We start from the raw sequence: 55040 nt of genomic DNA, 5'->3' as shown, positions 1-55040 counted from the left end.
CCTGAAGCGGCTCCGTGAGGAGTTCGGGCTCGAACCCGTCGAGTATCCGACGACCCGGAAGATGGGCGCGACGGCACGGGAGCGGGCCGACGACCTCCACGCAGCCTTCGCCGACCCGACGGTCAAGGCGGTCATCGCGAGCATCGGCGGCGACGACCAGATCACCGTCCTCCCGCACCTGGACCGGGAGTTGATCCGCGCGAACCCCAAGCCGTTCTTCGGCTGGAGCGACAACACCAACCTGCTCGCGTACCTGTGGCGATGCGGAATCGTCGCCTACCACGGGGCGAGCGTCCTGTGCGAGCTGGGCCGCCCCGGGTCGATGGCCGGGCCGACCGCGGACTCGCTGCGCGCCGCGCTCTTCACCTCCGGGCCCTACGAACTGCGCCCGGCCGACCGCTTCCGCGACGTCGACCTGCCCTGGGACGACCCCGCCACGCTCGCCGATGAGCCGCCCACCGAGCCGGCCGGCGGCTGGCTCTGGCACGGCCCGGAACGGGTCGTGGAGGGCCGTTCCTGGGGCGGCAATCTGGAGATCCTCTCCTGGCTCCTGATGGCGGACCGCGAGATCGAGCGGGACCTGTCCGCGTACGACGGGTGCGTGCTGTTCCTGGAGACCTCCGAGGAACTGCCCGGTGCCGACGAGGTGTTCCGCGTCCTGCGCAACATGGGCGAGCGCGGACTACTGCACCGCTTCCCCGCCCTCCTGATGGGGCGCGCCAAGTCCTGGTCCTTCGCCCGCCCGCTGGAGGGGGACGCGAAGGCCGCGTACGGGCGCGAGCAGCGGGAGGCCGTGCTGCGCGCGCTCGGCGCCTACGCCCCGGAGACGACGGCCGTCTTCGACGTGGACTTCGGGCACACCGATCCCCAACTGGTCATCCCCTACGGCGGTGCGGTGCGGGTCGACGGCCCCGCGCGGCGCATCACGGTCACGTACTGACGAGGATCGATCACTCCCGAACACTCGGAGTAGCCATCCGTCACTGTGGGTAGCTGGCGGGGTATGCGCACCTCCGAACCGCCGCCGCCCGCAGCCCCGTCCGCACCACCGTCGCTGCCGCGGCTCGCCGCCGCCTCGCTCGCCGGGACCGCCATCGAGTTCTACGACTTCTTCATCTACGGGACGGCGGCGGCGCTGGTCCTGGGGCCGCTGTTCTTCCCGACGTTCTCGCCGCTGGCGGGCACGCTCGCCGCCTTCGCGACGTTCGGCGTGGGCTTCGTGGCCCGTCCCCTCGGATCGATCGTCTTCGGGCACATCGGGGACCGGCGCGGACGGCGGCCCGTGCTCATCGCGTCGCTGCTCCTCACCGGCCTCGCGACGGTCGCCGTCGGCTGCGTACCGACGTACGAGTCGATCGGGATCGCCGCTCCCCTGCTGCTCCTTGTGCTGCGTTTCGTGCAGGGCCTCGGCCTCGGCGGCGAGTGGGGCGGGGCCGTGCTGCTGACCGCGGAGCACGCGCCGGCCGAGCGGCGCGCGCTGTGGGCCAGCTTTCCGCAGATCGGGCCCGCGGTCGGCTTCCTGCTGGCCAACGGCATCATGCTGGCCCTGTCGGCGCTGCTGACCGACGCGCAGTTCGCGGCCTGGGGCTGGCGGGTGCCGTTCTGGGCGGCGGGGGTGCTCGCGACGGCCGGGCTCGCGCTGCGCACCTCGCTGGCGGAGAGCCCGGACTTCCTGCGCCTGCGCGAGCACGCGCGCGTGCCGCTCGCCGAGGTGGTGCGCGGGCACTGGCGGCTGGTGCTCCTGACGGCGGGTGCGCTCGCGGTCGGGTACGCGGTGTTCTACGCCGTGACGACGTGGTCCCTGGCCTACGGCGTGGAGCGGCTCGGGGTGAGCCGCACCGTCATGCTGGCCTGCATCATGGCGGCGGTGGTCGTGAAGGGCGCCATGACACCGCTGGTGGCCCTTCTCGGTGACCGGTACGGGCGGCGGCCGCTGTGCCTGCTGGGGTGCACCGCCTGCGCGCTGTGGATGTTCCCGATGATCGCGCTGCTCTCGACCGGGCAGCCGCTGCTGATGTTCTGCGGGTTCCTGGTGGCGCTGCTCGCGTTCATCACGATGTTCGCGGTGATCGCCGCGTATCTCCCGGAGCTGTACGAGCCACGGGTGCGCTGCACGGGCGCCGCGGTCGGCTACAACCTCGGCGGGGTCCTCGGGGGCGCGCTCACCCCGATCGTGGCGACCGCCGTGGCGCACGGCGAGGGCACTCCGTGGGGTGTGGCCGCCTATCTGTCGGGGATCGCACTGCTGAGCCTCGGGTGCTTCGCGCTGCTTCCGGAGACGCGGCCGGTCGCCGCCGCCGACGCGGCGGCCTCCACGGCATGACCGTCGCGGACCGACCACTACGGCGTGATCGCCAGCTCCAGGAACGCCGCGAACAGCACCAGATGGACGCCGCCCTGCAGCGGTGTGGCGCGTCCCGGCACGACCGTGAGCGTTCCGACGATCACGGTCAGCGCGAGCAGCACCATGTGCGTCGAGCTGAGGCCGAGGACCAGCGGCCCCGACAGCCACACGGAGGCGATCGCGACGGCCGGGATGGTCAGTCCGATGCTGGCCATCGCGGAGCCGAGCGCGAGGTTCAGGCTGGTCTGCACCCGGTCGCGGCGGGCGGCGCGGGCGGCCGCGATCGTCTCGGGGAGCAGCACGAGGAGCGCGATGATCACGCCGACCACGGCGTGCGGCAGGCCGGCGCTCTCCACGCCCGACTCGATCGTCGGGGAGACGCCCTTGGCCAGGCCGACCACGCCGATCAGGGCCAGCCCGAGCAGCGCCAGGCTGATCATCGCCTCCCGGGACGAGGGGCTCTCGGCGTGGCTGTCGGCGTCGATGACCTCGCCCTGCTTGGTGATCGGCAGGAAGTAGTCGCGGTGCCGCACGGTCTGGGTGGTCACGAAGATGCCGTAGAGGATGAGCGAGGCGACGGCGGCGAAGGTGAGCTGGGCCGTGGTGAACTCCGGGCCCGGCTTGGTGGTGGTGAACGTCGGCAGGACCAGGCAGAGCGTGGCGAGGGTCGCGACGGTCGCGAGGGCGGCGCCGGTGCCCTCGGGGTTGAAGATGGCGACGCGGTGGCGCAGGGCGCCCACCAGGAGGCAGAGCCCGACGATGCCGTTGCAGGTGATCATCACGGCGGCGAAGACGGTGTCGCGGGCGAGCGTGGAACTCTTGTCGCCGCCGTCGGCCATGAGGGTGACGATCAGCGCGACTTCGATGATGGTCACCGCGACCGCGAGGACGAGGGAGCCGAAGGGTTCGCCGACGCGGTGCGCGATCACCTCGGCGTGGTGGACGGCGGCGAGGACCGCGCCCGCCAGGACCAGCGTCACCAGGGCGACGAGCGGGCCCGGCAGATCGCGCCCCCAGGTGAGGACGAGCAGTACCACCGCGAGAATCGGCACCACGGCTGTCCACTGCATGCCGAGCGCCCGGAGCCGAGTGATCATGACTCGATGCTGCCCCGGGCGCCTGGGTACCGCGACTTGGTGCGGGGTCCTCCGTGCCGCCCGCCCGGCGGCACGGAGGGGGGAAGGTCAGGCCTCGACGCTGTCCTTCGAGCCCTCGCCCGCGTCCGCGGCCTCGGCGGCATCCTTCGCCGCCTGCTTCTTGGAGGCGATGAGGCTGGTGATCGTGGTGATCACCAGGACACCGCAGATCACGGAGAGCGAGAACGGAATGGAGATCTCCGGGACGTGCACCCCGTTCTCGTGCAGCGCGTGCAGCACGAGCTTCACACCGATGAAGCCGAGGATCACCGACAGGCCGTAGCTCAGGTGGACCAGCTTCTTGAGCAGTCCGCCGATGAGGAAGTACAGCTGGCGCAGACCCATCAGGGCGAAGGCGTTGGCGGTGAAGACGATGTACGGGTCCTGGGTCAGGCCGAAGATCGCGGGGATGGAGTCCATCGCGAAGAGCACGTCGGTGGTGCCGATGGCGAGCATGACGACCATGAGGGGCGTCATGATCTTCTTGCCGTTCCGCTGGACGAACAGCTTCGTGCCCTCGTACCGGTCCGAGACGCCGAACTTCTTCTCGATGGACTTCAGGAGGCGGTTCTCCTCCCAGTCCTCTTCCTCCTCGTCGGCGCGCGCCTCCTGGATGAGCTTCCAGGCGGTGTAGATCAGGAACGCGCCGAAGATGTAGAAGACCCAGGAGAAGTTGGCGATCACCGCGGCGCCGGCGGCGATGAAGATCGCGCGCAGGACCAGGGCGATCAGCACACCGAACAGCAGCACGCGCTGCTGGAGGTGGGAGGGCACCGAGAACTTCGCCATGATCAGGATGAAGACGAAGAGGTTGTCGACGGAGAGCGACTTCTCGGTGATGAAGCCCGCGAAGAACTCGCCGGACGCCTGGCTCTCGCCCGCGACCAGCAGGCCGATGCCGAAGAGGACGGCGAGGATGATCCAGACGATCGTCCAGATCCCGGCTTCCTTGATCGACACGTCATGGGGCTTGCGCCCGATGAAGAAGTCGACCGCGATCAGGGCACACAGACCGAGAACGGTCGCCACCCACATGGTCATAGAAACGTCCACTGCGCCTCCGGCTTCGTACGGCTATTGATCAGCGTCGTCGCTGCCGGAGGTCTCTTCCACCCGAGACGGTCCACGCCGTATCGGGCCGACGCCCCGGGACCGATGGCGGTCCGTATTGACGGGTACGTCGCAGCCGGGAGTACTCCCCTCCGCGCACAACAGCCTACGCGAAACACCAAGGTTTGGTAAAGGCGATCACAAACAAGAGCCAAAATGCCAGGTCAGGGCGGGTACAAAGTCGCTTTACCGTCAAGCGGGCCAGGTCGCCCGGCGTATCCGTCGGGCCGCCGGGCCGCCTCCGGGCGGTCAGCGGCCGCCGTTGCGCCGGGCCGTCGCGACGTGCTCGAGGACGTCCCGCAGGACCTCGCTGCCCAGCGGGAAGGCCGGCGGGTCGTACGTCCACGCGTGCCCGACCCAGGGGTCGGCGAGGTGGTCGTCGGGCACCGGGGTCAGCCGCAGGAGTGCGCGCCACAGGGGGTCGAGCAGCGGGCCGTACTCCGCGGCGTCCTCGCGGTCGGCGACCATCATGAGATGCACGCCGACGGCCGGGCCCTCGTCCGCGAGGTAGCGCAGCTGGGTGACGGCGCGGTCGTCGAAGCCGTGCGGGAAGTCGTTGACGATCAGGAGCTGCTGGGCGGTGTCCACGTCCGCGGGCAGCGCGTCGGACGCGCCGCCGCGCAGCGCCATCTGCACCAGGTCCACGCGCTGGGTGAGCCGGCCGAGGACCGCGGAGACGCCGGCCGCGCCGGTGGCCGGGGGCTCGGCGAGCACACCGGCCGTCACGAGCGGAGCGAGCGCGTGCGCGGCGGCGCCCGCCGCGTCGATGACGTGCACCTGGAACTCGTCCGCCGGATAGGCCGCCAGCAGCCGGGCCGCGTGCGCGACCGCGGTGTCCATGGCGAGGCGGCGCAGCTCGGCGGAGTCGGTGAAGGAGTTGGTGAGCGCCTTGCCGCTGTCGATCCACAGGCCGCGCTCCAGGGGCAGCCGGACGAGCATCGGGATCCGCAGGTCGGTGCGCTCGGGGAGGTGGAGGTCGCCCAGGCGCAGCGCCATGGGGAACTCCATGGGCGCGCGGTAGCCCTGCCAGACGGGGCTGCTCCACGCGGCGTAGGCCGGGGGCAGGGCGGGCTCGACGACCTCGGCCTCGGCGGCGAGCTGGGCGAGGTCGCGGTCGAGGGCGGCCCTGGCCTGGCCGATGAGGTCGGCGTGCTTGGCGCGGGCCCGCTCGCGCGGGGCGTCGCCCGCGCTCCCGATGCGGCTGCGCGGGTCGGACAGGACCTTGTCGAGCTCCTGCTCCATGCGGGAGTCGGCGAAGTCGACGGCGCTCCGGTAGGCCGCCGTGGTGCGGGCCAGGTCCTCGAACATGCCCCACACCTGGTTGTAGAGCCGCTCCTCCATGGACCAGCCGGTGGCGTCGCCCGCGACGGGCTGGGCGGGCTGCCCCGGGGCGGCCGGGGGCGCGGCGGGCGGGGGCGGCGGGGGCGCGGCGGTCTGGCGGCTCGGGTGGGTGTAGTCGACGGGGCCGCCCGCGGGGGTGTCGGCGCCCGGCTGCTGGGGCGGGGTGTTCTGCCCCTGGCCCTGGCCCTGTGCCGGGGTGGCCGGGCCGTGCGGCGGGGTGGCCTGGCCCTGGGACGCGGTGCGCACGCGGGCGTCGTCGCCGGGGCGGGGCGGAGGTGCGGCCACGGAGCGGGCCAGGCCCCGCGCCACCGCGTCGTCGATCGTGGCCGCGAGCTCGCGGGCCTGCGGCAGGCCCTGGTCGGTGAGCATCTCGGCGAGGCCGCCCGCGTACCCCTGGCCGACGGCGCGGACCTTCCAGGCGCCCTGGCGGCGGTAGAGCTCCAGGGCGACGACGGCGGACTCGGCGTCCAGGTCGGTGATGGTGTAGCTGGCGACCTCGGCGCCGTCGAGTCCGGTGACCGCGACGAAGGGGGCCGCGAGGGCGGCGAAGCTGACCGGTCCCCCGACGCCGACGGGCAGCGCGAGCAGGACGCTGACCCGGTGGACGGTGTCCGGCAGGGCGTCGAGGTCCACGGCGAGCCGGTGGTCGGCGGCCGCCTGCTGGGACACCTCGAGGCCCGGCAGGGTGGGCGAACCGGGGTGGGCCACCCACTCCACCCCGCGGACGCGGCCCTGGTCGTCGCCGAGCGTGGCCCCCGCCACGATCGGCCGGCCGGCCGAGACTCGGATCTCCAGGCGGGTCGCGGGAAGCGGGTGGTTCTGCCCCCGCACCAGCTCGGCCGTCATTGCCTTCGTTCCCCCTCGAAGGGCTCCCGTCGAGCCCTCGTTACGCGTACGTGCGAACGTGCGGGTACCGGCGTGCCGGTACGGACGTGCCCTCGGCCGGTGTGCCTACAGGTGCGGCAGGATCGACGGCATCAGGTCCTGGAAGGTGCGGCCGTTGGCGGGGTTGCCGATGGCCGTCATCTGCCAGCCCGCGCCCGCGCGGTGGACCTTCGCCATGATCTGCGCGGTGTACTGGCCGCCGCCGTCGAGGGTGTAGCGGGCGAGCTCCTGGCCGTTGGTCTCGTCGACCAGGCGGCAGAAGGCGTTCTGCACCTCCTGGAAGGTCTGGCCGGTGAAGGAGTTCACCGTGAAGACGATCTGGTCGATGTGGACGGGGACCCGCTGGAGGTCGACGAGGATCGCCTCGTCGTCCCCGCCCTGGCCGACGCCGCCGACGAGGTTGTCGCCGGTGTGCCGCACCGAGCCGTCGTCACTGACCAGGTGGCGGAAGAACACGACGTCCACGGGCTGCTTGTCGGCGAACAGCACCGCCGACGCGTCCAGGTCGACCTCACGGGTGCGCGAGCCGAACAGCCCGCGGCGCGGGGCGGCCTGCCATCCGAGTCCCATGCGCACCGCGGTCAGGGCGCCCCCGTCGTTCTTCTGCAGGCTGATGGCCTGACCCTTGGTCATGTTGACCGTCACGCGCTGTCCCCTCTCGAACTGCCTGGGCAACCGCCTCTTGCGGTTGCCCAGCACCCTATGCAGTGCGATCTGCGCGGTCGCACTCCGGGCCGCACTTTGTGGCGGTCTTGCAACAGACCGACCAGTACGCCGTTTCCCCTGTCCCCGGCGTGGTCCTAGGCCTGGCCCGCCTCCCTCATCTGCCGCAGTTCCTTCTTCATCTCCGACACCTCGTCGCGCAGTCGCGCGGCGATCTCGAACTGCAGGTCGGCGGCGGCCGCGCGCATGCGCTCGGTCATCTCCTCGATCTGCTCGGCCAGTTCGGCCGCGGGGCGGTCGGTGGGCACCGTCTCCGCGCCCTTCTTGCCCTTGGCCTTCGCGGACGCGGCCTTGCCCGCCTTGCCCGCCTCGCCGCCGAGGGAGGGCACGGGGGCCTTGGCACCCTTGCCGGCCTTCGGCTTGCGGTAGTCGGAGCCGAGGAGCTGCTCGGTGTCGACCTCCTCGCGCGCGATCTGCGACACGATGTCGTTGATCTTCTTGCGGAGGGGCTGCGGGTCGATGCCCTTCTCCTTGTTGTACGCGATCTGCTTCTCCCGGCGGCGGTTGGTCTCCTCGATGGCCTTCTCCATCGCCGGGGTGATCTTGTCGGCGTACATGTGGACCTGGCCGGAGACGTTGCGCGCGGCGCGGCCGATGGTCTGGATCAGGGAGGTCCCCGAGCGCAGGAAGCCCTCCTTGTCGGCGTCGAGGATCGCCACCAGGGAGACCTCGGGCAGGTCGAGGCCCTCACGCAGGAGGTTGATGCCGACCAGGACGTCGAATTCACCGGCCCGCAGCTCGCGCAGCAGCTCGACGCGGCGGAGCGTGTCGACGTCACTGTGGAGGTAGCGGACCTGGATGCCCAGTTCGAGGAAGTAGTCGGTGAGGTCCTCGGCCATCTTCTTGGTGAGCGTGGTGACCAGGACGCGCTCGTCCTTCTCGGTGCGCTTGCGGATCTCGTGCACCAGGTCGTCGATCTGGCCCTCGGTGGGCTTGACGACGACCTCCGGGTCGACGAGGCCGGTGGGGCGGATGATCTGCTCGACGAAGCCGTCGCCGCGCGAGAGCTCGTACTTGCCGGGGGTCGCCGAGAGGTAGACCGTCTGCCCGATGCGGCCGAGGAACTCCTCCCACTTCAGCGGCCGGTTGTCCAGCGCGGAGGGCAGCCGGAAGCCGTGGTCGACGAGGGTGCGCTTGCGGGAGGCGTCGCCCTCGTACATCGCGCCGATCTGCGGGACCGTGACGTGCGACTCGTCCAGGACGAGGAGGAAGTCGTCGGGGAAGTAGTCGATGAGGGTGTTCGGGGCGGAGCCGGGCTCGCGGCCGTCGAAGTGCATCGAGTAGTTCTCGACGCCGGAGCAGGAGCCGATCTGGCGGAGCATCTCCAGGTCGTACGTCGTCCGCATGCGCAGGCGCTGGTGCTCCAGCATCTTGCCCTGCTTCTCCAGCTCGGCGAGGCGCTCGGCGAGCTCCTTCTCGATGCCGTTGATCGCCTTCTCCATGCGCTCCGGGCCCGCCACGTAGTGCGAGGCCGGGAAGACGTAGAGATGGTCGTCGTCGCTGATGACCTCGCCGGTGAGCGGGTGGAGGGTGGAGAGCGCCTCGATCTCGTCGCCGAACATCTCGATGCGGACGGCCAGTTCCTCGTAGACCGGGAAGATCTCGATGGTGTCGCCGCGCACCCGGAAGGTGCCCCGGGTGAACGCGAGGTCGTTGCGCGTGTACTGGATGTCGACGAAGCGGCGCAGGAGCTGGTCGCGGTCGATCTCGTCGCCGACCTTGAGGGGGACCATCCGGTCCACGTACTCCTGCGGGGTGCCGAGGCCGTAGATGCAGGAGACGGAGGCGACCACGACCACGTCGCGGCGGGTCAGCAGCGAGTTCGTCGCGGAGTGGCGCAGGCGCTCGACCTCCTCGTTGATCGAGGAGTCCTTCTCGATGTACGTGTCCGACTGCGGGACGTACGCCTCGGGCTGGTAGTAGTCGTAGTACGAGACGAAGTACTCGACGGCGTTGTTGGGCAGCAGCTCGCGGAACTCGTTCGCCAGCTGGGCGGCCAGCGTTTTGTTCGGCGCCATCACCAGGGTGGGGCGCTGGAGCTTCTCGATCATCCACGCGGTGGTGGCCGACTTGCCGGTGCCGGTCGCGCCGAGGAGGACGACATCCTTCTCACCTGCGCGGATGCGCCGGTCCAGCTCGGCGATGGCCGCCGGCTGGTCACCACTGGGCTGGTACGGACTGACGACCTCGAAGGGCGCCACCGTGCGTTCGATCTTGGATACGGGCCGCATGGAATCCACCGTACGACCCCGCACTGACAACCGGGTCCGATCGCCCGCTCAGCCGCGTCCCGTCACCACTTCTGCGGGGTGCGGGAGCCGGGGCGCGTCCGGGTCCTGGGCCGGCGGCGGGAGCCCGGCACATGGCGGTCGCCGGAGCGCGGGACCGGGTAGGACTGCCGGACGCGGCCGCCCTGCACGGGGGTCCTGACGTCCGCCTGGCCGCCCATCACCATGAGCGGGTCGAACATCACGATCACGCCCGCCAGGAGCAGGAAGGCCAGCGGCCCGATCATCATGGGCGCGAGGATCTCGGCGGGCGAGTCGCCGGGCGGGGCGACGCCCGAGCCGTGCAGATGGACGCTGAGTCCCGCCATGCCCATGTAGTGCATGCCGCTGACGGCCAGGCCCATGACGAGGCTCGCGCCCAGGCTCCACAGGATTCCCCGGACCTGCCCCGCCGCCCAGAGCGCCGCGGTCGCGGCGACCATGGCGATCACGACGGAGGCGGCGACGGTCAGGGTGTTGTACTCCAGCGTCCCGCGAAGACGCATACCGGCCATTCCCAGGTAGTGCATCGTGGCGACGCCCAGGCCCGTGATGGTGCCGCCGGTGAAGAGCGCGGTGCCCGCCGCGCCGCGGTAGCCGACGATGAAGATGCCGATGCCGACCATGACGATGGCGACGGCGAGACTCGCGAACGTCAGCGCCTTGTCGTAGTGGATCGGGGCCTCCTCCACGGTGAAGCCCATCATCGCCACGAAGTGCATGGTCCAGATCCCGGACCCGATCGCGCCCGAGCCGAGCGCCAGCCAGCCGGGCCGCCAGGAGTGCGCCACGAGCAGGGATCTGGTGGTGCAGCGCAGTCCGAGCGCTCCTCCCAGACAGGCCATGAGGTAGGCCACCACCGGTGTGACGACTCCGTAGCTGAACCCGTCGACCGTGCCCTGCATGTGCGGTAGCCCTTCCGCCTGTTGTACTCAAATACCCTGATTCGCCCCGTAAGCCCCCCTGCCGGCGGCCATCTGAAAGACCGTCGGCTGAGGCAGCAGAGTAAAGCTCACCCCGGAACGTAAGAACGATTTTCCGGCAAAGAATCGCGTTACCCACGCGCGGGGTCCCCGAGTTTGATGACTCCGTTCAACCTGTGGCCATCCTGCACCTGTCTCCCGTTGGCCGCGGACTGTCACTCTCGACCGGTCCGCGACCGCACGACGCGAGGAGTACACGTGTACGCACGCGCTGCCGCCACCACTGCCGCCCTGCTCGGAGCCGGCGCACTCGTCCTCCCCACCACCACCGCCACCGCGCAGGCACCCACGGCGCACGCCCCCGCCGCGCAGAGCTCCGTCCGGCACGACAGACCACTGGTGGTCGCCCACCGCGGCGCCTCCGCCTACGCCCCCGAGAACACCCTCGCCGCCATCGACAAGGCCCGTGACATGGGCTTCCGCTGGGTCGAGAACGACGTGCAGCGGACCAGGGACGGCGAGCTCGTGATCATGCACGACGACACCCTGAAGCGGACGACGAACGTCGAGGAGCTCTTCCCCGACCGCGCCCCCTGGAAGGTCGCGGACTTCACGGCGGCGGAGATCGCGACGCTCGACGCGGGCAGCTGGTTCAGCCCGAAGTACGCGGGTCAGCGCGTGCCCACCCTCGAGCAGTACATGCGGCGGGTGTCGCGCAACCACCAGAAGCTGGTCTTCGAGTTCAAGAAGCCCGAGCTGTACCCCGGCATCGAGAAGCAGGGCCTGCGGGTGCTGCGCGACACGGGCTGGCTCGACAAGCACCACGTCAAGAGCAAGCTGGTCATCCAGAGCTTCAGTGCGGACAGTGTGAAGACGGTGCACGCGCTGCGGCCCGACGTGAAGACCGGCTTCCTCGGCACGCCCGCGGCGGCCGACCTGCCCCAGTACGCGAAGTTCGCCGACCAGATCAACTCGACGCACACGTCGATCTCGGCCGACTACGTCTCCGCGATCCACGCACTCAAGGGCCCGCACGGCAAGCCGCTGGAGATCTTCACATGGACCGTCAACGACGCCCCGAGCGCGGTGCGTGCCGCGGGCTTCGGCGTGGACGGGATCATCACCAACACGCCTGACGTCGTCCGCAAGGCGCTGCGCGACGGCTGAGGCGCTGCGCGAGGACCCTTGCGCCGCCGCGTTGTCAGTGCCCGGCCGTACCGTGGTCGGCATGGACGCGAATGCGCAGGAGCAGCAGGAGCAGCGGGATCGGCAGGAGCAGGAGCGGCGCCGGGTCGTGTGGGCCGTCGTCGACAGCGACATCGGCCCGCTGCTGCTGGCCGCGACCGCCGAAGGGCTGGTCACCGTGGCCTTCCACGCCACGGACGCCGTGCGTGAGAAGACCCTGGACCGGCTGGGTTCCCGTCTGGGCGCCGAGCCGGTCCACGCGCCGGACTCCCCCCTGCTCGCCGAGGCGATACGGCAGCTCGCGGAGTACTTCGCGGGTGAGCGCCAGGACTTCGAGCTGCCGCTCGACTGGTCGCTGAGCTCGGGCTTCAACCGCCAGGTGCTGCGCGAGCTCGCCTCCGGCGTGCCGTACGGCGCGGTGGTGGGGTACGGCGACCTGGCCGGCCGCGTGGGCCAGCCGCGCGCCGCGCAGGCCGTGGGCATCGCGATGGGCTCCAACCCCCTGCCGGTCGTGGTGCCGTGCCACCGCGTGGTGGAGAGCGACGGGGGCATCGGCGGCTTCGGCGGCGGTCTGGAGACCAAGCGGCACCTGCTCGCGCTGGAAGGGGTGCTTCCGCAGCCGCTGTTCTGACGCCGCGGCGCCGCGGGCGACCGTGACGCGCGCCGCCACACGCGCCGCCGCCCGCGCCGGGCGTCCGCACTGGGCGCCCGTACCCGCCGTCCGCTCTCGACGTCCGTACCCGCCGTCCGTACCGGCCTTCCGCACCGGCCATCCAGACCGATGCTCCCGCGCCACGGCCGACGTCACCGTGTTTCGCGCGTGCGAACGTACTGACACACTGCGTCAGTGACTTCGACCCTGGACGCCCCTGACATACCCGCGCCGGAGGCGCTGCCCGGACTGCGCCGCCGCACGAACGCCGTCTTGATCGCCAGTCAGATCCTGGGCGGGATCGGGGTGCCGATCGGCATCACGCTGGCGCCCCTCCTGGCCACCGACGTGAGCGGGACGGAAGCGGTGTCGGGCCTCGCGCCGACCGCCTCGGCGGCGGGCACGGCCCTGCTGTCGCTGCCGCTGGCCGCGCTGATGAACGCGCGCGGACGGCGTGCCGGGCTCGTCCTCGCGTATGTGATCGGCGCGTTCGGCGCGGGGGTCGTGGTGCTCGCCTCGGTCATCGGGAGCTTCGCCCTGCTGCTGCTCGGCATGGCGGCGTTCGGGGCGGGCTCGCTGGCCACGCTCCAGGCGCGGTTCGCGGCGGCCGACCTCGCCGAGCCCGACCGGCGGGGCCGTTCCATCTCGCTCATCATCTGGGCCACCACCATCGGCTCGGTCCTCGGGCCGAACGTCGCGGCGCCCACGAGCCGCGTCTTCTCCGGCACCTCGATCTCGGAGGAGGCCGGTCCGTTCCTCTTCGCCGCGGGGATCTTCGCGGTCGCCGCGGTGGTGGTGGCGGTGCTGCTGCGGCCCGACCCGCTGCTGACCGCCCGCGCCCTGGCGCCGCAGGAGGAGGGCGGCAAGCGGGGCGGCTCCCTGAAGGACGGCATCGCCGCCGTGGCCGCCTCGCCGATGGCCAAGCTCGCCCTGGTGACGGTGGCCGTCTCGCACACGGTGATGGTCTCCATCATGGTGATGACCCCGGTCGACCTGGGGCACCACGGCGCGAGCCTCCAGCTGGTCGGCCTGGTCATCAGTGGTCACATCGCGGGCATGTACGCGTTCTCGCCGGTGATGGGGTGGCTCGCCGACCGGTTCGGCAGGCTCTCCGTGATCGGCCTCGCGGTCGGGCTGCTGGCCTGCGCCGCGCTGCTCGCCGGCACGGCGGGGGCGAGCCACGGCCAGACCGCCGCAGGACTCTTCCTGCTCGGACTCGGCTGGTCCGCGGGCCTGGTCTCCGGGTCCGCGCTGCTCACCGACTCCGTGCCGCAGCCCGCCCGCGCCGCCGTGCAGGGCCTGTCGGACCTGACGATGAACGCGGCGGCGGGCATCGGCGGCGCGACCGCGGGCCTGATCGTCGCGAAGGCGAGCTACGGCTGGCTGAACCTCGTCGGCGCCTGTGTGCTGCTGCCGCTCGCCGCGCTCGCGATCCGCCGGGCGGTCAAGAAGGCCTGACTCCCGCGTCCCGCGGGGCCCGTCCGGGGCCTCGGGGCGGGGCGGCAGTCAGGCGCACAGGGGTGGTCAGGGAAGCGTGATGTGGTACGCCTTGCGCAGCGTCTCGTGGACGGTCCAGGTCGTCCGGTCGCCCTCGCGCAGCACGGCCGCGTCGCCCGGCCCGATCTCCAGGGTGTCGCCGCCCTCGACCGCGACGGTGGCACGGCCGCTGACGACCACGAAGAGCTCGTTGGCCTCCGTGTCGGTGACCACGCCGGGCGTGATCTGCCAGATGCCGCGCAGCTGCTTGCCGTCGGCGGACTCCCACAGCACCTTGCCGGTCACCACCGGGTCGCCGGAGACGATCTGCTCCGGGTCGAGCGGCTCGACCTCCAGCTCGACGTCGGGAATGTGCACGGAGAAGGACGCGACGGCTTGATCATTCGTGGTCATGGCCGGTCACCCTAACCGGGGGCCGGGAGGGCGCGGGGCCGGGGGCCGTCTTGGGCGGGCCCGGGCGGACCGCCCGTGAGGGTTTGACGGGGCGTGCCGCCCGCCAGGGATGAGGGGAGACCCTACAGGCAGGAGGCAGGCCCGTGCTGGTGGTGTCCGACGAGGTACAGACGGCTGTCGCGGAGCGGCGCCCCGTGGTGGCCCTGGAGTCCACGATCATCGCGCACGGCCTTCCGCGCCCGCGCAATCTCCAGGTGGCCGAGGAACTCGAAGCGGTCGTACGGGAGGAGGGCGCCGTACCCGCAACGATCGCCGTCCTGGACGGGCGCCCCCACGTCGGCCTGGACAAGGACCAGCTGGGGCGGGTCGCGCACGACGACGGCATCCGCAAGCTGGGCCACCGCGACCTGCCGCTCGCCGTGGCGACGGGTGCGAGCGGGGCGACGACGGTGTCGGCGACGGCGCTGCTCGCCGCGCGGGCGGGGCTGCGGGTGTTCGCCACCGGCGGGCTCGGCGGGGTGCACCGGCAGTGGACGGTGACGCAGGACGAGTCGGCGGACCTGGGGCTGCTGGCCCGTACGAGGATCACGCTGGTGTGCGCGGGCGTGAAGTCGATCCTGGACGTGGCGGCGACGCTGGAGCGCCTGGAGACGCTGGGCGTCCCGGTGGCGGGGTTCGGGACGGACCGTTTCCCCGGCTTCTACCTCGCCGACTCCGGGCACCCGGTGGAGTGGACGCTGCGCACGCCCGGGGAGGTCGCGGAGGTGATGCGGGCGCAGGACGCGCTCGGCGGCCCCGACGCGGCGCTGATCCTGGCGAATCCGGTGCCGCGCGCCGAACAGCTCGAACCGGCCCTCCACGCGCGCGTGCTCGCCGAGGCGCTGGAGGCGTGCGAGGAGCGCGGCATCACGGGGCAGGCGATCACGCCGTTCCTGCTCGACGAGTTGGTGCGGCGCACCGACGGCGCGTCGCTGGAGGCCAACCTCGCGGCGGTCCGGGGCAACGTCCGCCTCGCGGGGCGCGTCGCCACGGCCTGGGCCGGGCGATGACGGCGCCGGGCGCGGGCAGCCGGGGGCTGCTGGTCGTCGGTGACGTCGTCACGGACATCGTCGCCCGGCACCGCACGGCGCTCGTGCCGGGTACCGACACGGCGGCGGCCATCCGTACGGTGCCGGGTGGCGCGGGTGCCAACGTGGCGTGCTGGGCGGCGCGTTGCGGCTGTCCGGACGTGCGGCTGCTGGGACGGGTCGGCTCCGACGCGGCGGCCTGGCACGAGGACGCGCTCACGCGCGCGGGCGTACGGCCCCGGCTCGTCGTCGACCCCACGGCGCCGACGGGGACGGTGATCTGCCTGGTGGACGGGGCCGCCGCGGCCGAGCGGACGTTCCTCACGGACAACGGCGCCTCACTGCGCCTCTCCCCCGCCGACTGGTCGACCGAACTGCTCGACGGCGTGGCACGGTTGCATCTGTCCGGCTATCTGTTCTTCGCCGAGCCGGGCCGGGCCACGGCCCGCGCGGCCCTGGCCGCGGCACGCGCGCGTGGGGTGCCGGTGAGCGTGGATCCCGCGTCGGCGGGCTTCCTCGCGGAGGCGGACGTGGAGCGGTTCCTGACGGCGGTGGACGGCGCGGAGACGCTGCTGCCGAGCCGGGACGAGGCGGAACTGCTCACCGGGCTGCCCGACCCGGCGGACGCGGCGGTGAAGCTCAGCCGCCGCTTCCCGGTGGTGGTGGTCACGGCGGGCGCCGAGGGGGCGCTGGTGGCGCGGGACGGCGAACTGCTCGGCCGGGCCGCCGCGGTGCCCGCGCGCGTACGGGACTCGACGGGCGCCGGCGACGCGTTCACCGGCGCGTTCCTCGCCGCGCGGCTGGGCGGGGCGGAACTCCGCGAGGCGGTGGCCGAGGGGTGCCGGGCGGGGGCGCTGGCCGTGGAACAGGTGGGCGGCAGGCCTCCGGACGACCCGGCGGCGTCGGCGCGGTAGCGGGGCCGGGTGACGTCGGCGCGGTAGCGGGGCCGGGTGAGGTCGGCGCGGTAGCGGAGCCCGGTGGCGTCGGCGCGGTAGCGGGCCCCGGCGGTCCGGCGGTCCGGCGGTCCGGCGGTCCGGCGGTCCGGCGGTCCGGCAGGATCCAGCGCCGGGCCGCGCCCGAACGCCACGCCACGCCCCCATGCTCGCCCCCGGGACACCTCAGCCCCGGGTCACGCCTTCCTCCCCCACGTGGAGATCAGCGGCGGGGTCGCCAGATCCAGGGTGCCGGCGGCCACGTTCGTGAGGTGTGCGTCGATCTCCTCGGGCGTGGCCAGGCCCGCGGCGATCAGGTCGGGGCGGAGCTGACGGAGCGTCGCCGCCTCCAGGTCACCGGAGGCGGGCCCGGCGAGCGGGAAGTACACGTCGGACTCCACCTGACGCAGACCCGCCTCGCGCAGCAGCCGCGGCATGCGGCGCCCGTACGCGGGGTCGGCGCCCCGCTCCGCGAGCAGCGCGCGCACCCCGTGCCGCAGCCGGTTCGCCGACTCCTGGGCGGGGCCGTGCTCGTCGGGGCAGGCCAGCGGCTGGAGCGCGGGGTCGGCCTCCTCGATCAGGAGTCTGCCGCCGGGCCGCAGCGACCTGAGCATGGCCGCCAAGGCCCGTTCGGGGTCCGGGACCTCGGAGAGGACGAGCCGCGCGTGCACCAGGTCGAAGCCCTCGACCGGGGGCACGTCGGCGGCGACGTCGTGGATCCGCACTTCGAGGGGTGAGCGCGCGGCCCGCGTCTGCCAGGACGTGTCGATGTCGGTCGCCAGGATGCGCCCGGTGGGGCCGACGCGCTTGGCGAGCCAGGAGATGACGGAGGTGCCGCCCGCCCCGACCTCCCAGCAGCGCCAGCCGGGACCGATGCCGAGACGTTCGATGTGCCCGAAGGTCGTCGGGTCGAAGAGGGCGGCGAAGGCGGCGGTGCGCGACTGTGCCGCGGACTGGCCGTGGTCGGGCTGCCGCCGGTGGTCGGAGAGCTGCCGTGGTCCGGCGTACTGGCGGGGGTCGAGGAGATGACCGTCGGTTCGCGTCATGCCGCGATCATCCCAGTTGTCCGGCTTGCTCCCAGGAAGCCGAACCGGATGTCTCGGGACGGATGTTGCGGAGTGGAACCTTCCGTTCCCACAGGCTCGACGGAGTGTCGCACCGTACTGGCAGACTGGCACGCCGAGTCGTCGGTGCGAGGAGCCCCACATGTCGATGGCAGGGAATCTGCGCAAGGTCGGAAGCCTGGGCAAGGTCGGCGGCCTGCGCACGGTCGGCGGCCTCAGGAAGGTGGCACGCCTGCGCCGGCGCGCCGCCCGCGTCGACCTGAGCCACCCGGCCCGCTCCCCGCTGGGCTCGTCGGTGGTCAACTGCGTGACCTACCGGGACGGGGTGCGCCAGCCGCCCGCCCGCGATCTGGTCGAGTCGGTGGAGCGGGTCCGCAAGTCCGGCGACGGCTTCGTCTGGCTGGGGCTGCACGAGCCGACGGAGGAGGAGTTCGCGGGCATCGCCGATCTGTTCGACCTGCACCCGCTCGCCGTGGAGGACGCGGTCCACGCCCACCAGCGCCCGAAGGTCGAGCGGTACGACCAGACGCTGTTCGCCGTCCTCAAGACCGTCTGCTACGTGGAGCACACCGAACTGACCGCGACCAGCGAGGTGGTGGACACCGGCGAGATCATGGTCTTCGTCGGCCGGGAGTTCGTCATCACGGTCCGGCACGGCAGGCACGGCTCGCTCGGCCCGGTGCGCGAGGAGCTGGAGGCGGCGCCCGAGCAGCTCGCCCAGGGTCCTGCCGCGGTGCTGCACGCCATCGCGGACCAGGTCGTCGACGACTACCTCGCGGCGACGGACGCGGTGCAGTCGGACATCGACCTGGTCGAGACGGCCGTGTTCGCCCGGGACGGCGAGCGGACCGACCCCGGCCGCATCTACCAGCTCAAGCGCGAACTGCTCGAACTGAAGCGGGCGGTGGTCCCGCTCGGCCGCCCGCTCCAGATCCTCGCCACCCAGCCGATGCGCGTCATCGCCCCGGAGATACAGGCGTACTTCAGGGACGTCGACGACCACCTGAAGCGGGCCACCGAACAGATCGCCGCCTTCGACGAGTTGCTGAACTCGATCCTCCAGGCGCACCTCGCCCAGGTGACCGTCGCGCAGAACGAGGACATGCGGAAGATCACCGCCTGGGCGGCGGTCGTCGCGGTGCCCACGATGGTCTGCGGCATGTACGGCATGAACTTCGACCACATGCCCGAGCTGCACTGGCAGTTCGGCTATCCGCTGGTCATGTCCGTGATCGCGACGGTCTGTGTCGCCCTGTACCGCGGCTTCCGGCGGAACGGCTGGCTGTGACCCCGGGACGCGGTGCGGGCAGGCACGGGCTGACGGGCGCCGGTGCGGGCCGCCCGGCCTAGCCCTTGGCGTACACGCTCTCGACCCAGCCCGCGAGCTGGTCGTCGGTGAGGTGCGTGGCGAGGTCGGCCTCGCTGATCATGCCGACGAGCCGCTTGTTCTCGATCACCGGCAGACGGCGGATCTGATGGCCCTGCATCTCGCGCAGGACGTCGTCGACGTCGGCGCCCGAGTCGATCCAGCGCGGTGTGCCCTTGGCCATGTCGCCCGCGGTGACCTTGGACGGGTCGTGCCCCATGGCGACGCAGCCGACGACGATGTCGCGGTCGGTGAGGATGCCGCAGAGCCGTTCGTTCTCGTCGCTGATGGGCAGCGCGCCCACGTCGAGTTCACGCATCAGCTGGGCGGCGCGGTCCAGGGTCTCGTGCCGGGGGATCCACTGGGCGCCCCGGTGCATGATGTCTCCGGCGGTGGTCATCACTACCTCCCGTCGCCGGGCGGAGTCCGGAGCGGCGCGGAGGGCGCCGCTGGTCCCGGCGCCCCTCATTCTCGCGGCGCCCCCGGCGGTACGCATCCGGAGCCGCCCCGCGCCCGTGTCCGCCCCGCGCCCGGCACGCCCCGTGGCGCCGTCAGCCGTGCCACGCCGGGTGGCGCGGGTCGTCCGCCCGCACCACCACGTCGGCCGCCTCGGCGGGGTCCGCCTCGCTCTCGTACCGTTCGAAGGCGGGCAGCGTCCACTGCTCGCCCTCCGGTGTACGTCGCCGCAAGGCCCCCTGCGAGAGCCGCACATGCACGGTCAGGTCGAACGGGAACCAGTGGCCGAGGAGCAGCGGGCCGTGCAGCAACAGCACGCCGCCGGGCGGGAGTCGGACGTAGGGGCTGCGGGTCGCGCGGTCGGTCGCCGGGTCCCACAGGTCGGGCAGGACCCGCCCGGTGCCGCCGGGGTCGAGCGGCCCGAAGACCTCGCGCCACAGCGCGCCGGTGTCGAACCACCCGCTGTAGTAAGCCTCCACGTCCTCGTGTCCGTACTCGAACCGCAGCGAGGCGGGCCGCAGAAAGCCCTCCGCGCCGATCACGAGCGAGGTCCGCCCGCGCAGGCGCAGGGCCTCGCTCACCCGGTGCGCCAGCTCGCCGGTGCCACCGGCCGGCGCCCCGTCGACGGCCACTCGCGGCCAGGCGCCGCCGTCGGCCGTCTTCAGGTCGAGGAGGCGGTCGGCGAGGGTGTCGGCCAGGCGTTCCCAGGTGATCGGTTCGAGTCGCACGGCCCCATGATGCCGGGTGCCACGGCCGCATGATGCCGGGTGCCACGGCCCGACGATGCCGGGTGCCGCCACGGGGAATGAGACAGGCATGGCGCGCTCCCCCGGCTCCTTCCCCCTCCCCTCCTCCCCCGTCCCCTCCTCCGGCCACGCCGGGCCCCTGGTCTTCCAGCCGTTGAAGCGGCGGCGCTGCGCGGAGTGCCGTACCGGGCCGCTGTCCCTGCTCGTCCTGGAGGGCGGCGAGCCGCGCTGTCTGGACTGCGCGGACCTCGGCCACCTCGTGTACCTGCCGCGCGGCGACACCGCGCTCACGCGGCGGGCCCGCGAGGGCAGCGCCCTCCACGCGGTCGTCGTCCGCTTCCACCGGCGCCGCGCCCGCTACGAACGGCAGGGCGTCCTCGTCGAGGAGGCGGCGCTCGTCCGTGCCGAGGAGCGGTGTCTGGCGGACGCGGAGGCGCGGGCGCGGCGCCGGGCGCGGGACGCGGAGCGGCGGGCCGCCCAGGACGTGCGGTTCACGGAGGCGTTCGCCTCGGAGATCCTCCGGCTCTTTCCCGGTTGTCCCCCGGAGCGGGCCGGGGCGATCGCCGCGCACGCGTCGGTGCGGGGCAGTGGGCGGGTGGGGCGGAGCGCGGCGGGGCGGGCGCTCTCACAGGGAGCGGTGGTAGCGGCCGTGGGGGCGGCGGTGCGGCATTCGGCCACGCCGTACGACCGGTTGCTGATGAGCGGGGTGCCTCGGGGGGAGGCGCGGCGACGGATCGCGCCCGCGGTGCAGGCCGTGCTGCGGGAGTGGCGTGGGTCCGAGGCCGGTGCCGAGGCCGGGGACACGCGCTGACGCCTGCCTGATCCCCGACGGGAGACGGCCCGCCTGATCCCCGACGGGAGACGGCCGCTTATGTTCCCGCGTTCGTCGCGCATGGCCGCCTGCCGGTCGCGGCTATTGACTTGTGGTGTTGCGGGGCGGCGTGCAGGATCAGTGGCTCGCGGTCCGCCCCAATGACGTAACCGCCCCAGTCCCCGCGGGAGTTGCCATGATCGACGGACCGTACTTCGTGCTCACCGTGCTGGGGGCGCTCGCCTGCGGGCTCGCCGCCGGAGTGTTCGCCGGATTCTCGACGATGGTGATGAAGGGCCTGGCCGCGCTGCCGCCGGCCCAGGGCATCGCCGCGATGAACCGGATCAACGTCGCCGCGGTCACCCCGCCGTTCATGGCGATCTTCCTGGGGGCGACGGGGCTCAGCGTCGTGCTCGCCGTGGTGACGTTCGTGCTCTGGCCGGACGAGGGCACCGTCGAGCTGCTGCTCGGGTGCGCGCTCTATCTGTTCGGGTCGTTCGGCGTGACCGTCGCGGCGAACGTTCCGCGCAACGACGCCCTCGCCAAGGTCGACCCGGAGAGCGAGGAGGGCGCGGCGTACTGGCGCGCGTACGTACGGGAGTGGACGGTGTGGAACCACGTCCGCGCCGTCGCCTCGATCGGCGCGACCGCCTCCTTCATCCTCGCGCTGACCTGAGCGGGCCCCGGCCGGCGTGCCGGGTGCGCCGTCCCGGCGTAGGGTGACAAAAAGCCTGCGCAAGGGAGACGGCTATGGCCGACCCCAAGGGCTTCCTCACCACACCCCGGCAGGACTGGCCCCGCCGCCCCGTCGCGGAACGCGTGCGGGACTGGGACGAGGTGTACGTCCCGGGCGCGCTGCTGCCCCTCGTCGAACGGCAGGCGGACCGCTGCATGGACTGTGGCGTCCCCTTCTGCCACGAGGCGTGCCCGCTCGGCAATCTGATCCCCGAGTGGAACGACCTGGTCTCGCGCGGCGACTGGCGCGCGGCGGCGGACCGGCTGCACGCGACGAACAACTTCCCCGAGTTCACCGGACGGCTGTGCCCCGCGCCGTGCGAGGCGGGCTGCGTCCTGGCGATCAACCGGCCCGCGGTCACCATCAAGAACGTCGAAGTGGCCGTCGCCGACCGCGCCTGGGCCGACGGGCTCGCCCCGCCCCGGCCGCCCGAGCGGCTCTCCGGAAAGTCGGTCGCGGTCGTGGGCTCGGGCCCCGCGGGCCTCGCCGCCGCGCAGCAGCTGGCGCGGGCGGGGCACACCGTCGTGGTGTACGAGCGCGCGGACCGGGTGGGCGGGCTGCTGCGGTACGGGATTCCCGCGTTCAAGATGGAGAAGCGTCATCTGGACCGCAGGCTCGGGCAGTTGAGTGCAGAGGGCGTGCGGTTCCGTACGTCGACGGAGGTCGGGCGGGACGTCACGGCGGCGGAGCTGCGCGGCCGGCACGACGCGGTGGTCCTCGCCGTCGGGGCCACGGCGTGGCGCGAACTGGACGTGCCGGGGCGCGCGTTGACCGGCGTCGAGCAGGCCATGGCGTATCTGCCGCTCGCCGACCGGGTGTGCGAGGGCGACCTGGAGGTGTCGCCGCTGAGCGCCGCGGGACGGCACGTCGTGATCGTGGGCGGGGGCGACACCGGGGCCGACTGCCTGGGCACGGCGGTACGCGAAGGGGCCGCGTCCGTCACGCAGTTGGACATCTACGAACAGCCCGGCGCGGAGCGCGACGAGGTGGCGGAGCCCTGGCCGACGTATCCGAGGCTGTACCGGATCTCCCCGGCGCACGAGGAGGCGGGGCAGCTGCGGACCGCGCCCGCGGCGGACGCCGACGCACGGCTGTTCGCCGCGTCCACGCTCCGCTTCGGCGGGGACGCGGCGGGGCGGGTGCGGGCGGTGCACCTGACGGGCGTCGACGCGGCACGGCGGCCGCTGACCGGTACGGAGCGAACACTTCCGGCCGATCTGGTGCTGCTCGCGCTCGGCTTCTCGGGGCCCGAGCGCGAGGCGGGCGGCCTGCTCGACCAGCTCGGCGTGGACCTCGACGGGCGCGGCACCCTCGCCCGCGACGCCCGGTTCGCGACGAACGTCCCCGGCGTCTTCGCGGCCGGCGACGCGGCGCGCGGCCAGTCGCTCGTCGTCTGGGCCATCGCGGAGGGCCGCGCGACCGCCGCGGCGGTGGACGAGTGGCTGATGGGCGCGACCGGCCTGCCGTCGCCGATCACGCCGTACGACCGCCCGATGGCGGTGTGAGCCGAAGGGGACGGCGGCCGGACATCACAAAAGCAGGCGCCGGCCGGGCGTCACGAAAGCTGGCAGGCGGCCGGACCTCACGAGAGCAGGAAGTCCGCCTCGCCCGCCTTCGCCCCCTGGATGAACGCGGTGATCTCCCCGTGCGTGTAGATGAGCGCGGGGCCGTCGGGGTCGGCGGACTGGCGCACCGCGACCCGCCCGTCGGCCAGCTTCATGGCCTCCAGGCAGTTGCCGCCGTTGCCGCCGCTCCACGGCTTGTGCCAGCCCTCGTTGCCGAGGTCGCGTGCGGGCATCCCGTTGTATATCCGGGACTCGGCCCGCGAGTCGTCACGGGCTCCGGGTGAACGCGGACCGGCAGGGCGCGTTCCGGCTCGATGTCGGTCCATGTCACAGCTCCTTGCGGAGATCCTTGAGGATCTCCTTCGTGCGTGGTGCGGTGGCGGCCTGTGCCGCCATACGGTCCATGACCTCCAGATGGGTGGCCACCTCTTTGCGCGCGTCCAGGTAGACGGCGCCGGTCAGGTACTCGCTGTAGACCATGTCGGGCAGTTCCGGCACGGCGAAGCGGAAGATCACGAACGGTCCGTACGTCCCGGGGTGCGGGCCGGCCGCGAAGGGGGCGATCTGCAGGGTGACGTGCGGGAGCTCGGTGGCCTCGATCAGCTTGTCGAGCTGGTCGCGCATCACCTCGACGCTGCCGACGGGTCTGCGCAGCGCGGTCTCGTCCATCACCACCCACAGCCGGGGCGCGTCCTCACGGGTGAGCAGCGACTGGCGCTCCATGCGCAGCGCCACATACCGCTCGATGTCGTCCGGCCTGGTCTGGCCGATGGCCCCGGAGCGCATCACCCCGCGCGCGTACTCCTCGGTCTGCAGGAGTCCCGGCACGAAGTGCGGTTCGTAGGACCTGATGAGGCTTGCCGCGCCCTCCAGGCTGACGTACATGCTGAACCAGCCGGGCAGGATGTCGTGGAACCGCTGCCACCAGCCGGGTTTGTTGGCCTCTTCGGCGAGGGTCACGAAGGCGTCGGCCTCGTCGTCGGCGACGCCGTAGGCCTTCAGGAGCAGCTGGAGATACGGGATCTTCAGCGCGACCTCGGCCGTCTCCATGCGCCGGACGGTGGCGGGGGCGACGCGCAGGATCTTCGCGGCCTCCTCGCGTTTGAGACCCGCGCTCTCGCGCAGATCCTGCAGGCGACGACCGAGAACGACCTGGCCGACGGTCGGCGCGGACCGCGGTTCGCTCACGTCTCCTACCTCCACCTGACTTCGCGTTGCCTCAACTCACACCGCACCGCGAGCTGCTGCGAGCAGTGTGCCATGCGCCGCTTCGAAGGCACACGCCACTGTGCACTTTTCAGAGTGGCCCTTGCCAAGGTGTTCAGGGCGGGGCGATAGTGGAGAGCGTGACTCCGCCCGCGCCGTTAGGAACCGAAGCCACCGAAGGCCGTCTCGGCGATCTCGCCCAGACGTTGCCCGAGGCCGCCGAGGTCTGCGTCAGTTTCGCCCTCGCACCGCGTCCGGGTTCCGCCGCACAGGCCAGACGGCTGATGCGCGCGCAGCTCGACCGGTGGGCGGTGCGCGACGACGACGCCCGCGACGCGGCGGCACTCGTTCTCTCCGAACTGGTCACCAATGCCGTGGTGCACACCGCGAGCCGGCGGATCATCTGCGAGCTGTGCGCGGATCCGGAGAAACTGCGAATAACCGTGCGTGATGAAGGGTGCGGGTCAGGCGTGCCGCGCCCGGTGCACAGGGGGGCCGATGAGGAGCACGGGAGGGGACTGCTTCTTGTCGACGCGGTGAGCAGTGCGTGGGGCGTCCACGACGCGGGGCCCGGGATCGGGCTGACGGTGTGGGCGGAGTTGCAGAGAACGGCCACGTCGACCACGACAACGGCGGCGTGTGCGTAGGACGAATGAGTCGAACGTGGCAGTGATGCGGGCGGGGGGCATGTGAGCACGGGTACGGTGCGGCCGTTGGATCTGAACACCTTGGTCCGTCTGACGCGGCAGCGGCAGCTCTCCGGAGCGCCGACACCGGTGCGACCACCCCAGCGGCTCGATCTCCCCGAAGGAATGACCCAGCCGCTCGGGTGCGACGCGGTGGCGGTCCCCGCGTCGCTCGGCCCCGGGCTGATGTCCCGGCTGCCCCGTGTGGGGTGCGTGTACGAGGACGGGGCGCGCTGGTGGTGGATCGTCCCCGCCGACTCCGACGTCGCCATGGAGTGGCCGGCGCCGGTCGCCTACTCGGCGGGAGCGGTGGTACGGGACGCCTGGCGGCGGCCCGTACTGATCAACCGCCCGGACGGCGACGTCCCCTACACGCCGCCGATTCCTCTCTATCTCGCGCTGTGCCGGGTGACCGGGAACACGCCGGGGTGGTCGAGGGCCCTTCGGGCGTAGGCGCTCCGCCGGGTTGAGCGGTTTTGTCGGGCGGTGCTCTGCCCACGGGTCGGCCGCGGCTCGTCATGTGGTTCCCCGTGGCTTGTGGCGCGGCTCCCCGTGACTTGTCGCGCGGTTCCCCGCGCCCCTAAGGGGCGCTCTTCGTGTCGGAGTCCGCGATCGCCCGTTCCACCGCCGCCACCACCTCCCCCGGTGTCTCCATGTGCGGCATGTGGCCCGCCCCGTCCACCAGGCGGACCTCCGCGCGCCCCTTCAGGGACGCCGCGTTCGACGCCGGGATCACCCGGTCCTCGCGGCCCCAGAGCGCGACCGTCGGCGCGCTCGTCCGGAGTTCCGTCACGTCGAGGGCCGGTGCGTCGTCCTCGTCGATCAGGGTGGTGAGCAGGGTCGCCAGCGCGTGGTCCACGCCGTCCAGGCGCTTGTACCGGAGCAGGTCGTCGACCAACTGCCGGGTCACCCGCGCCTCGTCGGCGAAGAGGGCGCTCAGGTGCGGGCGGAGCGCGCGCCGGGTGCCCGCCGCCGCGAAGCCCCGCAGGTACGCGGCGTTCACGTCGGGTCCGAAGCCCGCGGGCGCGATCAGGGTCAGGGACGCCACGCGCTCCGGGGCGGAGGCCGCGGCCGCCACCGACACCGCGCCGCCCAGCGAATGACCCACCAGATGCGCGCGGGCGATCCCGAGCACGTCGAGGAAGCCCGTGACGGCGGAGGCGAGCGTGCCCGGCCCGCCGTCGCCGACGTCCTTCGTCGACGCGCCGTGCCCCGGCAGGTCGAGGGCGTGGACGGTGTGGCGCGCGGCGAGCGCCTCCCGTACGAAGAGCCAGGAGTTCTTGTCCCCGCCGAAGCCGTGCACGAGGACGACCTGCTGCTCCCCGGTGCCCGAGGTCGCGTACGCGAGCACGGTGTCGCCGAGCTGAACGGTGCCGGTGAGGGGGCCCTCCTCGTCGTCGGCCGGCTCGCCCCGCGCCAGCTGGTCGCGGGCGTCCGCCGCCGCCCGGTCGATCTCCGCGTCCGGGACGTCGGCCGGCGCGATCAGGGCGATGGCGCGGCCGACCGGGGCCGCGCCGCCGGCCGGTGCGACGATCCGGCGCAGGACCCCGCCGCTCGGGGCCTCCAGGGTGCCGGCGATCTTGTCGGTGTCGATCTCCGCGAGTGCGTCGCCCTCGTCGACCGTGTCCCCCTCGGCCGCGAGCCACTCGGTGATCTTCCCGGTCCGCATGGACAGGCCCCACTTAGGCATGATCACCGGGGTGATCCCGGGGTCCGCGCTCCCTTGGCTCCCGGATTCCGCCCCCGCCTGGCCCCCGGATTCCGCCCCCGTCCGGCTCCCGGATTCCGCCCCCGTCACGGCTTCCACTCCACCGCCGACGTGACCGCGGCGGCGACGCGCCCCGCGTCCGGCATGTAGAGGTCCTCAAGCGGTGGGCTGAACGGCACCGGCGTGTGCGGCGCCGTGACCGTCCCGATCGGCGCCTGGAGGGCCCCGAACGCCTCGCGGGCGACCAGCGCCGAGATGTCGGCGGCCATGCCGCAGCGCGGCCCCGCCTCGTCGACGACCACGAGACGCCCCGTGTGCTCGACGCTCTCCAGAATCGTCGCGGCGTCCAGCGGGCTGGTGGTGCGCGGGTCGATCACCTCGCAGCGCACGCCGGATCCGGCCAGTTCGTCGGCGGCCTCGCAGGCCACGGAGACCATCCGGCCGAGCGCCACGACGGTGACGTCCTGTCCCTCGCGCACCACGTCCGCCTCGCCGAAGGGGATCGTGTAGCTCTCCGCGGGGACCTCGCCCACCACGTCGTACATCGCCTTGTGCTCGCAGAAGATCACCGGGTCGTCGTCCCTGATCGCCTGGACCATCAGCCCCTTCGCCTCGTACGGCGAGGAGGGCAGCACGACCTTCAGGCCGGGCACGGACGTGAAGACCGGGTAGAGCGCCTGCGAGTGCTGGGCCGCCGCCCGCAGCCCCGCGCCGTACATCGCGCGGATCACCACGGGGGTGACGGCCTTGCCGCCGAACATGTACCGGAACTTCGCCGCCTGGTTGAAGATCTGGTCGAAGCACACCCCCATGAAGTCGATGAACATCAGCTCGGCGACCGGCCGCAGGCCGCGGGTCGCGGCCCCGATCGCCGCCCCGATGAACGCCGACTCCGAGATCGGGGTGTCGAGGACCCGCCCGGGGAAGCGGGGTTGCAGTCCCTTGGTGACGCCCAGGACCCCGCCCCACGCGTCGTCCGCGCCGGGCGCGCCCGCGCCGCCCGCGTTGTCCTCGCCCATGACGACGACCGAGGGGTCGCGCTCCATCTCCTGTGCCAGTGCTTCGTTGATCGCCTCGCGGTAGCTGATACTGCGTGCCATCCGGCTCCGACTCCCTTCGGATGAGGGTCAGTTGTACGAGATGTAGACGTCCGTCTCCAGATCGGCGCGGGTCGGCAGCGGTGCCGCCTTGGCCTCCGCGACCGCCGCGTCGATCAGCGCGGCGACCTCGGCGTCGACGGCGTCCAGCTGCCGGTCCGTGAGCTGCCCGGCGCCGGTCACGGCCGCCCGGAAGCGGAGCAGGCAGTCGAGCTCGGCGCGCGCGTGCGCCACCTCGCCCGCCCGGTAGGTCTGCTGGTCGCCCTCGAAGTGGCCGTAGTAGCGGGTGAGCCGGACCTCGATGAGGGTGGGGCCGCCGCCGCTCCTGGCCCGCGCGACCGCCTCGCCCGCCGCCGCGTGCACCGCGAAGAAGTCGAAGCCGTCGACGGTGACGCCGGGCATGCCGAAGGCCGCCGCGCGCGCCGCGATGGAGCCGCCGCCCACCGACCACTCGGCCGAAGTGGCCTCCGCGTACCCGTTGTTCTCGGCCACGAATACGGCGGGCAGCCGCCAGACCGAGGCGAGGTTGAGGGATTCGAGGGTGGTGCCCTGGTTGCTGCCGCCGTCGCCGAAGAAGGCCACTCCGACGCCGCCGTCCCCGCGCACCTTCGCGGCGAGCGCGGCACCGCAGACCAGCGGCGGACCGCCGCCGACGATGCCGTTGGCGCCGAGCATGCCCTTGGCGAGGTCGGCGATGTGCATCGAGCCGCCCTTGCCGTGGCAGGAGCCGGTCGTACGGCCGTAGATCTCGGCCATCATCGCCTTCACGTCGACGTTCTTGGCGATGCAGTGCCCGTGGCCCCGGTGGGTGGAGGCGATGACGTCGCGCTCGTCGTCGAGGTGCGCGCAGACCCCGGCCGCGGAGGCCTCCTCGCCCGCGTACAGATGGACGAAGCCCGGGATGTCGCCGGTGGCGAACTCCTCGTGGAGCCGCTCCTCGAAGTCACGGATGGTACGCATCGTGCGGTAGGCCGCCAGCAGCGCGGGTCCGTCCGGACCGTGCGCAGGGGGGACCTCGGATGTCCGGAGAGTGTCGGTCATGGAATAACTCCTTTGCCTGTACGGGTACGGAGTTGGGTCCATGGGGTATGGCACCCCGGGCCCACCGGGCGGGCAAGAGTTGCCCGGGGTTGCATGCCGCCCCTGCCGCCCCCGAGCCGCCACGGCCGCCCCTGAGCTCCGGCGAGCGCGCCCCGGGCGTGCTCCGGGTACGCCCTGGCGGACAGCGCACGCGCCCTGCCCGCACCCCGCGGCCGCCGCGATAGTGGCCGCTGCCCCCGCACCGAGACGGAGACCGGTTTGGACCAAGCGAAGAACACGAATGAAGAAGCAACGGACGAGACGACCGGCGCATCGACCGACGGGACGACCGGCGCATCGACCGACGGAACCACCGGCGGAACCGCCGACACAACAACCGCCGCAACCACCACAACCACCCACGGGACGACCGAATCGGCCCGCCCGTCCGCCACTTCGGAGTCCGAGGCGCTCCTGTTCGGCGGCCCCCTGCGCTACGACACCGGCTGGTCCCAGCACGAGGACGCCTTCCTCCAGCTGGGCTTCCGCGCCATGCTGAGGCGGCTGCCCGCCCTGCTCGGCGCGAGCTTCCGGCTCGCCTGGCAGGCCGACCGGCAGGCCGCCCGCATCGTGCTCGGCGCGGAGCTGGCCCGCGGTCTCGCCCAGGCGATCAGCCTGTTCGCGGTGAACAGCGTGCTCGCGCGCCTGATGACGAGCGCGCCGATCGAGGAGCGGCTGCGCGGCGCGGCGCCCGCCCTCATCACGATGGTCTGCGTGCTGTTCGCCGCCGCCCTGCTGCGCGCCGCCTCCACCTACGCGACCGGCCGCCTGGAGCCGAAGGTCGAACGGGTCGCCACCGAGCAGTACTTGGAGCGGGCGGCGAGCGTGGAGCTGGCGGCGCTCGAGGACGACGCGTTCCACAAGCTGCTCGACACCGCGCAGTACGGTGCCGGCTCCGCCCGCCGCATGATCGCCACCGCGACGCGCGTGGTGAACGCGCTGATCTCGCTGATCGCCGCGGCGGGCGTCCTGACGGTCCTGCACCCGGTGCTGTTACCGCTCCTGGTGACCATGACGCTGCCGAGCGCGTGGAGCGCCCTGACCATCGCCCGGCGCCGCTACCGCTCCTTCCACGCCTGGGTGCAGCACGCTCGCGCGGGCCAGCTGATCAGCGGGCTGCTCACGGAGACGGCCGCGGCGCCCGAGATCCGCGTGCACGGCGTGGGGCCGTTCCTCCTGCGGCACTTCCGGTCCATGTCGGAGGCGGCCGAGGAGGAGCAGGCGCGCCTCGCGCGGCTCGCCGCCCGCACCGGCCTGATAGCCGCGGCCTGGACGGGCCTGGCGACGGCGGCGACGTACGCGACGCTCGGCGGGCTGCTGCTCGGCGGGGCGATGGCGCTGTCCGTGGCGGGCACCGCGGTCATCGCGATCCGCACGGGCGCGGCGAGCCTGGACACCCTCGTCCTGCAGATCAACTCGCTGCACGAGGACGCCCTGTTCGTGGGCGACCTGGACCGGCTCTTCGTGGAGGCGGAGCACCGCGCGATCCCGGTGGGCGGCGCGGAACTGCCCGCCGAGCCCCGCGAGATCCGGTTCGAGAACGTATCCTTCCGCTATCCGGGGTCCACGGGCCGCCAGGCGCTGAGCGACGTCTCCCTCTCGCTGCCCACCGGCAAGATCGTCGCCCTGGTCGGCGAGAACGGCTCCGGCAAGACGACCCTGGTCAAGCTGCTCGCCGGGCTGTACGCGCCGGACCGCGGCCGGATCCTGTGGGACGCCGTGGACGCCGCGGGCGCGGACCGCGCGCGGCTCGCGGAGCGGATCGCGATGGTGGCGCAGGACTTCAAGCGGTGGCCGTTCACGGCGCGCGTGAACATAGCGATCGGGCGGGCCTGCGCGCCCCGCACCGACGAGCGGCTGCGCGCGTCGGTGGCGGAGGCCGGGGCCGAGGACGTCGTGGCCGATCTGCCGCGCGGCCTGGACACCCTGCTCGCCAAGGCGTTCACCGGCGGGCACGAGCTGTCCGGCGGCCAGTGGCAGCGGCTCGGCATCGCGCGGGCCGCGTACCGCGGGGCGGACATCCTGATCGTCGACGAGCCGACCGCCGCGCTCGACGCCCGTGCCGAGCTGGAGGTCTTCGAGAAGATCAGGGCCCTGGCGGGCACCGGCCAGACGGTCGTCCTCATCACGCACCGCCTGGCGTCCGTGCGCCACGCCGACCTGGTCCACGTCCTGGAGGCGGGCCGTCTCGTGGAGTCCGGCACCCCCGATGAGCTGCTCGCCACGGGGGGCGTCTACGCCGAGTTGTACGGGCTGCAGGCGGACCAGTTCCTGGCGCGCTGACCCCCGGCCCGTCGGGCGGTCCTCACGCGGCCGCGGCCAGTTCCTCGGTCTCCGCCCGCTCGCGCACGACCACCAGGAAGGCGTCCGAGGCGAGGTCCATCACGACCTCGGCGGGGCGGCCCTCCTGGCGGCGGGCGCGCGCGTACTCCTCAGCGGGCCACGATCCGCGCGGTCCGCCCGCGGGAAAGCGCTCCAACACCACTCGTCCGTTCCTCATGATCCTGTCCCCCGTGCGGTTCGGTGCGTGCTCGGTTCCGCCGAATGTGTCGGCTCTACCGATGAGAACGTCCGCGAGGCCCCCAAGGACTCGCAACGTGACCGAACCGACACGGAGTTGAGCCAATGTCCAGGGTTCTCCCCGGGCTCCGCACCGTCCTGGCGCGTCGTTCGCGCTCAGTCCTCGTACTCGTCGTGGTACCGCACCCGCGCACTGCCCGCGGGCGCCCCGAGCGCCGACGCCCGGCCCTTGGGCTCCTCCCACTCCTCCTGCCTGCCGAGCGCGGTGAGGTCGAGGAGGCTGGTGGTGGAGCCGAGGCCGTCCAGGCCACGGGCGAACGTCGCGTACGTGTGGAAGACGCGGTCGCCGTCCCGCAGGAAGCAGTTGATGCCGGGCACGTCGTGGGGCTCCTCGGGGAAGGACGCGAGGAAGTCGTGGTTGAAGTCGCCGTCGTTCGTCGAGTACCAGGGCACGGTCCAGCCCATGCGGGACTTGAAGGCCAGCAGCTTGGTGTACGGCGCGCGCGAGACCGCGACGAAGTTCGTGCCGCGGGCCCGCAGGTGCGCCAAGTGCCCGATCTGGTCGAGGAACCCGGAGCAGCTGCGGCAGCCCGCGTCCCACTCGGGGGCGAACATGAAGTGATAGACGACGAGTTGGTCCCTGCCGTCGAAGAGGTCGAGCAGGGTGGCCTTTCCGTCGGCGCCGTCGAAGTAGTACTCCTTGTCGACCTCGACCATCGGCAGCCCGCGCCGCTCCGCGTTGAGCGCGTCGCGGGCCCGGGTGGCCGCCTTCTCCTTGGCCAGCAGCTCCTCACGCGCGACCAGCCACTCCTCGCGCGTGACGATGTCCGGAAGTCCCATGGCGTGTCTCCTCCACCCTTCGGGCACGTACGTCTACGGAGGGTGGACCCGCGGGGTTCACGCAACTCATCGCTCCCGGCGAAGAATTCTCGAAGAATCTTCGCGCCCTCACGCGTCGTACTCCTGGATCCGCCCGCCGTGGCCGCGGTCGACGAGCGCGGGCAGCAGGTCCGCCAACTCCCCCGCGATGTCCGGCACATCGAGGGTCAGCAGCTCACGGTCGCGCATCAGGACACGGCCGGCGACAACCGTGGTGCGTACGTCGGCGGAACGGGCGCTGTGCACGAGCGTGGCGGCGAGGTCGTGCACGGGCCGGGTGTGCGGCCCGGTCAGGTCCACGAGGACGAGGTCCGCCTGCCGCCCCGGGGCGAGGCTCCCGATCGTGTCGCCGAGGCCGACGGCCCGCGCGCTCTGCAGCGTGGCGTGGTCCAGGGCCTGGCGGGCGGTGAGCCACGTGGGGTCGCGCTCCACGTACTTCTGGACGAGCGCGGTGAGCGTCATGGACTCCCACACGTCGAGGGTGTTGTTGGACGCGGCGCCGTCCGTGGCCAGGCCGACCGGGACGCCCGCCTCGCGCAGGGCCCGCACGGGCGTGGTGTCCCAGCCGAACTTGAGGTAGCCGCGCGGCGCGGTGGCGACGGCGACGCGGCCGCCCGCGCGGCGCAGGACGGGCAGGTCGCGGTCGGCGTCGAGGCCGGTGGTGTGGGCGAGGAGGAGGTCCACGTCGAGGAGTCCGGCGCGCTCCAGGACCTCGATGGGGGTGCGGCCGTGGCGGGCCAGGCTGTTGTCGGTCTGCTCGCGGTTCTCGGCGGCGTGGATGTGCACCAACAGGCCGTTCTCGGCCGCCAGTCGTGCGGTCGCGGCGAGGTCGGCGTCGTCGACGGTGTAGGGGGCGTGCGGGGCGAGGCAGGTGGTGATGCGCCCGTCGGCCGCGCCCCGCCGCCGGAGCGCGAAGTCGAGGGAGGCCGCCCGGCCCTCGGGGCCCTGCGAGCTGAAGTAGGCCTGGCCGAGGACGGCGCGCAGGCCGCTCTCCTCGGTGGCGGCGGCCACCTCGTCCATCGCGAAGTAGTGGTCCGCGAAGGTGGTGACCCCGCCGCGGATCAGCTCGGCGCAGGCCAGCCGCGCGCCGAGCCCGACGACGCGCTCGGTGAGGTTCGACTCGACGGGCCAGATCCAGTCGTTGAACCACGCGTGGGCCGGCAGGTCCTCGGCGAGGCCGCGCAGGGCGACCATCGGGGTGTGCGTATGGCAGTTGACGAGCCCGGGGAGGGCGACGGTGCCGCGGCCGTCGAGGTGCTCGGCGGCCGCCGGGACGCCGGCCGGGTCGCCGCCCGCCGTGACGGAGGCGATGACTCCGTCACGTACGACGATCGTGGCGTCGTCGAGGAAGACGATCTGCCCCCGCGCGTCATGGGTCAGGGCCGTGCAGCCCGTGACGACGAGGCAGGCGGGGGCGTCGGGGGCGGGGGTGCCGGGTCCGGCGGGGCCCGGTGAGGGAGGCGGCGTCATCTCTTCAAAGTAGTGCGCCTGCGCATCCCGAAGCCCTGTCGCGGACGCGGTTTCACGGGCACGCTGACCTCACCCGCCGATCGGGCCGAGGGGGCACCCGAGGAACGGCAAGGGAGCCGGCCATGATCATCGGAACCTGGAACCTGGAGAACCTCTACCGTCCCGGCGGGCGGTACGGCCCCAAGGACAAGGCCGCGTACGAGGCGAAGCTGGCCTCGCTCGCGAGGACGCTCACCGCGCTGCGGCCGAACGTCCTCGCCGTGCAGGAGGTCGGCGACCCGGCGGCGCTGGAGGACCTGGCGGGCCTGCTGGAGGGCACGTGGCACGTGACGCTCTCGGAACACGCGGACGACCGCGGCATCCGGGTGGGATTCCTCAGCAGCCTCCCGGTCTCCGTCGTCGCCGACGAGGCCGCCTTCCCGGAGCCGATGGGCCCGGTGCAGGTCGACGACACGGGCCGCACGACGGCGCGGGCCGGGCGCGGGGTCCTCGCCGTGACGGTGTCGACGCGGGCCTACTTCTTCGACGCGGTGGTCTGCCATCTGAAGTCCAAGCTGCTCTCGTACCCCGGCGGCCGTTTCCAGCCGCGCGACGAGGGCGAGCGGGCGCGGTACGGCGCGTACGCCCTGTACCGCCGCGCGGCCGAGGCGACCGTGGTGCGCGCGCTCGCCGACCGGCTGCTGCGCGGCGACGGCCGCGAGCACGACGTCGCCGTGCTCGGGGACCTCAACGACGAGGCCGGCGCCGCCACGACACAGCTCCTGCTCGGCCCGCCGGGCTCCGAGATCGGCACGCCCGGCTACCACCAGCCGGACCGGGGAGACGCGGCACGGCTGTGGAACGTGGCCCCGCTGATCCCGGCCGAGCAGCGCTTCTCCCGCATCTTCGCGGGCCGCCGCGAGCTGATCGACCACGTCCTGGTGAGCCGGGGCCTGCTGGACCATGTGCGGTCCGCGGGCACGGGCGCCCCCGGCGCGGGCGCGGGCGCGCTGCCGTCGGTGCCCGACGGGGATCCCGCGGTGCGCAGGGACGCGCCGGGCTCGGACCACGCGCCGGTGTGGGTACGGATCCAGCCCTGACGGGCCGCCGCCGTCGGCCGCGCGCGGTCCCTCAGCCGCGCGGGAGCACGCTCGACAGGACACCCGGCAGCGGATACCAGTCGGCCGACACGATGCTGGCGTGCTTCCCGGCGAGCAGGGCGACCCGCTCCTTGGCCTGTGCCTCGGTGGGGCGCGTGCCGTCGATGGCGGGCGCGACGTTGTGGGCGTCGGTCATGACGACGAGATAGCGCCGGTCGGCATACCACTTGGTGTCGATGCTGCCGCCCGCGTACTCGGAGGCGTCCCCGTCGAACAGCACGAACCACGGACGGATCGAGGTGTCCGTGTACCGCTGCCGCGGGTCGCCGGCCGCCGCGCCGAGCACGGCGGGGAAGGCGGCGGCCTCGCCGAGGCGGCCCGCGGCGGCGCGGTCGCGCAGATGCGTGGCGTACTCGCGGTCGGTCCACAGGGTGTCGGCGGGGTTGCCCTGCTCGACGGTGCCGGGGATCAGCTCGAAGACGAACTTCCCCGCGAGGTCGGCGCGCCGGGGCCAGCCCTTGGCGCGCACGGCGTCGTCGAGGGTGGCGTGTCCGGCGGCGAGCTCGCCGGGGCGGTAGACGGCGTCGCCGAGTACGCCGGTGAGCAGCGCGTCGAGCTCGGCGGGGCCGCGCCCGTTCTTGGCCTGGAATCCGTCCTTCAGCTCGACCTTGACGAGCACGGGAGGGTGCCCGGGGTGGGCGTCGTGCCAGCTGCGCATGTCCTTCAGGCAGCCGTCGAGGCGCTGGTTGCGCGCCTTGGTGCGCAGCTCGGCCGGGCTCTGGGCGTTCTCGCAGTTGTTGTCGTTGCCGAGGGGATTGCTGTGGGAGACGCGCCAGCCGCTGCCGAAGACGTTGGTCCACACGTCGAGTTCGAGCATCCCAGCGCCGGAGTCGAGGGCGTCGGCGAAGTACGGGTACTTCGCCTTCTCGTAGGCGTTGTGGACGCCGACGCCGGTCGTGGCGGAGTAGGCGGAGCCCGGCGCGGGATCGGCGGCGGCGGTCGTGGGTCCGGCGGTCGCGTACGACGCCCCGCCCACGACGCCCCAGCACGCGACGGCCCCCACCACGAGCCCGACCCATCCCCTGCGTACCGTCACGCCCACCGCCCCCTCGCACACCACTCCGGTCATCAAGTCAGGTGCAAGGTACGGGAGTTCGGTGACGGGTGGGAAGACGGCGTCTTACGGGGAGGGAGAGACGGGGCGGGCCCGCGATGCGTTCGCGGGCGTGCGTGACACGATGGCGGGTCGTGGGCGGTGGGAGAACAGGGGCGTCGGGGGCAGTGGGGACGGGCACGCGGGCGGAGCGGGGGGCGTGGGCGCCGGGGGCGCCGAAGGCGTCGGAGCCGGCGGCGGCAGGCGCTGCCGGAAGCGCCGGGGCCGCCTCCGGGACCGGCGGGACCGCCTCACGGACTGCCACCCGGGCTGCCACCGAGACCGCGACCGCCCCAGAGACCGCTGCCACCGAAGCCGCAACCGCAGCTGCGGACGGCGGCTGGCCGGACATCGCCGGGGACACGGCCCTGACGATCCACGTCCCCGAGGCGGACCCGCTGATGCAGGTGGACGTCCCCGCCCACGTCACGGTCCTCTACCCGTTCCTCAACACGTCCCGCTTCTCCCCCGCCACCCACGCCGAACTCACGGACCTCTTCGCCGCCCACGCCCCCTTCACGCTCTCCTTCACCGAGTTCCGCCGCTACCCCGGCGTCCTCTACCTGCCGCCGGACCCCGACGCCCCCGTCCGCGCCCTGACCAAGTGCCTCACGGAGCGCTGGCCCGAGGCGGTTCCCTACCGCGGCATCTTCACCCCGCCCCTGGACCCCCATCTGACCCTCGCGAACCACGAGGGCCCGGACACGTACGAAGCGGCCTACGACGCCCTGGAGTCGAGGCTGGCCCCGCACCTGCCGCTGGTCAGCCGGGTCGGCACGGTGCGCCTGATCGTGACGGACGGTCCGGGCACGGGCTGGCGGAACCTGCGGACGTACCGCCTGGGTTCCGTCAGGCCGTAGCCCTCCGCAGCCCTTCTCTGTGACGGGCATGCCACACGGGCGTGAAACCGGCAGGCAGGAATCAGGCCATATCCCCAGAAGGTGGGCGGCGAGGCCCCGCGTGTCCGCTACGGTGTGCCGCCGACTCCTGCCCCGCCCCAGAAAGGGACCCCCGGATTCCCATGGCCCTCACCCTGCCCCGTTTCTCCGCCACCCGGATCGCCGTGACCGCCGCCGTCACCGCCGTGCTGGCCGTCGGCGCGCCCGCCGCGTACGCCTCGCTGGACGACGAAGGCCACAGGCCCGGCACCGCGACCACCGCGACCACCGCCACCGCCGAACGCGCCGCCACGACGTCGGTCGCCCGGGGCAAGCCCTTCACCGAGACCCGGCTCTTCTTCGGCACGGAGCGGCCCGACGGCGGACCCGCCGTGACCGACAAGCAGTTCATGGACTTCATCGACAAGGAGGTCACGCCGGGCTTCCCCGACGGGCTCACCATCCAGGACGGGCGCGGGCAGTGGCGCGACTCCCACGGCAGGATCGAGCGCGAGCGCTCGTACGAGCTGATCCTGCTGTACCCGACGACGGAGGCGCGCAAGCGGGACGTCCTGATCGAGGAGATCCGCAGCGACTACGAGAAGGCGTTCGCGCAGGACTCGGTGGCGCGGCTCGACGAGCGGACGCGCGTCGACTTCTGAGCCCGACGCCACGGCCTCGCCGGCGACGACGTCCCCGCCCCGTCGTCTCCGGCCGGGCCGACAATTCAGTGGCGCGACCCCCACCGCCCCGGCACGCTGATCTCCCATGAACCACGAGATCCGCGCCGTGCACACCGACTCCACGATCACCGTCTACCAGGCGTACGCCCCGCGGCTCGGCGTCCCCGCCGCCCGCGAGGGCCGCTTCCCCGCGGCCTGGAAGCGGGACCGCATGACGTGGATCAAGCCGTCGTTCCTGTGGATGATGTACCGCTGCGGCTGGGCCACCAAGGAGGACCAGCAGACGGTCCTGGCGGTCGAGATCACCCGCGAGGGCTTCGACTGGGCCCTGCGCAACTCCTGCCTCTCCCACTACGTCCACGGCCTCCACCCGGACCAGGCCGCGTGGAAGCGCGACCTGCGCCGCGCCCCGGCCCGCGTCCAGTGGGACCCCGAACGCGACCTCCACCTGAACCCCCTCCCCCACCGCTCCCTCCAGCTGGGCCTGTCGGGCGAGGCGTCCCGCCGCTACGCGGACGAGTGGACGGTCTCCATCACGGACGTCACGGACCTGGCCCACGAGATCCACGCCCTCGTCCGCACCGACGACCTCGCGGCGGCGGGGGCGTTGCTGCCCGCCGAACGCCCCTACCCGGCCTCCGACGACCTCCTGGCCCACCTGCGTCGCCCCGCCACCACCACCGTCGTCGTCGGCTGACGCGGCCTACTCATCCCCGATCACCCCCGCCAACGCCCCCACCGGATCCCCGTCCGCCTCCCCCTCCGGCCACCAGTCGTCCGCGCCGGGCTCGCTCAGGTACGGGTACCAGCGGGCGTCGTGGCCGAAGCGGAGTTGGAGGGTGCCGTCGGCGTTCGTGAGGTGGTTGCGGTGGATCGTCATGCGGGGGAGGTCGGCCGCGGTCAGGGCGCCGCGGGCCCGGTCGAAGGGGCCCGCCGGGGGGTCCCAGGGGGATTCGAGGACCGCCAGGCCCTCCTCGCCGCCCTGGCGCCAGGCCGCCGACGCCCGGGAGAGGTCCGCCGGGGTGCTCCCCACCGACCTGGCCAGCTCCGCGAACTGGCGGCTGAACGTGCGGCGGCCGGTGAGGCCGGGGTGCGAGGCCGCGAGGCGGACCGCGTCGTGCCAGGCGGACGCGGCCGTGAAGGGGTCGGCCCCCGTCGTGAGGAACGCGTGGGCGCGCGCCGCCGCGTCCGTCACCAGGAACTCCAGGGCCGTCGGGTCCGGCGCGCCCGGCAGGGACGGCAGCACCGGGGCGTCGCCCGGGTGCGCGGGCGGCGGCAGCGGGGGCGGCAGCGGCGAACGGTGGTCCGTGGCCAGGGCCTCGCGGGCCAGGACGCCCGGGAGGGACGCGAGCGGCGGCGCGGGGGGCTCCGGGGGGCCGTCGGCGGATGGCTCCGCGGGCCCGGTGCCCTGCGGGGGCGCCGGGGCCTTCGAAGGCTCCAGCGGCTCCGCCGCAGGGGGCTCCGAGGACGGCCCGGGCGAAGCCGACGGCGCGCGGCGCCTCGCCTCCGCGCCCCGTTCCTCCTCCACCGCCTTGCGCGCGTTCCTGTGGGACAGCTCGTCCAGGAGGTCCTGCTCCTCGCCGCCGCGCAGCAGCAGGAGCACGAAGGGGTCGGCGTCCAGGAGTCGGGCGGTCTGGTAGGCGAGGGCCGCCGCGTGCTTGCAGGGGTGGCCCCGGTCCGGGCAGGTGCAGGAAGGGGCCAGCTCGCGGCCGCCCGGCAGGAGGGGGACGTCCGCCCGGGTCGCCGCGTCGGCCAGCGCGTGCGGCATGTCCTTGTCGAGCAGCGCCGCGATGTGCGCGGGCTCGGCGGCCACGGCGTCCAGGAAGCGGTCCCAGTGCTCGGGGAGCATCGTCCGCAGGCGGATCTCCGCGCGGTAGGGCCGGGGGCGGCTGCCGTGGACGTACGCGACGATGCGGCCCGGCGCGACGGTGATGGTGTCGACCGCGCCCTCGCGCGCGTAGCCCCGGCCGCGCGTCAGGCGGCCCTGGTCCAGGGCGCTGTCCTCCAGCGCGGCGATCCAGGCGTTGCCCCACCACGACGTGGCGAAGGGGGCCTTGGGGTCGCGGTGCGCGGGCAGCGCGGGGAAGACGCGTCCGCTGCCCATGCGGCTCGTCTCGCTCATCCCGCTGGCCCAGCCGAGCCCGCGCCGGGCGCCGCCGGTCCCGCTCCCCGCCCTCATGCCGTCCTCCTCAGAGCCACCAGGTCGGAGAGCTCCGCGTCCGACAGCTCCGTGAGCGCCGACTCGCCGCCGTCGCCGAGGACCGCGTCCGCCAACGCCTGCTTGGCCGCGAGGAGTTCGGCGATGCGGTCCTCGACCGTGCCCTCGGTGATCAGGCGGTGGACCTGGACGGGCTGGGTCTGGCCGATGCGGTACGCGCGGTCGGTGGCCTGCTCCTCGACCGCGGGGTTCCACCAGCGGTCGTAGTGGACGACGTGGCCCGCCCGGGTCAGGTTCAGGCCCGTGCCCGCCGCCTTCAGCGACAGCAGGAAGACCGGGACGTCGCCCGACTGGAAGCGGTCCACCATCTCCTCGCGCCGCGCCACCGGCGTGCCGCCGTGCAGGAGCTGGGAGCGGATGCCCCGGGACGACAGGTGCGCCTCCAGGAGGCGGGCCATCTCCACGTACTGCGTGAAGACGAGGACGGCGCCCGCGCTCTCCGACTCCGCGAGGATCGTGTCGAGGAGCTCGTCCAGGAGCTCCAGCTTGCCCGAGCGCGAGCGGCCCGTCCGGGTCATGAGCGCGCCGTCCTTCAGGTACTGCGCCGGGTGGTTGCAGATCTGCTTCAGGGCCATCAGGAGCTTCATCACGAGGCCCCGGCGTGCCATGCCGTCCGACGCCTCGATGCGGGCCAGCGTCTCGCGCACCACCGCCTCGTACAGCGAGGTCTGTTCGCGGGTGAGGGCGACGGGGTGGTCGGTCTCCGTCTTCGGCGGCAGCTCGGGGGCGATACCGGGGTCGGACTTCTTGCGGCGCAGGATGAAGGGGCGCACGAGACGGGCCAGGCGCTCCATCGCCTCGTCGTTCTCCGCCGTCTCGCCGCCCTCGACCAGGCGGGCGTGGCGGGCGCGGAACGCCTTGAGGGGGCCGAGCAGCCCCGGCGTCGTCCAGTCGAGCAGGGCCCACAGCTCGGAGAGGTTGTTCTCCACGGGGGTGCCGGTGAGCGCGACCCGGGCCTGCGAGGGGATCGTGCGCAGCGCCTTCGCCGTCGCCGCGTGCGGGTTCTTCACGTGCTGCGCCTCGTCCGCGACGACCAGGCCCCAGCGTTGGCCGGCCAGTTCGGGAGCGCTGGTGCGCATCGTGCCGTACGTCGTGAGGACGAAGCCGCCCGCGGTGTCCAGGCCCGCGAGGGTGCGGCCCGTGCCGTGGAAGCGGCGCACGGGGACGCCGGGGGCGAACCGCTCGATCTCCCGCTGCCAGTTGCCGAGCAGCGAGGCGGGGCAGACCACCAGCGTCGGCGGCGCGCCGCCGGACCGCGCCCGGTGGAGGTGGAGGGCGATCAGCGTGACGGTCTTGCCGAGGCCCATGTCGTCGGCGAGGCAGCCGCCGAGGCCGAGCGAGGTCATGCGGTCGAGCCAGGCCAGGCCCCGGAGTTGGTAGTCGCGCAGGGTGGCGTGCAGGCCGGGCGGCGGGGCGGGCACGTCCGGGGCGCCGGTGACGCGCTCGCGCAGCCGGGCCAGCGCGCCGAGCGGCACGGCGGGCACCCGCTCGCCGTCCACCTCCGCGGTGCCGGTGAGCGCGACCGACAGGGCGTCGACGGGGTCGAGGAGGCCGAGGTCGCGCTTGCGGGCCTTGCGGACCAGCTCGGGATCGACCAGGACCCACTGGTCGCGCAGGCGGACCACCGGGCGGTGCGCCTCGGCGAGCAGGTCGAGCTCCGCCTCGGTCAGCGGCCCCGAGCCGTCGTCGAACGCCACCTGCCAGCGGAATTCGAGGAGTTCCTCGGTCTTGAAGAAGTCGAAGTTGTCGGCGGCGGTGCCGGGGGCCGGGCGGACGACGGCCGTGGCGGTGAGGCCGCGGGTCAGCTCCTTGGGCCAGTGGACGGCGACCCCGGCGGCGCCGAGCCGGCCGGCCGCCGCGCCCAGGAGGTCGCGCAGCTCGTCCTCGCTCAGCGGCAGGACGTCGGGGCGGGGCCGCTCCAGGAGCCTGCCGAGCGGCGGCCAGACGCGGGCCGCGCGGCGCAGCGCGAGGAGGGTGTCGACACGGGCGCGCGGCCCGAAGTGGTCGGCGCCCGCCCAGAGTCCGGGCACGTCCGTGACGAGGCTCGGGTCGGCGAGGCTGTGCACCTGCACGACGGCGGCGGCCGGGCTGGCGACCGCGGCCCGGGGCACTCCCCCGGCGGCGTCGGCCCCGCCGTCGAGATCCTCGCCGGAGTCGTCCGCGCCGTCGAACACCTCGTGGGCCTTCAGGTGGAGCCGGAGCGAGACCCGCACGCCCGCGTCCACCCCGGCCGCGACCTCCGCCGCCCAGTCCCGCGCGCCCGGCAGCCGCCGCGGCTCGCGCGCGGCGAACGGCTCGCCCACCGCGTACGCGGCGGCCGGGGTGCGCGGCAGGACATCGACCACCGCGTCGACAAAGGCTCTGACCAGGGCGAACGGCTGCGGCACCTGAAGCGGCCCGCGCTCCGCGGAGGGCAGCGGCACGGCGTGCGCCGCGGCGGGCAGCGCGGCGGCGACGGCCCGCAGCTGGGCGACGTCGGCCTCGTCCAGCGGCCCGGCCCGCCACGCGTCCAGGTCGTCGGCGGTCAGTCCGGGCAGCAGCCTGCCGCGCGCCGCCAGGTGCAGCGCGTGCCGGGCGGCGGCGCCCCAGCAGGCGACGGCGGGGTGCGGGCGAGCGGCGCCGAGCAGCAGCGGCAGGGCGTCGGCGACCGGCAGGAAGAGCGCGGGCACGGTGCGGGCACGGGCGCCTTTGCCGTGCTTGCGGGCGACGACGAGATCTCCTCGTACGCCGAGGTCTCCTTGTACGCCTAGATCACCTCGTACGCCGAGGTCTCCTCGTACGCCCAGGTCACCTCGTACGCCCAGATCTCCTCGTACGCCCAGGTCACCTTGTACGCCCAGATCTCCTCGCGCGCCGAGACCACCTCGTACGCCCAGATCATCCCGTACGCCCAGATCGCCCCGTCCGCCTGGATTCCCTTGCGCGTCGGGCCCCTCTCGTACGCCGAGCCCCTGCCGTACACCGAGCCCCTCACGCACACCGCCGGACTCGCCGTCGTCCGATGATCCGGCCCCGACTCCGCCCCCGCCCCCGGCGGGCAGCTCGCCCCCGTCCGGCCGCCAGAAGGCCACGCGCCCCTCGCGCGGCGGCTCCGCCGGGAGGAAGACGGCGGCGCAGGAGCGCACGAGGGCGGCGCCGGCCGGCACCGCCACATCCTCGGCCCCCATCACCACCACCTCACCAACCCCTGTTCACGCAGCCTTCTCCCGCGTCCGCAACCCTAGGCCAGACCACTGACAACGCCGGGCCGCCGCTCCCCCGGCGCCCGCGCGGCCACTCCCCCGCGCCCGCGCAACCGCTCCCCGGCGAGCACCCGATGAACACTGGAAGGAAAGTTTCCTAACAATAATTCATCCCAAGTTATTGACGCGCACATGCCGCATCGCCAGGATTCCCGGGACGGCCAGGCACCCCCACGCCACCGAGGAGACGGACATGCCGCTCACCCCCCGCGCCATGAACTCCCGCACGTCCCGAGCCCGTTCGGGCAAGACCCGCTCCCGCAGGGCCCGCTTCGGCGTGCCCGTCGCCGCGGGCGCCTCGCTCGCCCTCGTCGGCGGCGTACTGCTCTGGTCGCCGGCCGAGGAGGCCGACGCCTCCCCCACCGCCGCGCCCCGGGCCGGATTCACCGCGGTCGCCGCCGGTGACATCGCCGAGCAGTGCACGTCGAGCAGCAGCAGCTGCAAGCACCCCAAGACCGCGGCGCTGGTCAACCAGATCAACCCGTCCTTCGTGATGACCATGGGCGACAACCAGTACGACGACGCCCGCCTGAAGGACTTCAAGAACTACTACGACAAGTCCTGGGGCGCCTTCAAGAGCAAGACCCGGCCCGTCCCGGGCAACCACGAGACGTACGACCCGGCGGGCTCACTCGCGGGCTACAAGTCCTACTTCGGGTCGGTCGCCTACCCCGACGGCAAGAGCTACTACAGCTACGACCAGGGCAACTGGCACTTCATCGCCCTCGACTCCAACAGCTTCGACGACGACGAGCAGATCGACTGGCTCAAGGACGACCTCGCCGCCAACTCCAAGAAGTGCGTGGCCGCGTACTGGCACCACCCGCTCTTCTCCTCCGGCGAGCACGGCAACGACCCGGTGAGCCGCCCGGTCTGGAAGCTGCTCTACGACAACAAGGCCGAGCTGGTCCTCAACGGCCACGACCACCACTACGAGCGGTTCGCCCCGCAGAACCCGGACGGCAAGGCCGACTCCAACGGCATCGTCGAACTGCTCGGCGGCATGGGCGGCGCCAACCCCTACGACATCGAGGAAGTCCAGCCCAACAGCCAGAAGCGGATCACCGACACCTTCGGCGTCGTCAAGCTGAACTTCACGGACACCGGCTTCTCCTGGAACCTCGTCGCCACCGACGGCTCGACGAAGGACACCAGCCCGAACTACACCTGCCGCTGAGCCCGGCGGGAGCCCACCGATGTACCTCGCTTCCACCGGCGCGGTCACCAAGGGCGGCGCGGCGGCCCCGGCCCCGGAGAAGTCCGGGACCGGGCGCGGCCGCGTCGCGGGACCCGTCCTCGCACTCGGCGCGGTCAGCCTGGTCACGGACATCTCCTCCGAGATGGTCACGGCCGTGCTGCCCCTCTACTTCGTCCTCCAACTCGGCCTGTCCCCGCTCCAGTTCGGCTTCCTCGACGGCCTCTACAACGGCGTCACCGCGCTGGTGCGGCTGGCCGGCGGGTACGCCGCCGACCGCGGCGGCCGGCACAAGCTCGTGGCCGGCGGCGGCTACGCCCTCTCGGCGCTCTCCCGGCTCGGGCTGCTGCTCGCGGGCGGCGCCACGGCCGGGATCGGCGCGGCGCTCGCCGCCGACCGCATCGGCAAGGGCGTGCGCACCGCGCCGCGGGACGCGCTCATCTCGCTGAGCAGCCCGCCCGACGCGCTCGGCCGCGCCTTCGGCGTGCACCGGGCGATGGACACCACGGGTGCGCTGCTCGGACCGCTCGCCGCGTTCGCGCTGCTGTGGGCGACCGCGGACGCCTACGACGCCGTGTTCGTCGTCAGCTTCTGCTTCGGGCTGCTCGGGGTGCTGATGCTGGTCGCGTTCGTGCCGGGGCACCAGGCCACGGCCGCCGCGAACCCCACGGCCCCGCGCCCGCGCGCGACGGCCGACCGGGCCCCGACCGGCCGCCGGGACCGCGCGCTCGACCTGCTCCGCATCCCCGCCTTCCGGCGCGTCCTGCTGGCGGCGGCCCTGCTCGGCGCGGCCACCATCGGCGACTCGTTCCTGTATCTCCTGCTCCAGCGGCGGCTCGACTTCGCGGTCTCGTGGTTCCCGCTGCTGCCGCTCGGCTCCGCGGCCGTCTACCTGCTCCTCGCGATCCCGGCGGGCCGGCTCGCCGACCGCACGGGGCGGCGCGTGCCCTTCCTCGCGGGGCACGTGGCGCTGCTCGGCGGCTATCTCCTGCTGCTCTCCCCCACCGACGGCTGGCCGCTGCTCATCGGCGTCCTGCTGCTGCTCGGCGTCTTCTACGCCGCCACCGACGGGGTCCTGATGGCGCTCGCCGCCCCCGTGGTCGCCGAGGCACGGCGGGCGAGCGGCATGGCCGTGCTGCAGACCGGGCAGGCCCTCGCCCGGCTCGTGGCCGCCGCCGGGTTCGGCGCGGCCTGGACGCTGTGGGGCGTCGGCCCCGCGCTGACCTGCGCTGCCGTCGCACTGACCGCGGCGCTCGCGGGGGCGGCGGCGCTGCTCCCCCGTACCGAAAGGCCCTCATGACCAGGCCCGACACCCCCACGACCGACGCGCCCCCGACCGGTGCGCCTGCGGTCGACGCCCCCACGGCCGACATCCCTTCGGCCGATATCCCTTCGACCGACACCGCCCGGCCCGACCCCGCCGCCCCCCGGTCCCTGCGCTCGCGGATCGTGGCCGTCGCCGTGGCCGCCGCCGTCCTCGCGGGCGTCGCCGTCGCCTACACCCTGCACGCGGCCCAGCGCGCCGAATCGGCCGACGCCGCATCGGAGTTCGGCCTCGGCCACGGGCAGCTGTACTTCCGCAGCACGGAGGCGGGCGCGGGACGGGTGGCCCACCTGCCCCTGCCCGGTGCGGGCGCCCGCGCGGCCGCCCGCACCACCGGCGGCCCCACCTGCGAGCGCTTCTACGCCGCCGCGGGCACCGGCCTGTGCCTCCAGCGCCGCGCCGGGATCCCTCCCACGTCGTACGCGGTGGTCCTGGACCGCGACCTGCGCGAGAAGCGCCGCATCGCCCTCACCGGCATCCCCAACCGGGCGCGCGTCTCGGCGTCGGGGCGGATGCTGTCCTGGACGATGTTCGCCACCGGCGACTCCTACGCGGGCTCGTCCTTCTCCACCCGCACCTCGATCCTGGACACCCGCACCGGCTACCTCATCAAGAACATGGAGGAGATCCCCCTGACCCTCGACGGCCGCCGCTACCACGCGCCGGACGTCAACTACTGGGGCGTGACCTTCGCGAAGGACGACAACCTCTTCTACGCGACCGTGTCGACCAAGGGGAAGACGTACCTCGTGCGCGGCGACATGAAGAAGTGGGCGGCGACCGCCCTGCGCACGAACGTCGAATGCCCCTCGCTCTCCCCCGACAACACCCGCATCGCCTTCAAGAAGCGGGTGCGCAAGGGGACTTCGGACCCGTGGCGGCTGTACGTCCTCGATCTGCGCACGATGCGCGAGCACCCGCTCGCCGAGCACCGCAACGTCGACGACCAGGCGGCCTGGCTGGACGACGGCACCCTCGCGTACGCGCTGCCGGGCGAGGAGGGCCGCAAGCAGGACATCTGGTCGACCCCCGCCGACGGCTCCGGAAAGCCCACCCTGCGGGTGCGGGGCGGGAGTTCACCGGCGGCGGTGCGCTGACCGGCGCCCCGCGCGGCACGCCCCGGGCCCGGGGCGGCGTACGAAATCCGGATGCGTACGCCGCCCCGGCTCCCGCAGGATCACCCCATGACCACCACTCCCACCCCGCAGCGCACCGTCGTGCCCACCCTCTTCCCGCCTCCCGGATACGCCCACGCCGTCGTCGTCGAGGCCGGCACCCGCCTCGCCTTCATGGCGGGCTCCGTCCCGCTCGACCCCGGGGGGAACCTCGTCGGCGCGGGCGACATCACCCGCCAGACCGCGCAGGTCATCGCCAATCTCGACGAGGCCCTGCGCGCGGTGGGCAGCGATCTGTCGCAGGTGGTGGCCAGCACGGTGTACGTCGTCGCCGACGAGCCCCCGGCGCTGACCACCGCCTGGGAGGTCGTACGCGCCTCGGGCCTGCACGCGGGCCCGCACACGTCGACGCTCCTCGGCACCACCTGCCTCGGCTACCCCGGTCAGCTCGTGGAGATCACGGCCACGGCCGTCGTCCCGGACCCGCCGGTCACGACGACGCAGCCGTCCGGGGTGCGCAGCGCGACCTGACCGGTGCGCACATAGCCGTCGGCGGTGAAGGCGCGCGCGTCGCGGCCGGGGTCCCGGTAGTAGCCGCGCGGTGTGTACGGGCCGCGGGCGAGGAGTTCGCCGGGCTCCCCGTCGGGCACGTCCCGGCCGTCGGCGCCGACGACGCGTACCTGGTCGTCGGGCGAGAGCGGGCGGCCGTGCGTGGCGAGCGCGGCCGTGTCCGGGTCGGCGGGCCGGGTGAGGAGCTGCGGTCCCTCGGCGGTGACGCACACCGACTGGGGGCGGCAGCCCAGTTCGGCGCCGATGCGTGCGGCGGTCTCCGGGTCCGGGGGCGCGCCGCCGAGCTGCACGAGCCGCAGCCCGCTCACGTCGGCCCCGGACCCGGGCAGCGCGTCGAGCCAGCTCCGGGCGAGGGCGGGCACCAGCGAGGTGACGGTGACCCGCTCCCGCTCGACGGCCGCGAGGCAGGCGTCGGGCTTGTGGCCGTCGGCCAGGACGACGGTGCCGCCGACGGAGAGGGTGCCGACGATGCCGGGGCAGCCGAGGGCGAGCGTGGACTCGGCGGGCAGCGCGGCGAGGTACACGTCGTCCGCGGTGAGCGACACCAGCTCGGCGGCGGCCCGCGCCTGGTACGCGTAGTCGTCGTGGGTGCGCGGCACGAGCCGCGCCTCCTCGCCCTCGGCGCCGCCGGAGAGCAGGAGGAGCGCCACCTCGTCGGCACCCCGCACGAGCGGGCGCTCGGGCGGGGCGTCGACGGAACCGAGCGGGAAGTGGTGGCAGCCCGACGGGTCGATCGTCATGCCGCCGTACGGGGACGAGGTGCCCGGCGCCTCATAGGTGAACACCCGCCGCAGGAAGGGCCCCTGGGCCGCGATCCCGGCGGCCATCGCCGCGTGGTCGAAGCCCCGGTGCGTCGCCGGGCCGACGTATCCGGCGGCCTCGGTGGCCCGCACCAGGCGGGACACCTCGGGCGCGCGGTGCGCGAGCGGGCAGAGCACGGGGACCGCGCCGGCCCGCATCAGCGCGAAGACGGCGACGACGAACTCGGGGACGTTCGGCAGCTGCACGACGACCCGCTGCCCGCGCATGAGGCCCCGCAGCCGGAACCCCGCGGCCATGCGGTCCACGCGCCGGTTGAGGTGCGCGTACGTGAGGCGGGTGCCGCCGTGCACGAGCGCGGTCCGCGGCCCGTGCTCCAGGGCCCAGCCGCGCAGCAGGTTGTCGAGCGTGTGGCCGCGCCAGTGCCCGGCCGCCCAGTAGCGGTCGACGAACTCCTCGGGCCAGGGGGTGCAGCCGTCGAGCATGGGTGTCCTTCGCCTCCTCGGGTGCCGGTCCTCGGGCCGCGGCCCCCTGGACGCCGGGGGCGCTCCGGCGCCGCGGCCCCCGTGATCCAATCCGGGCGCCGTCCGCGCACGCAATGCGCTGTCCCGACCACGGTCGCGGGCCGTCCTCGGCAGAAGGTCCAAGGCGCGCCGCTGACCTGGGCGGGGACCGGCGGGCCTGGACCGGATCCGGCGGGCTAGGACCGGGCCCGCCGGGCGAGGCCGAGCGCGTACTCGGGCCACCACTGCCCCGCGCGCGGCCCGCCCCGGCACGTCCCGTCGGACTCGCCGGGCCGCTTGACCCACAGGTAGGCGTCGAGCGAGGGGTCGCCGGTGCGGGTGGTGGGCGGGGTGCCGAGGGCGCGGCCCGGCGGATTGCACCAGGCCTCGGTGCCCCGGTAGGGGCCGTTGCCGTTGCGGCTGCTGTCGACGACGAAGTGCTTGCCGCCCACGTGCCCGGCGAGCCGGTGGCCGTAGTCGGAACTCACCTTGTTCGTCAGGTAGTTGGAGACGTTCAGCGCGAAGCCGTCGGCGTGGGCGAGGCCGGCGCGGCGCAGCGGTCCGGCCAGGCGCCGCGGGTCGGGGATCCAGCTGGCGTTCCCCGCGTCGAGGTAGACCTTGGTGCGGGGGTGGCGCTTGATGCGCTGGACGGCGTAGGAGAGCAGGGCGTACCGCTCGGCGGCGTCGGCGCGCGGGCAGCCCGCCACCATGTGCGCGACGGCGTCCGGTTCGACGATCACGTACGCGCCCCGGGTGCCGAGTCCGGCGGCGAACCCGTCGATCCACTGGCGGTAGTGGGCGGCGTCGCGGGCGCCGCCCGAGGAGTAGGCGCCGCAGTCGCGGTGCGGGATGAAGTAGGCGACGAGGACCGCGGTGCGCCGCGCCCGCGCCGCCGCGTCGACGAGGGCGCGCACCCGGGCGCCGGGTCCGTTGTCGTTCAGCCAGACGGCCTGGGGGCGGCCCGCGATGCGGTCGACGAGCCGGGCGTCGGCGGTGCGGCCCTCGCGCCGCCACTGGGCGGCCTGCCGGACCGCCGCGCTGTGCGGGTCGACCCAGAGGGCGGGGCCGGGCGCCCCTTCGGCGAGGGCTCCTTCGGCCGGGGCCTGCGCGGCGCGTGCGCCCGAGGTCGCGCCGGACGCCTCCCCGCAGCCCGTCGCCGCGCCCAGCAGGAGGGCGGCGGCGAGCAGGCCCCGGGACAGCGGCCGGGAGACGGCGCGGGAGAGGCGGCGACGGGAGAAGGGGTGACAGAGGCGGCGGGAGGACGGGTGCGGCACCGGGTGGCTCCAGTTGGTCGGCGCCGGTCGGGCCCGGCGCGCTGTCCGGAGTCTGCGGTGGGCCCGCCCCGGCGGCGGCCCGTCCCCCGCCGGGGCGCGGGCAGTTCACCCGGAATATCACTCCGACGGCGGTGGCCCCGCGTGCCCGGCTCCCCAAGTGCGCCTCTTCGGCAGGGGTTTGGCGTACCCGCCGACGCGGCTCGTGGTCAGGCCGAGCCCGACGAGCGACTCCGCGAGCCGCACGGCGGCGCCGACCCCGTCGACGACCGGCATGCCGAGCTTGTCGCCGACGGTCCGCTGCAGTCCTGTCATCCCGGCGCAGCCGAGGACGAGGACCTCGGCCCCGGCGTCCCTGGCCCGTTCGGCGGCGGCGAGGAAGGCGCGGGTGGTCCGCTCGTCGCCCGCCGGGTCCCCGAGGTCGAGGACGCCGAGGCCGGTGCCCACCACGGCGGCGCAGTTCCGGGCGACGCCCGCCGCGTGCAGGCTGTCCTCTATCTGGCCGCGGGCGCGGTCGAGGGTGGTGACGACGCCGTACCGCCGCCCGAGCAGACAGGCCAGATGGGCGGCGGCCTCGGTGATGTCGACGACGGGCACGTCCAGGAGTTCCCTGGCGCCCTCGCGGCCGTGCTCGCCGAACCCGGCCATGACCACGGCGTCGTACGGCTCGCCCGACGCGGCGTGGGCGCGCAGGGTGTCGAGGACGGCGGCGGCCGAGAGGTAGCTGTCGAGCCAGCCCTCGGCGGACTCGACGCCCCAGGCGGGGGTGAGTCCGGTGACCGTGGTGCCCGGGGAGGCCGCCGCGCGGGCGCCCCGCACGATCTCCTCGGTCATCGCCCGTGTCGTGTTGCAGTTGGTGACGACGATGCGCACGGCCCTCAGCCCTCCGCCCCGGCGACGGCGTCGGCCGCGGCCCGCTCGGAGCGGCACAGCGCCGCGTACAGGAGCGCGGCCGTCGCCGTGCCGATGAACCAGGAGTAGGGCGCGACGTGGTCGAAGGAGGGCACCAGCGCGCAGACGGCCGCGACGCCCGCCGTCGGCACGAACGCCGCGAGGGCCTTCGGGTTGACGCCGTTCCTGTAGTAGTACGCCGATCCCGGCTCGGCCTTGAAGAGCGCCTCCTCGTCGATCCGGCCGCGCTTCACCCAGTAGTAGTCGACCGCGATGATGCCGAACAGCGGTCCGAGGAAGGCGCCGAGGCCGCCGAGGAAGTAGTTCACGACGGTCGGGTTGGAGTACAGGTTCCACGGCGTGACGAGCAGCGCGGCGACCGTGGAGATGATCCCGCCGATCTTGAAGGTGATCTTCTGCGGCCAGACGTTGGCCAGGTCGTAGGCGGGCGAGACGAAGTTGGCGACGATGTTCACGCCCATCGTGGCGACGGCGAAGGTGAGCGCGCCGAAGACCAGCACCCAGGTGTTGCCGATCTCGGCGACGAGTTCGGCGGGGTCGGTGATGGCCTTGCCGAAGACCTCCAGGCTGCCCGCCGTGACGACCACCGAGAGGATCACGAAGGCGGTCGAGTTGATGGGCAGGCCCCAGAAGTTGCCGCGCTTGACGGTGCGGTAGTCGGGGGCGAAGCGGGAGAAGTCGCAGAAGTTGAGCATGAGGGTGCCGTAGGTGGCGATGATCAGGCCGATCGCGCCGAACCACTGCCGTACCTGCTCGCCGGTGGAGACGGGGTGGGGCGTGCTGGTGAGCGAGATGGTCCAGCCGGCCTTCCACAGGATCCAGACGGCGAGGGCGATCATCACGATCCAGATGGCGGGCCCGCAGAAGTCCTGGAACTTGCGTACGGACTCCATGCCCCGGGTCATGATCAGCCCCTGCACGAGCCACAGGGCGACGAACGAGCACCAGCCGAGGGCGTGCAGGCCCAGGAAGGAGTGCTCGGTCCACGACGCGAGGCCCGGGAAGGCGGCGATCAGCATGACGTTGACCGCGATGGAGGCGAGATAGGTCTGGATGCCGTACCACATGATGGCGATAACGGCCCGGATGAGGGCGGGGACGTTGGCGCCCCAGACGCCGAAGCTGATGCGGCTGACGACGGGGAAGGGCACGCCGTGGCGCTGGCCGACGCGGCCCATCATGTTCATCCCGACGTAGATGATCACGAAGCCGACGAGGAGCGAGGTGAAGATCTGCCACACGTTGAGGCCGAGCACCAACAGCCCCGCGGCGAAGGTGTAGTTGCCGAGGTTGTGGACGTCGGACATCCACAGGGCGAAGAGGTCGAAGACCTTCCACTTGCGTTCCGTGGTGGGGGCGAGGTCCTCGTTGGTGAGGCGGGGGTCGGGGGTGAAGGCGGGGGCTTGGGCGCGTTGGGCGAGGGACACGGGGCCTCCTGGCAGGGGGACGGAGGTGCGGTGGCGCGCGCTTTGGTATACCAAGATTTGGTATACCAAAGGTGTGGTCATGCTCCCGCTCCCGGGGGCGCCCGGCAATGTCCGCGCGGTTACGAATCGGTAAATCGATGCGGGGTTCGGCGATGATGGATGCCATGACGACCGTGGAGCAGCCGCTGGGCGCCGTACGCGAACGCGTGCTCGCCGAGCTGCGGCAGGAGATCATCGCCGGGCGCCTGGGACCGGGCGACCGGCTGGTCGAGCGCGAACTCGCCGACCGCTTCGGGGTGTCCAGGGTCCCGGTGCGCGAGGCCATCCGCGCCCTGGTCGCCGAGGGCTTCGTCACCTTCGAGACCCCGCGCAGGACCGTGGTGCGCCGTCTGACCCGCACGGATGTGACCGAACTCTTCGAGCTGCGCGAGGCGTTGGAGGTCTACGCCGCGGGGCGCGCGGCGGAGCGGGCCACGCCGGAGGGACTCGCGGAGCTGAAGTCCCTCCTGGACCAGGCGGCGAGGGCGACGCGCACGGCGGACGCCGAGGCCATCACGGACATCAACACCCGCTTCCACGACCGCATCCTGGCGATGGCGGGCAACTCCCTGCTGACGTCGGTGATGGAGCCGGTCGACGGCCGCCTGCGCTGGATGACCCGGCGCAACGAGGAGTGGGCCCACCTGCTGTCCGAGCACCGGGAGTTGTACGAGGCGGTGGCCTCCGGCGACGCGGAGCGGGCCCGGTCGCACGCGCTGGCGCACGTGCGCACCAACCACGAGTCGACGGTGCGGCACCTGTTCGGCGACGAGGCGGAGCCGGGGCGCTGAGAAGCGGAGGCGGGGCGGGGGCGCCGAGAAGCGGAGGCGGGCGGGGCCGTCGAGGACGGCTGCCCGGCCTCACGCCGCCTTCGCGTCCCGCATCCGCCCGTACGCGTACACGCACCCCGCGAGCGCCAGGTCCGACAGGAGCATGAAGCCGATCGAGTACGAGTCCTTCGCGCTGTAGATCGCGCCCATGACCAGCGGCGGCACGAATCCGCCGAGGCCGCCCACCGCGCCCACGATGCCCGTGACCGAGCCGACCCGCGGCTGCGGGGTCACCTGCGAGACGAGCGCGAAGACGCTGCCGCTCGCGGTGCCCAGCCCCGCCGCCATGGCCAGGAAGCAGATCGTGCCCATCGGGTTCAGCGCCGGGTCGAAGGCCTGCACGACGGCGAAGAGGGCGACCACGGCGAGCGCGCAGGAGGTCACCGTCGCCGGGTGGATCCGGTCGGAGAGCCAGCCGCCGACCGGCCGGAAGACGACGGTGACGAGCGCGAACCCGGCCGCCCTGGTCCCCGCGTCGGTGGGCGAGAGGTCGTACCAGGTCTTCAGGTACGTCGGCAGGTACACCCCGAACGCGACGATCCCGCCGAAGCCGATCGCGTACAGCGCCGACAGCTCCCAGGTGACCCGCAGCCGCCCGGCCTGCCCGAGCCGTGTGGTGAGCGGGCTGGTGGGCACGGGGCGGTCCGGGCGGTCGGTGATGAGCACCGCGGCGAGCAGCGCGAAGGCGGCCAGCGCGACGGCCACGACGAGGAAGGGCAGGTTGTCGCCGTGCTCGGCGATGCGCGGCGTGAAGTAGCCGGAGAGCGCCACACCGCCCATGCCCATCCCGAAGACACCGAGCGCGAAGCCCCTGCGGGCGGGCGGGAACCAGGAGTTGACCAGCGGGATGCCGATGGCGAACGTCGTCCCGCCGAGCCCCAGCAGGAACCCCACCCCGAGCATCGCGCCGAAGCTGTCCCTGGCCGGAATGATCAGCAGCACCGGGACGATGGTGAGCGCCGCGACCAGCGGGAACATCCGCCGGGCGCCGTAGCGGTCGGTGAGCGCGCCGACCGGCACCCGGCCCAGCGAGCCGACGATCACGGGGACGGCGACCAGGAGCGACTGCTCGAAGGAGCTGAGCCCCAGCCGGTCCTTGAAGTCGCTGCCGAGCGGCGCCACCAGGTCCCAGGCCCAGAACGTGAGCGTGAAGCCGACGGTCGCCACGGCCAGGTTGCGGTAGGCGGCGGCGGAGGGCTTGGCCGCAGAAGTCGCGTCGGTCTCGTCCACGCTTTCCACGCTAGGAATCGCCGGGCGCCCTGGCCCACCCTATTGAGCCGTCCGGCGTAGACCCGCGGCGTCCGCGGCCGAGCCGAGCACGTCCCGCAGCATCGCGGGGGTGAGCCGTCCGGTGAACGTGTTGCGCTGGCTGACGTGGAAGCAGCCGAAGAGCTCCAGCGGCGCGAGGCCCGCGCCGCCCGCCAGGGTCACCCGGGCCCCGTGCCCGAAGGCGGGCCGGGGCCGCGGCACCGTCCACCCCGCCGCCGCGAGGGCGGGCAGCGCGGCCTGCCAGCCGAAGGCCCCCAGCACCACCACGGACCGCAGGTGCGGGGCGAGCAGCCGCAGCTCGTCCACCAGCCAGGGGCGGCAGGTGTCGCGCTCGCGCGGGGTCGGCTTGTTGGCGGGCGGCGCGCAGCGCACGGGCGAGGTGACGCGGGTGCCGTACAGGGTCAGGCCGTCGTCGGCGCTCTCGGCGGTGGGGCGCGAGGCCAGGCCGACGTCGTACAGGGCGCGGTAGAGCACGTCGCCCGAGCGGTCGCCGGTGAACATCCGCCCGGTGCGGTTGGCGCCGTGCGCGGCGGGCGCGAGGCCGACGATCAGGAGCGCGGCGTCGTGCGGCCCGAAGCCGGGCACGGGCCGCCCCCAGTACTCCTGGTCGGCGAAGGCCGCGCGTCTGGTGCGCGCGACCTCCTCGCGCCACTCCACGAGGCGGGGGCAGGCCCGGCACGCGACGAGCCGCGCGTCGAGCTCGTCCAGACCGTCCATGCCCTCCACCG

General features: G+C 73.4%; 51 protein-coding genes (1 of these 51 only partly in view). 23 read left to right on the top strand and 28 right to left on the bottom strand.

Annotated features, from left to right (window positions below):
• Positions 1 to 940, top strand: partial view of a S66 peptidase family protein gene (locus AB0L89_RS25345; protein ID WP_365144977.1) — the 3' portion only. The gene continues 110 nt to the left of window position 1, outside the view; the window shows 940 of its 1050 coding nt (coding positions 111–1050); its start codon lies beyond the left edge, outside the window; the stop codon is at positions 938 to 940.
• A 63-nt stretch (positions 941 to 1003) separates the two neighbouring features.
• A complete protein-coding gene (locus tag AB0L89_RS25340; RefSeq protein ID WP_365144974.1) occupies positions 1004 to 2323 on the top strand; it encodes an MFS transporter in 1320 nt (439 codons plus the stop codon).
• A gap of 17 nt (positions 2324 to 2340) precedes the next feature.
• Here the strand turns inward: AB0L89_RS25340 and AB0L89_RS25335 are convergent, their stop codons facing one another.
• The 6 genes from AB0L89_RS25335 to AB0L89_RS25310 all read right to left on the bottom strand — a co-directional run bounded on the left by AB0L89_RS25335 (position 2341) and on the right by AB0L89_RS25310 (position 10711).
• Positions 2341 to 3441: an ionic transporter y4hA gene (locus AB0L89_RS25335; RefSeq protein WP_365144971.1), complete on the bottom strand. Its 1101-nt coding sequence runs from the start codon at positions 3439 to 3441 to the stop codon at positions 2341 to 2343.
• A gap of 87 nt (positions 3442 to 3528) precedes the next feature.
• Complete coding sequence (locus AB0L89_RS25330; RefSeq protein WP_365144968.1) at positions 3529 to 4533, bottom strand: TerC family protein; 1005 nt, start codon at positions 4531 to 4533, stop codon at positions 3529 to 3531.
• A gap of 306 nt (positions 4534 to 4839) precedes the next feature.
• Positions 4840 to 6777, bottom strand: a complete 1938-nt coding sequence (locus AB0L89_RS25325; protein ID WP_365144965.1) for a TerD family protein — start codon at positions 6775 to 6777, stop codon at positions 4840 to 4842.
• 105 nt (positions 6778 to 6882) lie between these two features.
• The gene (locus tag AB0L89_RS25320) at positions 6883 to 7461 is read right to left on the bottom strand and encodes a TerD family protein (RefSeq protein ID WP_365144962.1); all 579 of its coding nucleotides are present in this window, start codon (positions 7459 to 7461) and stop codon (positions 6883 to 6885) included.
• Between the two features lie 155 nt (positions 7462 to 7616).
• The gene (gene uvrB / locus AB0L89_RS25315) at positions 7617 to 9770 is read right to left on the bottom strand and encodes an excinuclease ABC subunit UvrB (protein WP_365144960.1); all 2154 of its coding nucleotides are present in this window, start codon (positions 9768 to 9770) and stop codon (positions 7617 to 7619) included.
• Positions 9771 to 9832: 62 nt separating this feature from the next.
• Positions 9833 to 10711 carry an MHYT domain-containing protein gene (locus tag AB0L89_RS25310; RefSeq protein ID WP_365144957.1) on the bottom strand — a complete coding sequence of 293 codons (879 nt, stop codon included), beginning with the start codon at positions 10709 to 10711 and terminating at the stop codon, positions 9833 to 9835.
• Between the two features lie 276 nt (positions 10712 to 10987).
• Between AB0L89_RS25310 and AB0L89_RS25305 the strand changes: the two genes are divergently transcribed.
• From AB0L89_RS25305 to AB0L89_RS25295, 3 genes are all read left to right on the top strand, one after another.
• Positions 10988 to 11896, top strand: coding sequence for a glycerophosphodiester phosphodiesterase family protein (locus AB0L89_RS25305; RefSeq protein WP_365144954.1), 909 nt, complete (start codon positions 10988 to 10990; stop codon positions 11894 to 11896).
• A gap of 61 nt (positions 11897 to 11957) precedes the next feature.
• Positions 11958 to 12545 carry a methylated-DNA--[protein]-cysteine S-methyltransferase gene (locus AB0L89_RS25300; RefSeq protein ID WP_365144951.1) on the top strand — a complete coding sequence of 196 codons (588 nt, stop codon included), beginning with the start codon at positions 11958 to 11960 and terminating at the stop codon, positions 12543 to 12545.
• Positions 12546 to 12761: 216 nt separating this feature from the next.
• Complete coding sequence (locus AB0L89_RS25295; protein WP_365144948.1) at positions 12762 to 14024, top strand: MFS transporter; 1263 nt, start codon at positions 12762 to 12764, stop codon at positions 14022 to 14024.
• A 66-nt stretch (positions 14025 to 14090) separates the two neighbouring features.
• Here the strand turns inward: AB0L89_RS25295 and AB0L89_RS25290 are convergent, their stop codons facing one another.
• Complete coding sequence (locus AB0L89_RS25290) at positions 14091 to 14456, bottom strand: cupin domain-containing protein (protein WP_365144945.1); 366 nt, start codon at positions 14454 to 14456, stop codon at positions 14091 to 14093.
• Positions 14457 to 14599: 143 nt separating this feature from the next.
• On the opposite strand from AB0L89_RS25290, the gene AB0L89_RS25285 reads away from it, so the two are divergent.
• Together AB0L89_RS25285 and AB0L89_RS25280 are read left to right on the top strand one after the other, a co-directional pair.
• Complete coding sequence (locus AB0L89_RS25285) at positions 14600 to 15505, top strand: pseudouridine-5'-phosphate glycosidase (RefSeq protein ID WP_365144942.1); 906 nt, start codon at positions 14600 to 14602, stop codon at positions 15503 to 15505.
• Positions 15502 to 16437: a sugar kinase gene (locus tag AB0L89_RS25280; RefSeq protein WP_365144939.1), complete on the top strand. Its 936-nt coding sequence runs from the start codon at positions 15502 to 15504 to the stop codon at positions 16435 to 16437. Before AB0L89_RS25285 ends, AB0L89_RS25280 begins: the two co-directional genes overlap by 4 nt.
• Positions 16438 to 16652: 215 nt before the next feature.
• Here the strand turns inward: AB0L89_RS25280 and AB0L89_RS25275 are convergent, their stop codons facing one another.
• The gene (locus tag AB0L89_RS25275; protein WP_365144936.1) at positions 16653 to 17501 is read right to left on the bottom strand and encodes a methyltransferase domain-containing protein; all 849 of its coding nucleotides are present in this window, start codon (positions 17499 to 17501) and stop codon (positions 16653 to 16655) included.
• A gap of 160 nt (positions 17502 to 17661) precedes the next feature.
• Here AB0L89_RS25275 and AB0L89_RS25270 point away from each other — a divergent pair, with 160 nt between their 5' ends.
• Positions 17662 to 18807, top strand: a complete 1146-nt coding sequence (locus AB0L89_RS25270) for a magnesium and cobalt transport protein CorA (protein ID WP_365144933.1) — start codon at positions 17662 to 17664, stop codon at positions 18805 to 18807.
• Between the two features lie 58 nt (positions 18808 to 18865).
• Here the strand turns inward: AB0L89_RS25270 and AB0L89_RS25265 are convergent, their stop codons facing one another.
• Positions 18866 to 19285: a CBS domain-containing protein gene (locus tag AB0L89_RS25265; RefSeq protein ID WP_365144930.1), complete on the bottom strand. Its 420-nt coding sequence runs from the start codon at positions 19283 to 19285 to the stop codon at positions 18866 to 18868.
• A gap of 151 nt (positions 19286 to 19436) precedes the next feature.
• Entirely contained in the window at positions 19437 to 20069 is a 633-nt protein-coding gene (locus AB0L89_RS25260; RefSeq protein WP_365144927.1) for a uridine kinase, read from the bottom strand.
• 88 nt (positions 20070 to 20157) lie between these two features.
• Between AB0L89_RS25260 and AB0L89_RS25255 the strand changes: the two genes are divergently transcribed.
• From AB0L89_RS25255 to AB0L89_RS25245, 3 genes are all read left to right on the top strand, one after another.
• Positions 20158 to 20898: a DUF2293 domain-containing protein gene (locus AB0L89_RS25255; RefSeq protein WP_365144924.1), complete on the top strand. Its 741-nt coding sequence runs from the start codon at positions 20158 to 20160 to the stop codon at positions 20896 to 20898.
• Positions 20899 to 21094: 196 nt separating this feature from the next.
• On the top strand, positions 21095 to 21574 hold the full coding sequence (locus tag AB0L89_RS25250; RefSeq protein ID WP_365144921.1) for an anthrone oxygenase family protein: 480 nt from the start codon (positions 21095 to 21097) through the stop codon (positions 21572 to 21574).
• A 74-nt stretch (positions 21575 to 21648) separates the two neighbouring features.
• The gene (locus tag AB0L89_RS25245; protein WP_365144918.1) at positions 21649 to 23139 is read left to right on the top strand and encodes a glutamate synthase subunit beta; all 1491 of its coding nucleotides are present in this window, start codon (positions 21649 to 21651) and stop codon (positions 23137 to 23139) included.
• Positions 23140 to 23216: 77 nt separating this feature from the next.
• On the opposite strand, the gene AB0L89_RS25240 is transcribed toward AB0L89_RS25245, so the two are convergent.
• Together AB0L89_RS25240 and AB0L89_RS25235 are read right to left on the bottom strand one after the other, a co-directional pair.
• Positions 23217 to 23432, bottom strand: a complete 216-nt coding sequence (locus AB0L89_RS25240; RefSeq protein ID WP_055698298.1) for a DUF397 domain-containing protein — start codon at positions 23430 to 23432, stop codon at positions 23217 to 23219.
• A 94-nt stretch (positions 23433 to 23526) separates the two neighbouring features.
• Complete coding sequence (locus AB0L89_RS25235) at positions 23527 to 24387, bottom strand: helix-turn-helix transcriptional regulator (RefSeq protein WP_365144915.1); 861 nt, start codon at positions 24385 to 24387, stop codon at positions 23527 to 23529.
• Positions 24388 to 24545: 158 nt separating this feature from the next.
• Between AB0L89_RS25235 and AB0L89_RS25230 the strand changes: the two genes are divergently transcribed.
• Together AB0L89_RS25230 and AB0L89_RS25225 are read left to right on the top strand one after the other, a co-directional pair.
• Positions 24546 to 25052 carry an ATP-binding protein gene (locus tag AB0L89_RS25230; RefSeq protein WP_365144913.1) on the top strand — a complete coding sequence of 169 codons (507 nt, stop codon included), beginning with the start codon at positions 24546 to 24548 and terminating at the stop codon, positions 25050 to 25052.
• Between the two features lie 66 nt (positions 25053 to 25118).
• Positions 25119 to 25544: a hypothetical protein gene (locus AB0L89_RS25225; RefSeq protein ID WP_365144910.1), complete on the top strand. Its 426-nt coding sequence runs from the start codon at positions 25119 to 25121 to the stop codon at positions 25542 to 25544.
• A gap of 127 nt (positions 25545 to 25671) precedes the next feature.
• On the opposite strand, the gene AB0L89_RS25220 is transcribed toward AB0L89_RS25225, so the two are convergent.
• The 3 genes from AB0L89_RS25220 to AB0L89_RS25210 form a co-directional block, all read right to left on the bottom strand.
• A complete protein-coding gene (locus AB0L89_RS25220; protein ID WP_365144907.1) occupies positions 25672 to 26787 on the bottom strand; it encodes an acetoin dehydrogenase dihydrolipoyllysine-residue acetyltransferase subunit in 1116 nt (371 codons plus the stop codon).
• 98 nt (positions 26788 to 26885) lie between these two features.
• Positions 26886 to 27899: an alpha-ketoacid dehydrogenase subunit beta gene (locus AB0L89_RS25215; protein ID WP_365144904.1), complete on the bottom strand. Its 1014-nt coding sequence runs from the start codon at positions 27897 to 27899 to the stop codon at positions 26886 to 26888.
• Positions 27900 to 27926: 27 nt separating this feature from the next.
• Positions 27927 to 28937 carry a thiamine pyrophosphate-dependent dehydrogenase E1 component subunit alpha gene (locus AB0L89_RS25210; RefSeq protein ID WP_365144901.1) on the bottom strand — a complete coding sequence of 337 codons (1011 nt, stop codon included), beginning with the start codon at positions 28935 to 28937 and terminating at the stop codon, positions 27927 to 27929.
• Positions 28938 to 29390: 453 nt separating this feature from the next.
• Here AB0L89_RS25210 and AB0L89_RS25205 point away from each other — a divergent pair, with 453 nt between their 5' ends.
• Entirely contained in the window at positions 29391 to 31259 is a 1869-nt protein-coding gene (locus tag AB0L89_RS25205; protein WP_365145212.1) for an ABC transporter ATP-binding protein, read from the top strand.
• A 22-nt stretch (positions 31260 to 31281) separates the two neighbouring features.
• On the opposite strand, the gene AB0L89_RS25200 is transcribed toward AB0L89_RS25205, so the two are convergent.
• The 3 genes from AB0L89_RS25200 to AB0L89_RS25190 all read right to left on the bottom strand — a co-directional run bounded on the left by AB0L89_RS25200 (position 31282) and on the right by AB0L89_RS25190 (position 33845).
• Positions 31282 to 31476, bottom strand: a complete 195-nt coding sequence (locus tag AB0L89_RS25200; RefSeq protein WP_365144898.1) for a hypothetical protein — start codon at positions 31474 to 31476, stop codon at positions 31282 to 31284.
• A 176-nt stretch (positions 31477 to 31652) separates the two neighbouring features.
• Positions 31653 to 32336 (bottom strand): DUF899 domain-containing protein, encoded by a 684-nt coding sequence (locus AB0L89_RS25195; RefSeq protein ID WP_365144895.1) that lies wholly within the window; start codon positions 32334 to 32336, stop codon positions 31653 to 31655.
• 108 nt (positions 32337 to 32444) lie between these two features.
• Positions 32445 to 33845, bottom strand: a complete 1401-nt coding sequence (locus tag AB0L89_RS25190; protein ID WP_365144892.1) for an amidohydrolase — start codon at positions 33843 to 33845, stop codon at positions 32445 to 32447.
• 122 nt (positions 33846 to 33967) lie between these two features.
• On the opposite strand from AB0L89_RS25190, the gene AB0L89_RS25185 reads away from it, so the two are divergent.
• Positions 33968 to 34924, top strand: coding sequence for an endonuclease/exonuclease/phosphatase family protein (locus tag AB0L89_RS25185; RefSeq protein WP_365144889.1), 957 nt, complete (start codon positions 33968 to 33970; stop codon positions 34922 to 34924).
• A 31-nt stretch (positions 34925 to 34955) separates the two neighbouring features.
• On the opposite strand, the gene AB0L89_RS25180 is transcribed toward AB0L89_RS25185, so the two are convergent.
• Positions 34956 to 36053, bottom strand: a complete 1098-nt coding sequence (locus tag AB0L89_RS25180; protein ID WP_365144886.1) for a phosphatidylinositol-specific phospholipase C domain-containing protein — start codon at positions 36051 to 36053, stop codon at positions 34956 to 34958.
• A gap of 425 nt (positions 36054 to 36478) precedes the next feature.
• Here AB0L89_RS25180 and AB0L89_RS25175 point away from each other — a divergent pair, with 425 nt between their 5' ends.
• The 3 genes from AB0L89_RS25175 to AB0L89_RS25165 all read left to right on the top strand — a co-directional run bounded on the left by AB0L89_RS25175 (position 36479) and on the right by AB0L89_RS25165 (position 38335).
• A complete protein-coding gene (locus AB0L89_RS25175) occupies positions 36479 to 36937 on the top strand; it encodes a 2'-5' RNA ligase family protein (RefSeq protein WP_365144883.1) in 459 nt (152 codons plus the stop codon).
• A gap of 161 nt (positions 36938 to 37098) precedes the next feature.
• Positions 37099 to 37617: a DUF3574 domain-containing protein gene (locus AB0L89_RS25170; RefSeq protein ID WP_365144880.1), complete on the top strand. Its 519-nt coding sequence runs from the start codon at positions 37099 to 37101 to the stop codon at positions 37615 to 37617.
• 106 nt (positions 37618 to 37723) lie between these two features.
• Positions 37724 to 38335 carry a DUF4291 domain-containing protein gene (locus AB0L89_RS25165; RefSeq protein ID WP_365144877.1) on the top strand — a complete coding sequence of 204 codons (612 nt, stop codon included), beginning with the start codon at positions 37724 to 37726 and terminating at the stop codon, positions 38333 to 38335.
• 6 nt (positions 38336 to 38341) lie between these two features.
• Here AB0L89_RS25165 and AB0L89_RS25160 read toward each other — a convergent pair whose 3' ends face one another.
• From AB0L89_RS25160 to AB0L89_RS25150, 3 genes are all read right to left on the bottom strand, one after another.
• Complete coding sequence (locus AB0L89_RS25160; protein WP_365144874.1) at positions 38342 to 39817, bottom strand: SWIM zinc finger family protein; 1476 nt, start codon at positions 39815 to 39817, stop codon at positions 38342 to 38344.
• A complete protein-coding gene (locus AB0L89_RS25155; protein ID WP_365144871.1) occupies positions 39814 to 42525 on the bottom strand; it encodes a DEAD/DEAH box helicase in 2712 nt (903 codons plus the stop codon). The genes AB0L89_RS25160 and AB0L89_RS25155 overlap by 4 nt, the downstream gene beginning before the upstream one ends.
• Before the next feature lie 77 nt (positions 42526 to 42602).
• Positions 42603 to 42830, bottom strand: a complete 228-nt coding sequence (locus AB0L89_RS25150) for a hypothetical protein (RefSeq protein WP_365144868.1) — start codon at positions 42828 to 42830, stop codon at positions 42603 to 42605.
• A 461-nt stretch (positions 42831 to 43291) separates the two neighbouring features.
• On the opposite strand from AB0L89_RS25150, the gene AB0L89_RS25145 reads away from it, so the two are divergent.
• From AB0L89_RS25145 to AB0L89_RS25130, 4 genes are all read left to right on the top strand, one after another.
• Positions 43292 to 44275, top strand: coding sequence for a metallophosphoesterase (locus tag AB0L89_RS25145; RefSeq protein WP_365144865.1), 984 nt, complete (start codon positions 43292 to 43294; stop codon positions 44273 to 44275).
• 19 nt (positions 44276 to 44294) lie between these two features.
• Complete coding sequence (locus AB0L89_RS25140; RefSeq protein ID WP_365144862.1) at positions 44295 to 45593, top strand: MFS transporter; 1299 nt, start codon at positions 44295 to 44297, stop codon at positions 45591 to 45593.
• Positions 45590 to 46714 (top strand): hypothetical protein, encoded by a 1125-nt coding sequence (locus AB0L89_RS25135; protein WP_365144859.1) that lies wholly within the window; start codon positions 45590 to 45592, stop codon positions 46712 to 46714. The genes AB0L89_RS25140 and AB0L89_RS25135 overlap by 4 nt, the downstream gene beginning before the upstream one ends.
• A gap of 87 nt (positions 46715 to 46801) precedes the next feature.
• Positions 46802 to 47263: a RidA family protein gene (locus tag AB0L89_RS25130; protein WP_365144856.1), complete on the top strand. Its 462-nt coding sequence runs from the start codon at positions 46802 to 46804 to the stop codon at positions 47261 to 47263.
• Here the strand turns inward: AB0L89_RS25130 and AB0L89_RS25125 are convergent.
• From AB0L89_RS25125 to AB0L89_RS25110, 4 genes are all read right to left on the bottom strand, one after another.
• Positions 47176 to 48546, bottom strand: a complete 1371-nt coding sequence (locus AB0L89_RS25125) for an AMP-binding protein (RefSeq protein ID WP_365144853.1) — start codon at positions 48544 to 48546, stop codon at positions 47176 to 47178. The two genes, AB0L89_RS25130 and AB0L89_RS25125, sit on opposite strands and share 88 nt — an antisense overlap.
• Before the next feature lie 215 nt (positions 48547 to 48761).
• Complete coding sequence (locus AB0L89_RS25120) at positions 48762 to 49838, bottom strand: glycoside hydrolase family 6 protein (protein WP_365144850.1); 1077 nt, start codon at positions 49836 to 49838, stop codon at positions 48762 to 48764.
• A gap of 117 nt (positions 49839 to 49955) precedes the next feature.
• Entirely contained in the window at positions 49956 to 50708 is a 753-nt protein-coding gene (locus AB0L89_RS25115; protein ID WP_365144847.1) for an aspartate/glutamate racemase family protein, read from the bottom strand.
• A 5-nt stretch (positions 50709 to 50713) separates the two neighbouring features.
• Positions 50714 to 52174 carry an NCS1 family nucleobase:cation symporter-1 gene (locus AB0L89_RS25110; protein WP_365144844.1) on the bottom strand — a complete coding sequence of 487 codons (1461 nt, stop codon included), beginning with the start codon at positions 52172 to 52174 and terminating at the stop codon, positions 50714 to 50716.
• 164 nt (positions 52175 to 52338) lie between these two features.
• Here AB0L89_RS25110 and AB0L89_RS25105 point away from each other — a divergent pair, with 164 nt between their 5' ends.
• Positions 52339 to 53004, top strand: coding sequence for a GntR family transcriptional regulator (locus AB0L89_RS25105; RefSeq protein ID WP_365144841.1), 666 nt, complete (start codon positions 52339 to 52341; stop codon positions 53002 to 53004).
• Positions 53005 to 53073: 69 nt separating this feature from the next.
• Here AB0L89_RS25105 and AB0L89_RS25100 read toward each other — a convergent pair whose 3' ends face one another.
• Positions 53074 to 54273, bottom strand: coding sequence for an MFS transporter (locus tag AB0L89_RS25100; protein WP_365144838.1), 1200 nt, complete (start codon positions 54271 to 54273; stop codon positions 53074 to 53076).
• A gap of 39 nt (positions 54274 to 54312) precedes the next feature.
• The gene (locus AB0L89_RS25095) at positions 54313 to 55029 is read right to left on the bottom strand and encodes a uracil-DNA glycosylase (protein ID WP_365144835.1); all 717 of its coding nucleotides are present in this window, start codon (positions 55027 to 55029) and stop codon (positions 54313 to 54315) included.
• Between the last annotated feature and the right edge of the window lie 11 nt (positions 55030 to 55040).

Origin of the sequence: Streptomyces sp. NPDC052114 (genome assembly GCF_040680155.1) — a bacterium.
In the GTDB taxonomy this organism is placed as follows: domain Bacteria; phylum Actinomycetota; class Actinomycetes; order Streptomycetales; family Streptomycetaceae; genus Streptomyces.
This window is presented reverse-complemented; position numbering and strand designations above follow the sequence as displayed.

Bases quoted from the DNA above. Each gene is read 5' to 3' on its own strand.
- AB0L89_RS25160 (WP_365144874.1), bottom strand. From the start codon at position 39,817: ATGAGGGCGGGGAGCGGGACCGGCGGCGCCCGGCGCGGGCTCGGCTGG.
- AB0L89_RS25265 (WP_365144930.1), bottom strand. From the start codon at position 19,285: ATGACCACCGCCGGAGACATCATGCACCGGGGCGCCCAGTGGATCCCC.
- AB0L89_RS25300 (WP_365144951.1), top strand. From the start codon at position 11,958: ATGGACGCGAATGCGCAGGAGCAGCAGGAGCAGCGGGATCGGCAGGAG.
- AB0L89_RS25195 (WP_365144895.1), bottom strand. From the start codon at position 32,336: ATGGGACTTCCGGACATCGTCACGCGCGAGGAGTGGCTGGTCGCGCGT.
- AB0L89_RS25105 (WP_365144841.1), top strand. From the start codon at position 52,339: ATGACGACCGTGGAGCAGCCGCTGGGCGCCGTACGCGAACGCGTGCTC.
- AB0L89_RS25140 (WP_365144862.1), top strand. From the start codon at position 44,295: ATGTACCTCGCTTCCACCGGCGCGGTCACCAAGGGCGGCGCGGCGGCC.
- AB0L89_RS25325 (WP_365144965.1), bottom strand. From the start codon at position 6,777: ATGACGGCCGAGCTGGTGCGGGGGCAGAACCACCCGCTTCCCGCGACC.
- AB0L89_RS25180 (WP_365144886.1), bottom strand. From the start codon at position 36,053: ATGACCGGAGTGGTGTGCGAGGGGGCGGTGGGCGTGACGGTACGCAGG.
- AB0L89_RS25215 (WP_365144904.1), bottom strand. From the start codon at position 27,899: ATGGCACGCAGTATCAGCTACCGCGAGGCGATCAACGAAGCACTGGCA.
- AB0L89_RS25210 (WP_365144901.1), bottom strand. From the start codon at position 28,937: ATGACCGACACTCTCCGGACATCCGAGGTCCCCCCTGCGCACGGTCCG.
- AB0L89_RS25270 (WP_365144933.1), top strand. From the start codon at position 17,662: ATGTCGATGGCAGGGAATCTGCGCAAGGTCGGAAGCCTGGGCAAGGTC.
- AB0L89_RS25170 (WP_365144880.1), top strand. From the start codon at position 37,099: ATGGCCCTCACCCTGCCCCGTTTCTCCGCCACCCGGATCGCCGTGACC.
- AB0L89_RS25125 (WP_365144853.1), bottom strand. From the start codon at position 48,546: ATGCTCGACGGCTGCACCCCCTGGCCCGAGGAGTTCGTCGACCGCTAC.
- AB0L89_RS25190 (WP_365144892.1), bottom strand. From the start codon at position 33,845: ATGACGCCGCCTCCCTCACCGGGCCCCGCCGGACCCGGCACCCCCGCC.
- AB0L89_RS25255 (WP_365144924.1), top strand. From the start codon at position 20,158: ATGGCGCGCTCCCCCGGCTCCTTCCCCCTCCCCTCCTCCCCCGTCCCC.
- AB0L89_RS25245 (WP_365144918.1), top strand. From the start codon at position 21,649: ATGGCCGACCCCAAGGGCTTCCTCACCACACCCCGGCAGGACTGGCCC.
- AB0L89_RS25095 (WP_365144835.1), bottom strand. From the start codon at position 55,029: ATGGACGGTCTGGACGAGCTCGACGCGCGGCTCGTCGCGTGCCGGGCC.
- uvrB (WP_365144960.1), bottom strand. From the start codon at position 9,770: ATGCGGCCCGTATCCAAGATCGAACGCACGGTGGCGCCCTTCGAGGTC.
- AB0L89_RS25240 (WP_055698298.1), bottom strand. From the start codon at position 23,432: ATGCCCGCACGCGACCTCGGCAACGAGGGCTGGCACAAGCCGTGGAGC.
- AB0L89_RS25145 (WP_365144865.1), top strand. From the start codon at position 43,292: ATGCCGCTCACCCCCCGCGCCATGAACTCCCGCACGTCCCGAGCCCGT.
- AB0L89_RS25340 (WP_365144974.1), top strand. From the start codon at position 1,004: ATGCGCACCTCCGAACCGCCGCCGCCCGCAGCCCCGTCCGCACCACCG.
- AB0L89_RS25185 (WP_365144889.1), top strand. From the start codon at position 33,968: ATGATCATCGGAACCTGGAACCTGGAGAACCTCTACCGTCCCGGCGGG.
- AB0L89_RS25275 (WP_365144936.1), bottom strand. From the start codon at position 17,501: ATGACGCGAACCGACGGTCATCTCCTCGACCCCCGCCAGTACGCCGGA.
- AB0L89_RS25250 (WP_365144921.1), top strand. From the start codon at position 21,095: ATGATCGACGGACCGTACTTCGTGCTCACCGTGCTGGGGGCGCTCGCC.
- AB0L89_RS25135 (WP_365144859.1), top strand. From the start codon at position 45,590: ATGACCAGGCCCGACACCCCCACGACCGACGCGCCCCCGACCGGTGCG.
- AB0L89_RS25175 (WP_365144883.1), top strand. From the start codon at position 36,479: ATGCAGGTGGACGTCCCCGCCCACGTCACGGTCCTCTACCCGTTCCTC.
- AB0L89_RS25310 (WP_365144957.1), bottom strand. From the start codon at position 10,711: ATGCAGGGCACGGTCGACGGGTTCAGCTACGGAGTCGTCACACCGGTG.
- AB0L89_RS25280 (WP_365144939.1), top strand. From the start codon at position 15,502: ATGACGGCGCCGGGCGCGGGCAGCCGGGGGCTGCTGGTCGTCGGTGAC.
- AB0L89_RS25290 (WP_365144945.1), bottom strand. From the start codon at position 14,456: ATGACCACGAATGATCAAGCCGTCGCGTCCTTCTCCGTGCACATTCCC.
- AB0L89_RS25200 (WP_365144898.1), bottom strand. From the start codon at position 31,476: ATGAGGAACGGACGAGTGGTGTTGGAGCGCTTTCCCGCGGGCGGACCG.
- AB0L89_RS25335 (WP_365144971.1), bottom strand. From the start codon at position 3,441: ATGATCACTCGGCTCCGGGCGCTCGGCATGCAGTGGACAGCCGTGGTG.
- AB0L89_RS25165 (WP_365144877.1), top strand. From the start codon at position 37,724: ATGAACCACGAGATCCGCGCCGTGCACACCGACTCCACGATCACCGTC.
- AB0L89_RS25130 (WP_365144856.1), top strand. From the start codon at position 46,802: ATGACCACCACTCCCACCCCGCAGCGCACCGTCGTGCCCACCCTCTTC.